We start from the raw sequence: 57671 nt of genomic DNA on the forward strand, positions 1-57671 counted from the left end.
GGTGCGGGTCTGGTGCAGGAAGCGGGGTTCGGCGAAGGCGGCGAGTGCGGTGCGTACCTCGGGGAGGTGGGGGTGTTCGGCGTGCAGTGCGGCGGAGAGCTGCGATTTGACGATCGGGATGTCCGCGGCGCGCAGGGCGTCCAGGGCGGTGTGGGGGTCCTCGAAGGAGGTGGCGAGGTGGCAGGTGTCGACGCAGATGCCGATGCGTGGGTGTGCGACGGAGGTGAGTGGGGCGATCGCGTCGGCGGTGGTCTCGACGGTGCAGCCCGGCTCGGGTTCGAGGCCGACGCGGATGGATCTGCCGGTGAGTTCGGCGAGGGCGTCGAGGCGTTCGCCGAGGGTGGTGAGCGCGGTGTGTGCGGTGCGGGCCGCTTCGGGGTCCGAGTCGAAGGGGGTGCGCCAGGCGATCGGGAGGGTGGAGATGGTTCCTTCGGGCGCGTCGTCGGGGAGCAGTCCGGCCAGGAGCCGGGCGAGGTCGGTGGTGTGGGCGAGCCGTTCGGGGTCCGTCCAGTCCGGCTTGTACACCCGGTACTTGACCTCGTCGGCGCCGAATCCCTCGTACGGGAAGCCGTTGAGGGTGACGACCTCCAGGCCGCGGCGGTCCAGTTCGGCGTGCAGGGACCTCAGTTCGGCCGGGTCGTTGACCAGGGTACGGGCCGCGTCCCTGGCGAGCCAGAGGCCGATGCCGAGCCGGTCGCGGCCCAGGCGCTTGCGGACGGGTTCGCAGTGGTCGCGCAGTTGGGCGCGGACGCCGTCGAGTGTCTCGGCGGGGTGGACATTGGTGCAGTACGAGAGGTGGACGGTGGAGCCGTCGGGGTGGCGGAATCGCATCGCCTCACTCCCCGCCGCGCAGGACGGAGTTGCCCTCGTGAAGTGGTTCGGGGGTGGCGAGGCCGAGCTGGAGTCGGCCGCTCTGCCCGTAGAACTCGACGGGGTTGCGCCAGAGCACCTTGTCGACGTCGTCGTCGCTGAACCCGGCGGCGAGCATCGCGTCGCCCACCTTGCGGGTCTTGAGGGGATCGCTTTGGCCCCAGTCGGCCGCCGAGTTGACCAGGATCTTCTCGGTGCCGTGGATCCTGAGGATCGCGATCATGCGGTCCTCGTCCATCTTGGTGTCGGGGTAGATGGAGAAGCCGGCCCAGCAGCCGCTGTCCCTGGCGTCCTTCACGGTCGTCTCGTTGAGGTGGTCGAGCAGCACCCGCTCCGGGGGGAGGCGGGATTCGCGGACGACGTCGATGGTGCGGTGCAGCCCGGCGAGCTTGTCCCGGTGGGGGGTGTGCACGAGGGCGGGCAGGCCGTGGTCGGCGGCGAGCTGGAGCTGGGTGGCCAGTGCGGTGTCCTCGGCCGGGGTCATGGAGTCGTAGCCGATCTCGCCGACGGCCACGACGGAGTCCTTGACCAGATAGCGGGGCAGGGCGTCCAGGACGGGGACGCAGCGCGGGTCGTTCGCCTCCTTGGGGTTGAGGGCGAGCGTGCAGTGGTGGGCGATGCCGTACTGGGCGGCGCGGAAGGGTTCCCAGCCGAGCAGGGCGTCGAAGTAGTCGAAGAAGCTGGCGGGCGAGGTTCGGGGCTGGCCGAGCCAGAAGGAGGGTTCCACGAGTGCGCGGACTCCCGCGTCGTACATCGCCCGGTAGTCGTCCGTGGTACGGGAGGTCATGTGGATGTGCGGGTCGAAGATGCGCATCAGGACTCCTCCGTGGGGGCGGTGGCACCGGGGGTGGTGAGTTCGAGGACGTGTGTGAGGTCGGCCGGGACACTGCGGCCGGCCGCGATGCGTTCGGCGGCGAAGTCGCCCAGCATCCGGGCGAGTTCGGCGTCGCCGCGGGCGCGGCGGGCCAGCCCGTCGACGGCTTCGACTCCGACCCCGGTGAAGAGGCACTTGAGAACGGCGTGGCGCCAGTTGTGCGCATCGAGATGGGTGGCGGCGTACGGTCCGACGGCTGCGGCGACGAGCCGGGTGTCATTGGTGCGCAGGGCGTCCTCGACGAGCGGGAGGGCGGTGGGGCTGGGGTCCAGCCGGTGCAGGGTGAGCAGGACAGCGCGTCGTTCGGCGGCGGTGCCTTGTTCGTAGAGCCTGGTCAGGGCGGGCAGCGCGGCTCTGGCTTCGATGAGCAGGAGGGCGCGTACGGAGTCGGCGTGTTCGAGTCCGCAGTGCCGGCCGGCCGCGGCGTAGCGCAGTTCCCACGGTGGGACGGCGTAGGAGCCGCCGGGTTGTCCGGTGTCCGGGTGGGAGGCGGCGTGTTCCGCCTCGGCGAGCGCCTCGTCCAGCCAGGCGCGCGCGGCTCCGCCGAGCTGTGCGTCGAGCTCCTTGCGGGTCAGCAGCGGGGGGTTCGTCGGGGACATCGGCATGGTGTCGCTCCCTTCGGCGGTTCAGCGGCTCGACGGACTGTGCTTGCGGAGGAACTCGATGGAAGTGCGGGCGAGTTCGGGTCCGGCATGGGAGTGGCGGGGCAGTTCGACGACGGTGAGGCCCCGGTAGCCGGTGTCCGAGAGGGTGTCGAGTGCTTCGAGCACGGGCGGGAAGTCGATCTCGCCCTCGCCGAAGGGGAGGTGTTCATGGACGCCGCGGCGCATGTCCTCGATCTGGACGTGGCGGATCCAGGGGGCGGCCTCGTGGACGCAGTCGACCGGCATGGCGGGTTCCAGGCACTGGCAGTGGCCGATGTCGAGGGTGAGTCCGAGCGGTGCGGGATCTGCGCAGAGGACACGCAGGTGGTGGAAGCCGGCGAGTGTGGCGAGGAGGTGTCCGGGCTCGGGCTCGATCGCGAGCGGAATGCCGGATCGGTCGGCGGCCTCCAGCACCGGGGCGAGGGAGCCGGTGAGCCGTTGCCAGGCGGTGTCGGGGGTGGTGTCGGGCGGGATGGTGCCGCTGAAGCAGTGCACGGCGTGGGCACCGAGGTCGGCGGCGATGTCGACGGCCCGGACGAGCAGCCGGGTGCGGGCGGCGCGGGCCTCCGGGTCCGGGTCCAGGAGGGAGGGGCCGTGCTTGCGGCGCGGGTCGAGGACGTAGCGGGCACCGGTCTCCACGGTGACGCCGAGCCCCAGCTCGTGGAGCCGGGCCGCCACGTGGGCGGTGCGGGCGGCGAGGTCCGGGGCGAGGGGGTCGAGGTGCATGTGGTCGAGGGTCAGGCCGACCCCGTCGTACCCGAGGTCGGCGAGGAGTCCGAGGGCGTCGTCCAGGCGGAGGTCGGTGAGCCCGTTGGTGCCGTAGCCGAGGCGGATCGTCATGTCGGGCTCACCTTCCGGGCGAGGTTGCGGGCGATCGGTACGAGTCCCATGACGGCGAGCGCCGTACCGACCGCTCCGGTGCGGGCGGCGAGGACGGCCTGGAGCGGGATCATCGCCCGGATGCCGCCGCCGACGGCGCGCTGGGTCAGCGGCGGGGAGGGGTTGAGCGCGGCGTGCAGCAGCGGGACGGCGGCGGTCCGGAGGTAGGAGCCGGTGAGCGCGGCGCGCACGAGGCCGGGGGCGGTGACGGCGAGGGGGCCGGGTGGGCGGGGCGCGGGACGGGGGCGGGTCCGGTCTCCGCCCCGTCCACTGCGCGCACGCGGGGGTGCGGCCGGATCCCCGCGCCGTCCACGACGCGGCTGCGCGGCCCTCCCCGAGGCCGTCTCCCGTTCGCGGCCCTGCCCGTCCCCCGCCCCCGCGGTCGCCCCCCGGACCATGCCCGGATCCCCACCCCGCCGAGGCTCCACGCGCACAGTCGCCCCCGAGGCCGCCTCCCGTTCACGGCCCCGCCCATCCCCCGCCCGCGCGGTCGCCCCCCGGACCATGCCCGGATCGCCACCCCGCCGAGGCTCCACGCGCACAGTCGCCCCCGAGGCCGCCTCCCCTTCGCCGCCCCGCCCGTCCCCCGCCCCCGCGGTCGCCCCTCGGGCCGAGCCCGGATCGCTGTCCCGCTCACGCCGCGTGTGCAGGGCTGCCGCGCCCAGTGCGGTGACGGCGGCGAGGGCTGCGAGGGGGGCGGTGGCCGATCCGCCGTGTGCCTCGTGGCGGGAGACCGCGGTGACGGCGTAGGTGTGCGCGCCGAGCAGGCCGGCGGCCGGGAGGGCGCCGAGAACGGAGCCGCGCGCGGCCGGATCCGGCCCCACCCCGGGCCTCGTGGTCCCACCCGCCATCCCGGTGGCGGTGGCTCCGAGCAGCAGGTCGAGCCCGCGGGCGGCGGCCATCGCGGCAGGTCCCGCCGGGGTGTGCTTCAGCCGCAGGTCGTACGCCCACACGGTGGCCGCAAGCCCGGTGGCCACCGCGAGGGCCGGGCGGCCGGCCCGGGCCGCGAGCCCGAGCCCGGCGGCGGTCAGCGCGCCCGCCGCCGCCAGGGCCGCTCCGGGTGCGATCCGCCCCGAGGGAATCGGCCGGTGCGGGCGGTCGACGGCGTCCTCCGCGCGGTCGGCCCAGTCGTTGAGTGCCATGCCCGCCTCGTACAGGCAGAGCGAGGCACCGACGGCGAGCGCGGTCGAGCCGTTGGGGCGCCGGCCGCTCGCCGCCGCGCCGGCCAGCGCGTCGCCGGGGACGGTGAACAGCGCCGACACCCGCAGCAGTTCCGCCCAGGCGCGTGCCGTCATCGTTCCCCCCGCAGCGTCCCGGCGAAGGCGAGCAGTTCCTGGTACTGCTCGAAGAGCGCGGCCGGGCCGCCGTCCGGATCCTTGAAGTAGAAGCCGAGCTGGGGCAGCGGGCCGCTCAGTCCCTGCTCGTGGGCGCGGGCCACCAGCCTCGCCAGATCCAGTACCAGGGGCGCGGCCAGTGCCGAATCGCAGCCCTGCCAAGTGGTCTGGAGCACCATCCGTGCGCCGAGGAACCCGTCGAACGCGATGTGGTCCCAGGCGGTCTTCCAGTCGCCGAGGGCCGGAACGTCGTCGATGTGGACCTCGCCCTCGGGTGCGGTGCCCAGGGTGTCGGCCAGTACCCGTTCCTTGCCCGCGTTCTTGGCGGCCGCCGCGCCCGGGTCGGCGAGCGCCGCTCCGTCGCCGCCGCCCAGCAGGTTGGTGCCGGACCAGGCCCGTACGGGCAGGGCGCGCTGCACGAACATCGGGGCGAGTACGGAGCGGAGCAGGGTCTGGCCGGTCTTGCCGTCGCGGCCCGCGTGAGGAAGTCCGCAGTCCGCGACGGTGTCCTGGAGGGCGGGGGTGCGCAGCCCGGTGGAGGGGGTGAAGTTGATGTAGGGGCAGCCGGCCCGCAGTGCGGCCGCCGCGTAGAGCGAGCTGGCGGGCAGCCGCTCCTCGCCGGGGTCCGGGAGGGGTTCGGTGGACGCCACGTTGACGACGACCGTTCTGGCCAGTTCGTTGCGGCGCGTGAAGTCGGTGAGGTCGGCGGCGAAGGCGGCGATGAGTTCCTCGTCGCTGCGGGTGTCGCCGGGCAGTGGCCCGCCGGGCCGGATCCCGGTGTCCGCGTCGGCGAGTTCGGCGTGCACCGCCGATGGCAGTCCGTGCGGCAGCACTCCCCCGGCGGCCAGTGCCTCGGCCCGTTTCGGCAGTGGGCAGCCGGTGGTGTCGTGTCCGCCGAAGACGAGTGAGGTGAGCGCGGGCAGCCCGCTGTCGGCGAAGGGTGGGGTCTCGGTGACCATGCCTGCCGCCGGGTGGAGCCCTGCCGCGACCGCCGCGCACCCCGCGGTGGCGGTGGTGGCGACGGAGCCGCGTGCTCCGATGAACCAGACTCCGGTACGAACGGCGGGTGCTGACACGGGCTGCCTCCCTGGCTGGGGGTGCTGGCTGGGCAGAGCGAGTGGCGCTGTGCGACGAGGGCGTGGGAACCGGTCCGGGACGGCGGGCGGGCAGGGGTGTGGTGATCCCTGCCGCCCGCCGTCGCCGGGGTGGGATCCCTACGCCGAGGGCAGTTCCTTCAGCTGGATGTTGCGGAAGGACACATGGTCGTCGGCACCGTGGTTCTGGATGCCGATGTAGCCGCTCTTCAGGCTCCGTACCGGATCGGTGTTGGTGAAGTCGTTGATCTTCACTCCGTTGAGGAAGACCTGGAGGCGTTCGCCCCTGACCTTTATCTCGTAGCTGTTCCACTGGCCGGGTGGCCGCAGGACCTGGTCACGGGCCTTGGCGTCGGCCGCCTTGAAGGTGTAGATCGAGCCCGTGGTGCGGTCGGCCGCGTCGGAGGCGTCGATCTGGACCTCGTAGCCGTTGTTCACCGCGGACCAGGGGTCGTCGGACTCCGGGAAGCCGACGAAGACACCGGAGTTGTCGTCGCCCTGCATCTTCCAGTCGAGCTTGAGCGAGTACGACCCCAGCTCCTTGGCCTGGTAGGTGAGCAGGCCCATGCCGCCCTCGGAGCGGAGTTCACCGTCGACGACGTCGAACTTCCCGGGGCCCGCCTGCTTCCAGCCTTCGAGGGTCTTGCCGTTGAAGATCGACCGGTAGCCGGTGTCCGGCTTGCAGTCGGCCTTCACCTGACCGGCCGCGTACCGCATGCCGCCGAGGAGCAGCTTGCGGAAGTCCGCTTCGGCGTAGGACTCCTTGGTGTGGCCGAGGCCGGTGTAGAAGGAGCGGCCGCCCTGGTAGGTCTGGCACCAGGTGATGGGGTGGTCGCCCTTCATGGTGCCGCCGGTGTAGGTGGTCTCGTCGAGGGTGGCGAGGACCTTGGCCTGACCTCGTGGATTCGTGCGGTAGTTGTACCACTCGTCGGTGCGGTTCCACTCGTCGCCGAGGTGTGCGGTGGCCGGGTGGTCGTGGTCCTCGACGCGTACGGTGGCGGGCTGGATGGCGGGGTGCGAGGAGAAGTACGCCCCGACGAGTCCGCCGTAGAACGCCCAGTCGTACTCGGTGTCCGCCGCCGCGTGGACGCCCATGTAGCCGCCGCCGGTGGCCACGTAGTTCTCGAACGCCTTCTGCTGGTCGGCGTTGAGCACGTCGCCGGTGGTGGAGAGGAAGACGACGGCGTCGTAGCGGGCCAGGTTGCTGGTGGTGAACTGACCGGCCGTCTCCGTGGCGTCGACGGTGATGTTGCTGTCCTTGCCGAGTTCCTTCAGCGCCGCGATGCCGTCCGCAATCGCGTCGTGCCGGAAGCCGGCCGTCTTCGAGAAGACCAGGATCCGCTTGGCGGTCCTGTCGGGGGCGCTGTTGGACAGCTCGAAGTCGTCGATGTCGTAGAGCGCTCCGGCGCCGCCCTTGAAGACCAGGAAGAGTTCGGTGGACTTCTTCGGGACGCCGCGCAGCGGTACGTCGATGTCCTGGAAGTTGTCCCAGGCACCGGTCACCGGGACGGGTGCGGAGCCGAGGATCTTGCCGGTCGGGGAGCCGGTCCGGACTTCGAGGAAGCCGCCGGCGCCGCCGGAGGAGATCCGTGCGGTCAGCTTGGTGGATCCGGTCAGGAGGTAGGGCTTGAAGGAGATCCAGTCGTCGTTGTGGATGTCGCCGACGGTCTTGCCGCCGTGCGCGGTGGCCTTGTTCTGCGGGGCGACGCCGTGCGAGTCGCCGTAGTGCTCGGCCTGCCGGTGGCGGGGCTGGAGCTCGGACTGGTCGTGGCCGGACAGGGGGGCCTGGCCGCCTCCGCCGCCGTCCGTGTACGAGGCGTCGATGACGCCGAAGATGTTGGCGTTGGGGTCGTGTCCGCCGTCCATCTCCGTCTTGATGGTGCCGGAGCAGCCGTGCGCCGAGGTGATGGGGTGGCCGTGGCTGTCGTGGCCGAGGATGAAGCGGACCTCGATCTCGGAGCAGTCGACGGTTCCGTCCTCGGGGTCGGTGACGGTCACCTTGAACGGGATCTCGTCGCCGAAGGTGAACAGCTGCCCGTCACCGGGGAGTTCCAGGTTCACCTTGGGAGCGGTGTTGCCGACCGTCACATGGACGTTGGCGGTGCCGGTGCGTCCGGTGGGGTCGGTCGCGGTGACGGTGGCGGTGTAGGTGCCGTTCTTCCTGTACGTGTACGTCGGGTCGGCGGCGGTCGATGTGCCGCCGTCACCGAAGTCCCAGCTGTAGCTGAGGGTGTCCCCGTCGGCGTCGGTGGTTCCGGCCGAGGAGAAGGCGACCTTGAGGGGTGCGGTCCCGGAGGTCTTGTTCGCGCTCGCCTCGGCGATCGGTGATCGTCCGCCGGTGGCGTTCTCGATGCGGTAGAGCGCCGAGTTCTGGTCGCCGCCGAAGTAGCCGGTGCCGTAGTCCAGGACGTACAGCGCGCCGTCGGGGCCGAACGTCATGTCCATCACCTGGGTTCCCGACCACGGGAAGGCGTTGATGGACTTGACCGTGCCCTCGGTGTCCTGGTCGATGCGCTTGATCCAGCGCCTGCCGAACTCACCGGCGAAGAAGTTGCCGTCGTAGGCCTCGGGGAACTTCACCGGCGAGTCGAGGGCCGCGTCGTAGTGGTAGACGGGTCCGCCCATCGGGGACTCGGAGCCGGTGCCGAACTCGGGCACGGACGCGCCGTCGTACGGGATCCAGGCGGGCTGGGCCGGCGGCAGATCGACCAGCCCGGTGTTGTACCGGGAGGTGTTCTTGGGCGCCGCGCAGTCGAAGGCCGCACCGGAGGTCTTGGTCGCGAAGTCGTAGTCGATGAACGGGTCGTTCTTCCCGGTGCAGAACGGCCAGCCGAAGTTGCCGGCCTTAATGACACGGGCGAACTCGACCTGTCCGGCCGGTCCCCGCTTCGGGTCGGCGGCGCCGGCGTCGGGCCCGTAGTCACCGACGTACACGATGCCGGTGGGCTTGTCGACGGTGAAGCGGAAGGGGTTGCGGAAGCCCATCGCGTAGATCTCGGGCCGGGTCCTGTCGGTGCCCGGGGCGAAGAGGTTGCCGTCGGGGACAGTGTAGGTGCCGTCGTCGGCGACCTTGATGCGGAGGATCTTGCCGCGCAGGTCGTTGGTGTTCCCGGCGCTGCGACGGGCGTCGAACACGGGGTTGCGGTCCGGCCGGTCGTCGATCGGGGTGTAGCCGTCGGAGGCGAACGGGTTGGAGTCGTCGCCGGTCGACAGGTACAGGTTGCCCTGCGCGTCGAAGTCGATGTCACCGCCAACGTGGCAGCAGATGCCGCGCGAGGCCGGGATGTCGAGGACCTTCTTCTCGCTGGCGGTGTCGAGCGTGCCGTCCTCCTTGAGGACGAAGCGCGAGAGCCGGTTCACACCGTCGAACTTGGCGAAGTCGGCGGCGGTGCCGTTCTCGGGGGCGTCTCCGGACGGGGTGTCCAGCGGGGGCGCGTAGTAGAGATAGATCGCCCGGTTGCTGCTGAAGTCCGGGTCGACGCCCACGCCCTGGAGGCCCTCCTCGTCGTGGGAGTAGACGGGCAGGACGCCGGCGAGGGTGGTGTCGCCGCCGCTGTCGGTGAGCCAGAGCTCGCCGCCGCGCGCGGTGTGCAGGACGCTGCGGTCGGGGAGCACCGCCAGCGTCATGGGCTCGCCGGTCTCGGCGACTCCCTTGGCGAGGGTGACCTGCTGGAACTCCTCGGCCGCCGCGTCGGTGGCGGCCGGCGAGGACGGTCCCGTCGCGGCTGCTCCGGGCGTGGCGCCCAGGGCCAGGGTGGCCGCGGCGAGCAGACCGCCGGTGAACAGCGCGAGGGATTTGCGGACGCGGAGCCGTGTTCTGCTCCTGTTTCGGGTGGTGGTTCGGTGCACGAGTGTCCTCCGGGGTGTGCCGGTTGTGCGGGCGAGGTGCTGCCGTGCCGTGCTGCGCGGGGACTGCCGCGCGGGTCGTCCGGGGTGCGTGGGGGACACCGGTGACCCGAGTCATGTCGTGTACACGTTGTGGACCGTAGACCTGTTCGTCCGGGACGGAAAGGCCTTGCGCAGCGGTCCGGTTGAACTTTTTCCTGCGCCAGGACAAAGCGCGACGAGGGCAGGGGTGGGCGCGGGACGGCCTCGGAGCTCTCTCCCGGCACGTCCCGGCCCCGGGAACCACCGCCCCGGCGGGAGTCGGTCAGTCGCCGCCCCCGAAGGCCGCGTCGAACGACGCCGCCGGCGGGTCGAAGTCGTACCGCTTCAGCGTGGCCAGCGCTTCCGGCGCACCGGCCAGCCGGTCCATCCCGGCGTCCTCCCACTCCACGGAGACCGGTCCGTCGTAGTCGATGGACCGGAGCATCCGGAAGACGTCCTCCCAGGGCACATCACCGTGCCCGGCCGAGACGAAGTCCCAGCCGCGCCGGGGATCGCCCCAGGGCAGATGCGAGCCGAGCCGGCCGTTGCGGCCGTCGAGGCGCTTACGTGCCTCCTTGCAGTCCACGTGGTAGATCCGGTCCCGGAAGTCGTACAGGAAGCCGACCGGGTCCAGGTCCTGCCAGACGAAGTGGCTGGGGTCGAAGTTCAGCCCGAACGCCGCCCGGTGGCCGACGGCCTCCAGGGCGCGGTGCGTGGTCCAGTAGTCGTACGCGATCTCGCTGGGGTGCACCTCGTGGGCGAACCGCACGCCCTCCGCGTCGAAGACGTCCAGGACCGGGTTCCAGCGCTCCGCGAAGTCCTCGTACCCCCGCTCGATCATGTGCGGCGGAACGGGCGGGAACATCGCGACCAGGTGCCAGATCGACGAGCCGGTGAAGCCCACGACGGTACGCACCCCGAAGGCGGCGGCCGCCCGCGCGGTGTCCTTGATCTCCTCGGCGGCCCGGCGGCGGACCCCTTCGGGCTCGCCGTCGCCCCAGACGCGTGCGGGCAGGATCCCCCGGTGGCGCTCGTCGATCGGGTCGTCGCAGACGGCCTGGCCGACCAGATGGTTGGAGATCGCCCAGCACTTCAGTCCGTACTTGTCGAGCAGTTGGCGCCGGCCTTCCAGATAGCCGGGGTCGGACAGCGCCTTGTCGACCTCGAAGTGATCGCCCCAGCAGGCGAGTTCGAGTCCGTCGTAGCCGAAGTCGCGGGCGTGCCGGCAGACCTCCTCCAGCGGCAGGTCGGCCCACTGGCCGGTGAAGAGCGTGAAGGGACGGGGCATGGGCAGGGCCTCCTAGAGAACCACGGGGGTGTGTACGGAGTTCTTCTCGGCGCTCTCCTCCACCGCTGCGAGCACCCGCTGCACCTGGAGCCCGTCGGCGAACGACGGTGCCGGGTCGGTCCCTTCGGCGATCGTCCGCACCAGGTCGCGGGCCTGGTGGACGAAGGTGTGCTCGTAGCCGAGGGCGTGGCCCGGCGGCCACCACGCCTCCAGGTAGGGATGCCGGGGTTCGGTGACCAGGACGCGCCGGAACCCCGCCGTGGCGGCGGGTTCGGTGTGGTCGTGGAAGGACAGTTCGTTGAGCCGTTCCAGATCGAAGGCGAGCGAGCCGCGTTCCCCGTTGATCTCCAGCCGCAGTGCGTTCTTCCGTCCGGCCGCCATCCGGGTCGCCTCGAACGAGGCCAGCGCCCCGGAGGCGAGCCGACCGGTGAACAGTGCCGCGTCGTCGACGGTCACCGCCCCTCGTACACCGGCGTCCGCCGCTCCGGACAGCCCGGCCGACGGGCCCGCGAGCCGCGGCCGTTCGCGCACGAAGGTCTCGCTGACCGCCGACACCCCGACCAGTGGCTCCCCCGCCAGATACTGGGCCAGGTCGACGAGGTGCGCGCCCAGGTCGCCGAGCGCACCCGAGCCGGCGCGTTCGCGCTCCAGCCGCCAGGTGAGCGGCGCCTCGGGGTCGACGAGCCAGTCCTGGAGGTAGGCGGCGCGCACGTGCCGCAGGGTGCCGAGCCGTCCCTCGGCGATCAGCTGCCGGGCGTAGGTGATCGCGGGCACCCGGCGGTAGTTGAAGCCCACCATGGCGACCTGGCCGCGGGCCGCCGCGCGCGCCGCAGCCTCGGTCATCGCCTCGGCCTCGGCGACCGTGTTGGCGAGCGGCTTCTCGCACAGCACGTGCTTGCCCGCCTCCAGGGCGGCGATGGCGATCTCGGCATGGCTGTCGCCGGGGGTGCAGATGTCGACGAGTTGCACATCGTCCCGGGCGATGAGCGCGCGCCAGTCGGTCTCGGCCGCCGCCCAGCCGAGGCGGGCGGCGGCCGCGTCGACCGCGGCCCGGTCGCGACCGCAGACCGCGGCAAGAGCCGGTTTCATCGGCAGGTCGAAGACGTGTCCCGCGGTGCGCCAGCCCTGTGAGTGGGCGGCGCCCATGAACGCGTATCCGACCATGCCGACTCCGAGCACCGGCACGCTCGCCGGCCGCTGCGTCGGCGGTGCTGCGGCCTCCTGATCCGTCTCTTCCCTACGGGCCATCGGGGCTTCCTCCTCGTCGGTCGTTCGATGAATGCGGCAGGAGGGTCGGTCAGCACCCCCCTGCGGGGCGGATCAGCTGAAGCCCGTCGGCAGGTACTGCTCGATGTTCTCCTTGGTGACCACCGCCGAGTAGAGGGTGAGGCTGGTCGGGATCTCCAGCTCCGCCAGGCCGCCGACGCCCTTGCCCTGGGCCAGCGCACGGGCCAGGTCGATGGCGGACGCGGCCATCGTCGGCGGGTAGAGAACGGTGGCCTTCAGGACGCTGTCGTCGGCCTTGATGGCGTCCATCGCGGACTTGGCCCCGGCGCCGCCGACCATCAGGAACTCGTCCCGGCCGGCCTGCTGGATGGCGCGCAGCGCGCCCACGCCCTGATCGTCGTCGTGGTTCCACAGCGCGTCGATCCTCTTCTGCGCCTGGAGGAGCTGGGCCATCTTCGCCTGGCCGGACTCGACGGTGAAGTCGGCGGCCTGACGGGCGACCAGTTTGATGTTGGGGTAGTTCTTCAGCGCGTCGGCGAAGCCCTGGCTGCGCTGCTTGGTGAGCTCCAGGTTGTCGATCCCCGCCAGCTCGACGACCTTGGCGTCCGCCTTGTCCTTGAGCTGTTCGCCGATGTACGTACCGGCGTTGAGACCCATGCCGTAGTTGTCGCCGCCGACCCAGCAGCGGTAGGCCTGCGGGGAGGCGAAGATCCGGTCCAGGTTGACGACGGGGATGCCCGCCCGCATGGCTTCCAGGCCGACCTGGGTGAGCGCCTTGCCGTCGGCCGGGAGGACGACCAGGACGTCGACCTTCTTGTTGATGAGGGTCTTGACCTGGCCGATCTGGGCGGCGGTGTCGTTGGAGCCCTCGGTGGACTCCAGTGTCACCTCGGAGTACTTGGCCGCCCGCGACTTGGCGTTCTCGTTGATCGCGTTGAGCCAGCCGTGGTCGGCCTGCGGACCCGCGAAGCCGATGGTGACGGGCTTGCCCGGCTTGTCGTCGGCGGCGGGGCCGGTGCTCCTGGCGGTGTCGGTGTCATCGGGCTTGGGGTCGTTGCTGGTGCAGGCGGTGAGCAGGGCGCCCGCGGAGACGGCTGCGGTGCCGAAGAGCAGTCGTCTGCGGCTGGTTTCTGGCATGGCTGTCAAACCCTTCATCCGTTGCGTGGCATGTCGCGTGGGGCGGGAGGCGCGGTGGGTGAGGAGGTGGGTCAGGTCTCGCCGTGCGCCGATGTGCGGCGCTGGACCAGGACGGCGGCGACGATGATCGCGCCCTTGGCGATCTGCTGGACGTCGCTCTGCAGATTGTTGAGTGCGAAGATGTTGGTGATGGTGGTGAAGACCAGCACACCGAGCACGGAGCCGACGATGGTGCCGCGCCCGCCGCTGAGCAGGGTGCCGCCGATGATCACGGCCGCGATGGCGTCCAGCTCGTACAGATTGCCGTTGGTGTTCTGCCCCGAGCCGGACAGGATGATCAGCATGAAGGCGGCGATGCCGCAGCACAGTCCGGAGAGCAGGTAGAGGTACAGCCGCTGGCGCCGTACGTCGATGCCGGCCAGCCGGGCGGCCTCCGCGTTGCCGCCGACGGCGACCGTGCGCCGTCCGAAGGTCGTACGGTTCAGCACCAGCCAGCCGACGACGGTCACCGCGGCGAACATCATCACCAGCGGCGGGATGCCGAGGAAGTAGGAACCGGGCAGGCCCAGGTCGAGGACCGATTTGACGGTGACGATCTGGGTCCTGCCGTCGGTGATCTGGAGCGCGAGCCCACGGGCCGAGGCGAGCATGGCCAGCGTCGCGATGAACGGCACCATCCGCCCGTACGCGATGAGCAGCCCGTTCACCAGCCCGGCACCGAGTCCGACGATCACCGCCGTGAACAGGATCCCCGCGAAGCCGTACTCCTGGGTGGCGACCGTGGTCGCCCATACCGAGGCGAGCGCGACCATCGCACCGACCGACAGATCGATGCCGCCGCTGGTGATGACGAAGGTCATCCCGACGGTGACGACCCCGATGACGGACGACTGGGTGAGGATCAGCTGAAGGTTCCCGGTGTCCAGGAAGGCGTCGGGCTCGGTGAATCCGCCGACGACGACCAGTGCGGCGAGGACACCGAGGAGCGACAGGTTGCGGACGTCCAGGCGCAGGCCGCCGCCGCGCGCGGGGCCGTCCTTCTTCCGGGGTCCGGAGACCGGGGCGGCGGCCCCCTTGTCCGGCCTGCTCTGCTGCGTCGGGGAAACGGGCTGCGTCATGACGTAGGGCTCCCTTCCATCACTAGGTCGAGTACGCGGTGCTCGTCGAGCTCCCGGGCGTCGGCCGTGTGCACGACGCGGCCCTCCCGGAGCACCAGCACCCGGTCGGCGAGGCCCAGCACTTCGGGCACCTCGCTGGAGACGAGCAGGACGGCGAGGCCTTCGTCGGCCAGCCGGCGGATCACGGCGTACAGCTCGGCGCGGGCGCCGACGTCGACACCGCGGGTCGGTTCGTCGAGCAGCAGGACCCGGCAGCCGCGCAGCAGCCAGCGGGCCAGGACCGCCTTCTGCTGGTTGCCGCCGGAGAGCGTACGGACGGGAGTGTCCGGGTTGTCGGGGCGCAGCGAGAGCTCACGGGTGGCCTCGCGGGCCGTCCGGCGTTCGGCCCCGCGGTCGATCCAGCCCGCTCTGGCGAAGCGGGACATCGAGGAGACGGAGACATTGCGGGTGACGGATTCGAGCATCAGCAGGGCCTGCGCCTTGCGTTCCTCGGGCGCGAGGCCGATTCCGGCGGCGACGGCGGCGCGGACGCTGCCGGGCCGCAGCGGCTTCCCGGCCACGGTCACCCGCCCGGCGCTCGGCCTGCGGGCGCCGTAGACGGTCTCCAGGATCTCGGAGCGCCCCGAGCCGACGAGTCCGGCCAGGCCCACGATCTCTCCGGGCCTCAACTCCAGGTCCATCGGGGCGAATTCGCCCTTCCTGGCCAGCCCTTCGACCTTCAGGACGGGCTCCGTCCCGGCCGTGCCCGCGCGGTCGGCGGTGCGCGGCGGGAAGACGTACTCGACGTTGCGGCCGGTCATCATGGCAACGATGTCGTGTGTCGGGGTGGACTCGGCGGGCAGCCCGACGGCCACGGCGCGGCCGTCCTTGAGCACGGTCACCCGGTCGCCGATCCGGCGGATCTCCTCCAGGCGGTGCGAGATGTAGACGACGGCGACGCCGTCGGCGGTGAGCGAGGCGACGGTACGGAAGAGGTTGTCGACCTCGTCCGGGTCGAGTGCGGCGGACGGCTCGTCCATGACGATGAGCCGTACGTCGTGCGAGAGCGCCCTCGCCATGGAGACGATCTGCTGCTGGGCGGCGGACAGTCCGCCGACCGGCCGGGCGGGATCGATCTCCGGGTGGCCGAGCCGTTTCAGCAGCGCGGCGGCGGCGGTGCGGCCCTCGCGGGTACGGACGACGAAGCGGGCGGTGGTGGGTTCATGGCCGAGAAAGACGTTCTCGGCGACGGACAGGCCCTCGACCAGGTCGAGTTCCTGGTAGATGGTGGCGATGCCCAGCCGCATGGCGGCGATGGGCGACTTCAGCGCGACCGGTTCGCCGCGCCAGCTGATCTCGCCGCCGTCGGGCTGGTGGGCCCCGGCGAGCACCTTGATGAGGGTGGATTTCCCGGCGCCGTTCTGCCCGAGGAGACAGTGGACTTCGCCGGCCTGGACCTCCAGGTCCACGCCGTCGAGGGCGCGCACTCCGGGGAACGACTTGGTGATGCCGGACATGGTGAGCAGGGGTGGTTCTGGTGCCATGACGAATCCCCTCGGCAAATGGGGTCTCCCCTGCTCGAACACAGCCGAGTGCTGGGGGAAGGCCGATGAGCGGGCAGGGCTGTACCAGGTGCGGTGGTGCGGGTGGTACCGGCGCCCCCGGTGCTGCGGGCGCGGTGGTGCGGGCGTTCCCGGCGCCCCCGGTGTGCGGGCGCGCCCCTGTGCTGCCGGCCCGGGGTCAGGCCGGTGAGAAGAGGTGGTCGCTGATGAGCCGGGCGGCGCCGATGACTCCGGCGGCGGGACCCAACTCGCCCAGCACGATGGGGAGGTTGCCGGTGGCCAGCGGCAGCGACTGCCGGTAGACCTGGGTCCGGACACTGGCGAGGAGGGTGTGGCCGAGGCCGGTCACACCGCCGCCGATCACCACCAGACCGGGGTTGAAGAAGCTGACGAGTCCCGCGATGACCTGGCCGACCCGGTTGCCGCCTTCGCGGATCAGGTCGAGCGAGGTGGCATCACCGGCGGCCGCGGCGGCCGCCACATCTGCGGCGGTGAGTCTCCCGGCCGCTTCGAGCCGGCCGGCCAGCTCCGCCGACCGCCCGGTGCGGGCCGCGTCCTCGGCGTCGCGGGCGAGCGCGGCACCACTGAAGTGGGCCTCCAGACAGCCCCGGTTGCCGCAGGCGCAGGCGCGCCCCTCGGGTTCCACCTGGATGTGGCCGATGTCCCCGGCGCTGCCCGTCGTACCGCGGTGGACGTCGCCGCCGACGACGATGCCACAGCCTATGCCGGTGCCTATCTTGACGCAGAGGAAGTCGCCCACGGAGCGGGCGACGCCCGCGTGCTGCTCCCCCATCGCCATCAGGTTCACATCGTTGTCGACCATGACGGGGCAGCCCAGTTCCTGGCTGAGCGCCTCGCGGACCGGGAAGCCGTCCCAGCCGGGCATGATCGGCGGTGCGACCGGCACGCCCTCGGGGAAGCGCACCGGGCCGGGTACGCCGATGCCCGCGCCGTCGAAACCCTCGGCGAGTCCCGAGGCCCGGAGCTTGGCCGCCATGGCCAGCACCTGTTCGAAGATGGCGACGGGGCCCTCGCGCACGTCCATCGGGTGGTTGAGGTGGCCAAGTACCTCCAACTCGGCGTTGGTGACGGCCACATCGATGGATGTGGCACCGATGTCGACGCCGAGGAAGCGCAGTTGCGGTGCGAGCCGGATGTTGTGCGAGCGGCGCCCGCCGCGGGATGCGGCGAGTCCGTCGGCGACGACGAGTCCGGTCTCCAGCAGCCTGTCGACCTCGACGGCGAGCTTTGAGCGGGAGAGATCCACCTGATCCCCCAGCTGTGCCCGGGAGTTGGGCCCGCCGTCGCGCAACAGCCGCAGCAGCCGCGCCTGATGCGCATTCGCGGGTCGTGCAGTCATACGTCTCACGCGCCCCTCCCCGCCACATCGGCCTGTACGTCGGGCTTTCGAGTGGAACGTAGCAGCGGTTGCCAGGAGTGGGAAGAAGTTGCGCAGGAATCCACCACAACTTTCTCCACACCGAGGACAAAGCCGGTCGGCGGGGGCGGGCCCGCCGACCGGCCGGCTCAGCGCAGGATGCCGGCCTGCCGGGCGGCCCGCACCCAGGACGGGAACTCCGACAGGACCCTGTCGTACAGCTCCTGGTCGGAGATCCTCTCGATGTCGTCGACCGCGAAGAAGCCGACGTTGTCGACCCGGCGGCCCGGCATGGTGTCGAACCGTTCCAGCACGCCGTACTGGGAGCTGCCGAGCCCCACGAACTGCCAGAACACCGGTTCGTCGGCGGCCGCCCGCAGCTCCTGCTCGATCTCCCGGTTGCGGTGCACACCGCCGTCCGAGAAGAACAGGACCAGGGTCGGATCGGCCGCCGGGTGGGCCCGCACGAAGGCCCGCACCTCGGCGATGACCTTCTGTTCCTCGTTCTGGATCCCGACCGTACGCATGTCGATCTGGCCGGGGACCAGCCCCCTGGGCGGCTTCCTGCGGCCGAAGCCGAAGATCTGGCCGACGCGTACGTGCAGGGCGAGCCACTGGGGCAGGTCGCCGACGGCGAGGTCGGGCAGCCGGGCGGGGTTGGTGGCGAACGTCCAGGCCTGCATCTCGCCGTCGTCGTCGAGCTGTGCCGCGACGGCGACCATCCGCTCGGCGACGCCCGCGACCGTGCCGCGCCGGTAGAGGCTGCTCATCGAACCCGAGGCGTCGAGTACGAGGATGACGCGGGCACGCAGCCCCGGTACGCCGTGCTTGCTCAGGCTGACCAGGACCTGTTGCTTGCGCAGCGACAGGCGCTCGCGCATGTCCACCGGCAGCTGCTCCTCGCCCTTGGTGAGCCGGGGGCCCGTACCGCCGCCCCCGGCGCGCTCCGGTGCGGGCCGCGCGGGCGGCGCAGGAGGCGCGGGCGGCGCAGGAGGGGGGAACGACGGCGCGGGGACGGGAGCGGGGGCCGGAGCCGTGACGGGCTGCGGGCCGGGCCCGGCCGCGGGCGGTTCCTCGTCGACGCTGATTCCGAAGTCGGTCGCCAGCCCGGCCAGTCCGCTCGCGTACCCCTGGCCGACCGCGCGGAACTTCCAGCCGCCGTCGCGGCGGTAGAGTTCGCCGCCGACCAGTGCCGTCTCCGTACCGGCGGCGATGTCGAAGCGCGCCAGTTCGGCACCGGAGGCCGCGTCGAGCAGCCTCAGACACAGCCCCGGCACCTGACCGAACGTGCCGCCGTCGGCAGAGGCGCAGAGCGCGACGCGTTCGACGTCCGGCCCCAGCGCGCCCAGCCGGACGTCCAGCGATTCGCTGCCGGGCTGTTTGCCGAGGTGACTCACGGTGCCCGAAGCGTGGAGCGGCTGGTTGTAGAAGACGAAGTCGTCGTCGGAGCGCACCCTCCCGCCGCGGGTCAGCAGCAGGGCCGAAGCATCCACGTCCGGGACTCCGGGCCCCGCCGACCAGTCGAGTACGGCCCGGACCGCGGAGGCCGGGACCGGCACGTTGGCGCCTTTGCTCAGTGTCGTCACACCGGCAAGTGTGCCTGCCGCCCGGCGCACACACCCCGGGGGGGACGGCCCTCGGACCTCGTCGCGCCGGTGGTACGTCCGGCGCGAGTGTTCCGTGTGGGAGCGCGTGATCTCCGCGGCCCGCCGTTCGTCGTGCGAGGAGACCGCCGCGACGAGCGAGCGGTGCTCGATCCAGGACCCGGTGCCGCGCTGCCGCGCCGCCGGGGTGCAGTACCAGCGGATCCGGCGGTCCACTCGGCCCGCGGGTTCGGCGAGGACGACGTTGCCCGCCAGTTCCGTGACCTCGGCGTGGAAGTCCGCGTCGGTGGCGACCGCGGGGCCGGCGACGGCGACGGCCTGCTCGCCCTTGGCGCAGGGCTCCTCCAGGGCCTCGATGCCGGCCGGGGAGGAGTTGACCGCGGCGAGGCGCGCGGCCTCGGCCTCGGCCTCCAGGAGGGTGCGGACCGGGAGCAGCCGGTCCGCCGCCTCCTCCGTGGGCTCGTGCACGAACGCGCCCCGGGCGGGCTGGAGATCGACCCGGTCCTCGGTGTTCAGCCGCTGCAGGGCCTCGCGCACCGGCCGGCGGGACACCCCGAGATGGCCCGCCGGCTCACTCTCGACCAGGTGCCGGCCCGGGCGTGGGACACCCGTCGTGATGAGTTCGAGCAGGGCCTCATACACGCGTTCGCGTTCGCGCAGCGGACCGGGCCGCTCCGGCTTCGGCACTGCCCCTGCGGCAGCCCTGTGGACAACATGGCGGTCCCCCTCCGGCCCGGCGAGCACCCGCTGCTCGTCGCCCACAGCCCACCGAGCAGTACGCCCCCTCAGGGGCAGCGGATCACCTGACCCGCGTACGACAGGTTCCCGCCGAAGCCGAAGAGCAGGACCGGGGCACCGCTGTGGACCTCGCCGCGCTCCACCAGCTTGGACAGGGCCATCGGGATCGACGCCGCGGACGTGTTGCCGGAGTCCACCACGTCCCTGGCGATGACCGCGTTGACCGCACCGATCTTCCTGGCGACCGGTTCGATGATCCTCAGGTTGGCCTGGTGCAGCACCACCGCGCCCAGGTCCTCCGGCGCCACGCCGGCCTTCTCGCACACCTTGCGGGCGATGGGCGGGAGCTGTGTGGTGGCCCAGCGGTAGACGGACTGCCCCTCCTGGGCGAACCTCGGCGGGGTCCCCTCGATCCGTACCGCATTCCCCATCTCCGGCACCGACCCCCACAGCACCGGACCGATCCCGGGCCGGCCGTCCCCGTCCGGCTCCGCGACGACGACCGCCGCACCCGCCCCGTCACCGAGCAGCACGCAGGTGCTCCGGTCGGTCCAGTCGGCGATGTCGGCCATCTTGTCGGCACCGATGACCAGGACGCGCTCGGCGGCCCCGGCCCGGATCGCGTGGTCGGCGGTGGCGAGGGCGTGGGTGAAGCCGGAGCAGACCACGTTGATGTCCATCACCGCGGGCGAGCCCATCCCGAGCCGTGCGGCGACGCGCGCCGACATGCTCGGCGAGCGGTCGATCGCGGTGGAGGTGGCGACCAGGACCAGATCGACCTCGGCCGGCTGGAGCCCCGCCGCGGCCAGCGCCTTGGCGCCCGCGTGCGCGGCCATCTCGTCCACCGGCTCGTCCGGGCCACCGACGTGACGGGTCTTGATGCCGACGCGACTGGTGATCCACTCGTCGCTGGTGTCGACCAGGGCCGCCAGATCGTCGTTGGTGAGCACCTTGGCGGGCTGATAGTGGCCGAGCGCCACGACACGTGAGCCGGTCATGTACGGGTTCCCCTCGCTACGAATGGCAGGAACCATCCAGTCTTGGTCGCTACCGCCCGGTACACGTGCACGTGTTCCCACAGGAATAGCGCCCGACCGTTGGAGGCTTGACAACAGCCCCGGCCCTCCGAAAGGCATATTGCAGACAATATGCTGTCCGGTGACGGTGCGGGCCTGCCGCGCTTCCCTCCGCACCTGCCGCGGCATCGGCCGCGATGTCACACTCCAGGTGCAGGACCAGGGCCGGTTCGGCTTCCCGCGCGTTCCGGCCTCCACCACGTACAGAATCGGGTTCAACCGCCATGGGACGGGTCACCGAGCGTCGCCGCACCATCCGCATCCGGGACGGGGCCGTCTCCACCCGCCCCGACACCCTCGTCGCCGAGGAGCCCCTGGAGATCCGGCTGAACGGCAGACCGCTCGCCATCACGATGCGCACCCCGGGAGACGACTTCGCGCTGGCGGCGGGCTTCCTGGTGAGCGAGGGCGTCATCGGTGACGGCTCCGAGGTGCAGTCGATCGTCTACTGCGCCGGCGCGACGGCGGACGGCGTGAACACGTACAACGTGGTGGACGTGAAGCTCGCCCCCGGAGTCGCGATCCCCGACATCACACTCGAACGCAATGTGTACACCACCTCGTCCTGCGGGCTGTGCGGCAAGGCGAGCCTGGACGCGGTGCGCACCACCACCCGGCACCCGGTCGCCGACACTCCCCCGCTGCGGGTCGGGCCCGCCCTCCTCTCCGCCCTTCCCGACCGGCTGCGCGCCGCGCAGCGGGTCTTCGACCGGACCGGCGGGCTGCACGCGGCGGCGCTGTTCTCCGAGGCGGGCGAACTGCTCGACGTCCGGGAGGACGTCGGCCGGCACAACGCGGTCGACAAACTGGTCGGCCGGGCCCTGACCGACCACCGGCTGCCGCTGTCCCGGGCCATTCTGCTGGTGTCGGGGCGGGCCTCGTTCGAGCTGGCCCAGAAGGCGGTGATGGCAGGCATCCCCGTGCTCGCGGCGGTCTCGGCGCCGTCGTCGCTCGCCGTCGACCTGGCGGCCGAGACCGGGCTGACCCTGGTCGGCTTCCTGCGGGGCCCGTCGATGAACGTGTACGCGGGCGAGCACCGCATCGCCCTGGAAGCGGCGGCCGCCCGGGAGTGAGGCGGCCGGACCCGCCCCGCCCTCAGCTCGCGACGACGGGCCGGGGCGACACCTGCCCGTTCACCGGCTGCTCCTCCTGAGCGTCGCGCGAGCGGCGCTTCGCGATCACCGCGCACACCATCAGCTGCATCTGGTGGAAGAGCATCAGCGGCAGCACGGCCAGGGACGCCTGCGCCCCGAACAGCACGCTCGCCATCGGCAGCCCCGAGGCCAGGCTCTTCTTCGAACCGGCGAACTGGATCGCGATCCGGTCCTCCCGGTCGAAACCGAGCCGCTTCGCTCCGTACCAGGTGAGCGCGAGCATCAGTGCGAGCAGCAGCACCTCGGCGCCGAGCAGCGCCCCGAGCCGGGCCGGGGTGACCTGGTGCCAGATGCCCGCGACCATGCCCTCGCTGAAGGCCGTGTAGACGACGAGCAGGATCGAGCCGCGGTCGACGTAGCCGAGGACCTTCTTGTGGCGGGTGATGAAGCCCCCGATCCAGCGGCGCAGCAGCTGCCCGGCGACGAACGGCAGCAGCAGCTGGACCCCGATCTTCAGCAGCGCGTCCGCCGAGAACCCGCCGCCGTCGTTGCCGAGCAGGGCGGCCGCGAGCAGCGGGGTGAGGAAGATCCCGGCGATCGAGGAGAAGGAGCCCGCGCAGATCGCCGCGGGCACGTTGCCGCGGGCGATGGAGGTGAAGGCGATCGACGACTGGATGGTCGACGGGACGAGACAGAGGAAGAGGAAGCCGCTGTACAGCTGCGGCGTCAGGACGTACGGCACCAGTCCCCGGCCGGCCAGCCCGAGCAGCGGGAAGGCCACGAAGGTACAGATCAGCACGGTGAGATGGAGCCGCCAGTGCCTGAGTCCGTCCAGTGCCTCGGCGGTGGAGAGCCGGGCTCCGTAGAGGAAGAAGAGGAAGGCGACGGCCCCGGTCGAGGCGCCGCCCGCCACCTGCGCGGCGCTCCCCGACGCCGGCAGTATCGCCGCGAGCACCACGGTGCCGATCAGCGCCAGGATGTACGGGTCGAGCGGCAGCCAGGACGGCGGCTTCAGGGTGCGGCGGCTCATGTGCTCCACAGGTTCTCTTGGTTCTGGTCGTGCCCTCCCCATGCTGCTCCTCATCGGGGCGATCGGGAATCCCGCACACCGCTCTCACTGTCATCACGTTGCGCGATAGCCTGGGGTTCATGTACGAACCCGCACAGCTCCGTACCTTTCTCGCCGTCGCCCAGACCCTGAGCTTCACCCGGGCCGCCCGTCGGCTGGGGGTACGGCAGTCCACGGTGAGCCAGCACGTGCGGCGCCTGGAGGACGCGGCGGGGCGGCAGTTGTTCACCCGGGACACCCACCGGGTCGATCTCACCGTGGACGGCGAGGCGATGCTCGGCTTCGCCCGGACGATACTCGCGGCCCATGAGCGGGCCGCGGCCTTCTTCACCGGCACCCGGCTGCGCGGGCGGCTGCGGTTCGGGGCCTCCGAGGACTTCGTGCAGACCCGGCTGCCGGAGATCCTGGAGTCGTTCCGCCACGACCACCCGGAGGTCGAGCTGGAGCTGACGGTGGAGCTCTCCGGGACACTCCATCAGCGGCTCGCGGCCGGGCGGCTCGATCTGGTGCTCGCCAAGCGGCGCGCCGGTGACACGCACGGCGAGCTGGTCTGGCAGGACGCGCTGGCCTGGATCGGCGCCCCGCAGCTGCGGATCGACCCGGACGGCCCGGTTCCGCTGGTCCTCTTCCCGCCGCCGGGCATCACCCGGGCCCGCGCGCTGGAGGTCCTGGAGGAGCACGGCCGGTCCTGGCGGATCGCCTGTACGAGCACCAGCCTGAGCGGGCTGGTCGCGGCCGCCCGCGCGGGGCTGGGCGTGATGGCCCACAGCAGGGGGCTGATCCCCCCGGGTCTGGCGCCGGTGCCGTCCAGGGCGGGGCTGCCGGAGCTGGGCGGGGTGGACTTCGTACTGTCGCACGGCCGCCGCGGCAACGGTGCGCACGAGGCGGCGGACGCTCTGGCGGCGGCGATCCTGGCGGGCGGCGACCGGCTGATCCGGGGCGTCGGCCCGATGGGGCCGGTCGACGGCCGGGACGGCGCATGACCGCCCGCGCGCACGGGAAGGATCGAACGGCGGAGGCCGGGGAACCGACCCACCCGATCCAGGACGGACGGGGGCAGAACACCGCGTATGCGTCCGGAACGGGAGTGGCAGCGGCGTACAGATTCGGTGGAGATTCCGGCGCCGGCCGCTCACTCTACGGTCCAGGCCACGCCCGAGCCTTGCCCATCTGGCCGGATTTCGGTGACTGACCTGTGCATATGCCCGGTTGCCCACCGGCCCGGGGCCCTCCCGCCGCGCCGCCCGGTGGGGTAGCGTCACGGCGCTGTGCGGAGCGCCTCAAGGAGCAGGTCATTGCGCGAGTTCACTGTCCCCCCCATGGCGGCCGCGCCCCTCGTGGGCGGCCTGGCCGATGTGGTGTTCGACCATGCCGAGGAGGACCCGGACCGGGTCGCGCTCGGTCGGAAAGACGCGAGCGGACAATGGCGGGATGTCACTGCTGCGGAGTTCCGCGACGAGGTGCTGGCGCTGGCCAAGGGGCTGATCGCGCACGGCGTCAGATTCGGCGACCGGGTGGCCCTGATGTCGCGCACACGCTACGAGTGGACGCTCTTCGACCTCGCGCTGTGGGCCGTGGGCGCCCAGTCCGTCCCGGTCTATCCGACGTCCTCGGCCGAGCAGGTGCTGTGGATGCTGCACGACGCCGAGGTGTCGGCGGTGATGGTCGAGCACGAGGACCACGCCATGACGATCGCCTCGGTGATCGACCGGCTGCCCGGTCTCAAGCGGCTCTGGCAGCTGGACGCCGGCGCGGTGTCCGAGCTGGTCGGCGCGGGTGCCGACGTCGAGGACGAGGTGGTGCACCGCCACCGCCGCGCGGTGACGCCCGAGTCGGTGGCGACGGTCATCTACACCTCGGGGACCACGGGCCGGCCCAAGGGCTGTGTGCTCACGCACGCCAATTTCATGTTCGAGACGGACACCATGGTCGCCCGCTGGCGGTCGGTCTTCCGCTCCAAGCCGGGTGACGAGGCGGCGACCCTGCTCTTCCTTCCGCTGGCCCATGTCTTCGGCCGGATGGTCGAGATCGCGGCGATCCGGGGCCGGGTGAAGCTGGGCCACCAGCCGGAGCTGTCGGCCAGGGCGCTGATGCCTGACCTGGTGTCGTTCCGGCCGACGTTCATCCTGGCGGTTCCGTACATCTTCGAGAAGGTCTTCGACGCCGCCCGCCGCAAGGCCGAGGCGGAGGGCCGGATCGGGCCGTTCGACAAGGCCGTGGACATCGCGGTGAAGTACGCGGAGGCGCTGGAGGCGCGGGCGTTCGGGACCGGTCCGGGGCCGTCCGCCGGGCTGCGGATGCAGCACCAGTTCTTCGACAAGGTCGTGTACAAGAGGGTGCGCGACGCGATGGGCGGCCGGATCCGGCACGCCATGTCCGGCGGTTCGGGGATGGAGCGGCAGCTCGGACTGTTCTTCGGGGGCGCCGGCGTCACGGTGTACGAGGGCTACGGGCTGACCGAGTCGACCGCGGCGGCCACGGCCAACCCGCCGGAGCGCACCAGGTACGGCACGGTCGGGCTGCCGATCCCGGGGACGACCGTGCACATCGCCGAGGACGGCGAGGTGTGGGTGCACGGCGGCAATGTGTTCGGGGGCTATCTCGGCGATCCGAAGGCCACCGACGCGGTGCTGCGCGAGGGCTGGCTGGCCACCGGGGATCTCGGTGCGCTCGACGAGGACGGCTATCTGACGATCACCGGGCGGAAGAAGGAGATCCTGGTGACGTCGGGCGGCAAGAGCGTGTCGCCGACCGGTCTGGAGGAGCGGGTGCGGGCGCATCCGCTGGTCGCGCAGTGCCTCGTGGTCGGCAACGACCGGCCGTACATCGCGGCTCTGGTCACGGTCGACCAGGAGTCGGTGGACCACTGGCTCGCGATGCAGGGGCGGGCGCCGCTGAAGCCGGAGGAGCTGGTGCGCGATCCGGACCTGGAGATGGAGGTCCGGCGGGCGGTGGTGGCCGCCAACACGGCGGTCTCGCAGGCCGAGTCGATCCGTACGTTCCGGATCCTGGCGCATCCCTTCAGCGAGGAGCACGGTCTACTCACCCCGTCGCTGAAGCTGAAGCGCAGGGCGATCGAGACGGCGTACGCGGCGGAGGTCGACGCGCTGTACCGCTGAGCCCCGACAGGGCCCGGCGGTACAGCGCGTACGACGCCGGCCGCTAGTTGACCGAGACCCGGAACAGCTTGTCCGAGCCGTCGGGTTCGTTGCCCTTGTTGTCGCAGTTGGTGGTGGAGAGCCAGAGCTGGTCCTGGCCGGGCACCTTGGTGACGGTGCGCAGCCTGCCGTACGTACCGACGTAGTACGCGCTCGGTGTGCCCAGGTTCTCGGTGTCACCGGTGATCGGCACCCGCCACAGCCGTTCGCCCTTCAGGGCGGCCATGTAGATGACGTTGCGGACGATGGCGATCCCACTGGGCGAGGCCTCGGAGATGTTCCAGGTCTTCTTCGGGTTGGTCATGCCGGTCGTGGTGCAGGTGCCCTCGCAGACGGGCCAGCCGTAGTTCTTGCCCGGCTTGATGAGGTTGAGCTCGTCCTTCTTGCTGTCGCCGAACTCCGCCTCCCACAGGCGGCCGTTGCGGTCGAAGGCGAGGCCCTGCGGGTTGCGGTGTCCGTAGCTGTAGACGTAGTTGCCGAACGGGTTGCCGGGGGCGGCCTTGCCGTCCGTCGTCATCCGCAGGATCTTGCCGTTCAGCGAGTTCTTGTCCTGGGCCAGGTCGGGGGTCTGCGCCTCGCCGGTCGACGCGTACAGATAGCCGTCGGGGCCGAAGGCGAGCCGTCCGCCGTTGTGGTACCGGCTCTTCTTGATTCCCTGGAGCAGGACCTTGTACCCGCTGAGCGTGCTGCCGTCGTAGGTCATCCGGACGACCCGGTTGCCCTCGGACGCGGTGTGCATGAAGTACACGTAGTGGTTGCTGGACCACTTCGGGTCGACGGCGACGCCGAGCAGGCCGCCCTCGCCGTCGGTCGTGACGGCGTCGGGTACCGTGCCGACCTGGGTGCGGGTGCCTTCGGGGGTGGCCCTGAGGACCTTGAAGCTGTCCCGTTCGGTCACCAGCGCGGTCTTCCCGTCGGGCATCCAGTAGGTGCCCCAGGGGATGGACCAGCCGCTGGAGACGGTGGCGATGCCGGAGGGCACTCCGCCGTCGGTGGCGCAGTCCGGGGTGGTGAAGCTGACCGCGTTGCTGGGCGGTGAGGCGTTGCCCGCCGCGTCCTTGGCGACGACGTCCAGGGTGTACGGGCTGGCGCAGGCGAGCCCGGTGAGTGTGGTCGTGGTGGCGGGCGGGGTGCCGGTCACGGTCTTGTAGACGGTGCTGCCGCTGCGCACCTCGTAGGTGGTCACGGCCTTGTCGTCCGTCGACGCCCCCCAGCTCAGGGCGACGCTGTTCGCGGTGAGGCCCGAGGTGGACAGGGTGCCGGGTGCCGTGGGAGCGGTGGTGTCGGAGCTGCGCAGGGTGGTGCAGTCCACGATGGGGCTGACCGATGACACGTTGCCGGCCGCGTCACGCGCGAACAGTGTGAGGTTGTACGTGGTACCGGGAGTGAGCCCGGTCAGGTTCTTCGTGGTGGTGGTGCCCGGTGCCTCGCCGAACTTGTTGCCGTGTTCGTAGATGTCGTACGCGACGACACCCACGTCGTCGGTGGCGGCGCCCCAGCTGAGTGTGAGGCTGTTCTCGGTGATGTCCGCGCAGCCGGGCGCCGTGGGTGCGGTGGGTGCCTGGGTGTCCGACGGGGCGCTGACGGTGACGTCGAGGTAGTCGAGGTTGGGCAGCCCGTTGGCCGTCGTGGACGTGAGCCGGATCTTGTTGCTGCCCGCCTTGACCGGGGTGGTCAGGGTGGAGGTGGCCCAGGTGTTCCAGTCGGTGGTGGCGTTGAAGGCGCGGGCGGCCGAGACGACCGTGCCGCCCACGGCGACGTCGGCGGGCCGGGCGTCGGCCGTGCCGTTGGAGTACCGGATGGCGATCTTCCCGGTGCCGGCTGCGGCCGCGTCGACGGTGAACTCCACATAGCTGCCGACGACGTTGTCACCGTTGACGAATCCGGTGCCCGAGTAGCCGGAGTGGTTGGACTCGGCGGCGCCCTCGGCTATCGTCGCGGACTCCGCCTCGTACCGGGTGGCGGCTGCGGAGGCCGGCTGCGGGACCGCCTGCACCAGTGCGGTACAGAGCAGCACGGCCGTGAGGGCCGCCACCCTTCCTCGTACCGTGGTGAGTGTTCTGGCCTGCATCTGAACCTCCGTCAGGGAACCCAGTAGTTGCCGGATGCGACGATCATCGACTGGAGCTGGACGCTCCCGCCGTAGTAGAGATCCGGGTCGATCGAGGTGGTGGCGAGCTTGTTCCAGAGCGCGTCGAGCCACGCCTGGGAACCCGGGTCGGTCAGTGCGGTCACGACGAACGGGGCGGTGAACGCCATGTCGTTGCCGCTGTCGAACACCGAGCCGTTCAGGTGGTAGCCGCTGGCGATCTTGTCCGGGTTCCCGCCGGTCTTGCTCTTGATCCAGGAGTTGAGCTTGCGGGCCGCGGCGAGCGAGGCGCTGTCCCCGCTGGTGACGGCGTCGGCGCCGATGCGCCACGGGTCGCGGCAGGCGTTCCAGGAGTAGTCGCCGTCGTTGGGGCTCTCCAGCACCTCGCCCGGGGCGGGCTTGGCGGTGCCGTTGGTGTTGACGACGAAGTCCGCCAGCAGACCTGTCGCGGAGGCGTACTTGGACTGCTGGGAGGTGATCAGGTTCTGGTGTGCGGTGCGCACGGTGTCCCAGGCGCTGTCACCGGTGGCGGCCCTGAAGGCGCGGAAGTGGTCGATCATCCAGTCCGAGGAGCGGGTCATCCAGTAGTGGGATTCGCCGGAGTCCGACCAGTCGCCGAACAGCATCAGGTGCGTGGTCGGGTTGACCTCGCTCTTCTTGATGGCGTTGATGTGTTTGACCGCGAGGTTCTTGTAGTCGTACGTGCCGGTGGAGCCCCACTGCTTGTCGGCGAGGAGCAGCCCGTAGGCGACGTCGAGGTCCCCGTCGGTAGCCGAGTCGGAGCCGTCGACGCTCTTGCAGGAGGCGTCCTGCTCGGCGGCGAGCAGGTTGGCGTTGTTCACCGAGGGGTGCGCGAGCATGTACTTGACCATGCCGTCGAAGACGGTCTTCGCGTCGGGGTCGGCCCCCGCCATGGTCGCGGTGACGACCATCCCGTAGCCCTGGGCCTCGGCGACGTAGGGATGGTCGGCGTCCGGCGAGATGACCTCGTACCAGCCATTGCCGCAGTTCTTCCTGACGAACGCGGACTTCCAGGCGTTGTACGTCTTGATCACGGCCTGGTCGACTGCCGACTGGGTGCCCGAGGGCTTCAGAGTCCCGGCGGCGTACGGGAGTTGATGGCTGCCGAAGGGCACCGCGGGGCCACCGGCCGCCGGGGCCGCGGTGTCGAGGTGGTCGAGGTTGGGGCCGCCGTTCGCCGTGGTGGCGGTGGCCCGGACGGTGTTGGTCCCGGCGGGGAGCTTCGCGCCGATGGTCTTCGTCTTCCAGGTGTCCCAGGATCCGGTCCCGGGGAAGGAGACGCCGGAGGCGACGACCGTTCCGTTCACACTGATGTCCAGCGGCCGGTCGGTGGTGGTGCCGTTGGCGTAGCGGACGGCCAGCGAGTCACTGCCGGCCGCGGTGTTCACCGTGAACTCCACGGAGGAACCGGCCACGTTGGTGTAGTCGACGAAGCCGGTGCCCGAGTAGCCGGTGTGGTTCACCGCCACGGCCGCCTGGGCGAGTACGGCGTTCTCCGCCTCGTAGCGGGTGTCCGCCGCCGCGGCGGCGGACGGCGCGCCGAGCAGGGGCAGCAGCAGTGCGGTGGCGGCGAGTGCCGCTCCGCCGAGGGGCAGTCTGCTCCGGGTGGTAAGCATGGGATCTCCTCAGCCCTTGTACTGGACGACGATCTTGGTGAAGTCGTACGGGGACTGGGACACCCCGCTGCAGGCGTCCCCGTCGCTGCCGGAGCCGCAGGCGCGGTCCCGGTTGACGGACCAGAAGGCGAAGCGCGCGATGTGGTGCTGCTGCGCGTAGCCGAGGATCGTCCGGAAGTCGGTGGTGGTGACGGTCTCGCCCGGCTCGTCCGTCTTCCCGTTCATCGAGGAGACCCCGATGTGCCGGTGGGCGGCGGCGTCGTCGTAGCCGTAGGCGCTCTTCACGGCGGCCTTCAGTCCGTCGAGGGCGCTGACCGTGGCGGCGCCCATCGTGCCGCTGTGCCCGCCGAAGTCGAAGGGCATGACGACCCAGCCGTCGTTGTCGAGACCCGCGGCGGCTCCCCGCTCGATGAGGTCCTTGCCGGTGGCGTCGGGGCCGGTCGGGGTGGTCCCCATGGTCACGTACGTCACGATGCCCGGATTGGCGTTCTTGACGATCTTCAGGGCGTCGACCACCCGTTGCCGCACGGTGGCCTTGGAGAACTCGGTGTCCTCGATGTCGATGTCCAGCGCCTTGAGGTGGTAGGCGTTGATCACCTTCTGGTACGCCCCGGCCAGCGCGGTGGCGCTGGTGCACTTCTCGCCGAGCTTGTCGCCGCTCCAGCCGCCCACCGAGACGACGATGTCGCCACCGGCCGCCCGGATGGAGTCGATGGCCTTCTGGTCCGATCCGCCGGTCAGCGGCCGGTCCCCGTCCCACTTCGGGTTGCAGGTGCCGTCCGAGAGGACGAACGCGAGCGTGAACCACTTCACGCCGGTCGCCGCCATCACGTCGGTCGGCTTCTGCGGGTTTCCCCAGCCGAGGTATTCGTACGGTGCCGCGGCCATGGCGCCGGGGCCCGCGGCCCTGATGCCGGATGCCGGGGAGCCGGGGCGACCGTCCGCCGTGGTGGTGGAGTCGGTCCGGGCCTCGTACGCGTTCTCGGCGGCGGAGGCCTTCGGGAGGTGGCCCAGCAGGGGCAGGAACAGACAGCTGAGGCCCGCGACGACGGCCACCAAGCGGCGTGGGGGTGCGGCAGGGTGCACGGATGATCCCTTCCGGTTGCGGTGTTAGGAAAGGTTCCTAACCGACACTGCATAGGATTCCCTGCGGAGCCTTCTGTCAATGCCCCGCGTGGGCCCAAATCTCGGACGGGGCACTCGGGTTGGCCGGTGCGCGGGCAGCCCTGCGGGGCGGCGGGGCTGCACCCCGCCGCCCCGGGCGCACCGGTTCGCGCCGCCTTCTGCCGAACGGTTCTGGCCGGTCAGACCAGTTGGTGGCCACGCATGCCGGCGAGCAGGAGATGGGTGTCCCGCAACGATCCCGAAGTGTCGCCGAGCGACCGGTAGATGCCCCACTTGGGCCGGACCCGGTCGGCGAGGAGCGTGTCGACACCGGACTTCGACCTGTCGATGACGGTGCTCGCCCCGTCCTTCAGGATCCAGCGGACCGAGCCGGACGTCCCGTCACCGATCGTGATCCGGAAGTCGACGTCGATCCACTTGTTCTGCAGCGGTTCGAGGTCGGTGCGGCCGACGAGGATGTCGGCTACGGGCAGCTTGAGTTCGATGGTCTGTACGCCGCTCACCCGGCGCAGGGACTGGACGACGATCGGCGAGGTGCCGTTGCCCGGCTGCTTCATCTGCATGATGTGGGTGAAGCTGGTGGTCGCCTTCAGCGAGTCGGGAATGTACATGCGGTACGTGACCCGCCAGGTCTCCCCGGGCAGCCACTTGAGGTACGAGCCGCTGCCGGTGCGCAGCCCGGTCACCTCCTGGCGCTGACGGTCCGTCGAGGTGTCCCGGTCGACGGTGTGCATGTTGAACCGGAAGTTGTCGCCCTCCACGAAGATGTGCGGCTGCCCCGCCGGATGGGAGTCGGCCCGGTCGTCCTCGACGGTCTCGAAGGCGCCGAGTCCGTCGCCGCTCGCCGAGGGCGACCAGCGCAGTTTCCAGCTCGCCGCGTGGGCGGTGGCGGGGAGCCCGGCGGTTGCGGCGAGGGCGCCGCCGACGGCCGCACCGAGCAGTGCCCGCCTGGAAGGGTTCGTCACTTCGACCTCGCTCGGAGTCGTTCGTTCGGGAACTCGGGAGTCGTCGCGCCGCGTCACGGGAGTCCTCGCACCGTTCTCGCGCCGTCGCCGTGCCGCCGCCGTGCCGTTGCTGCGCAGTTCCTGCGCCCTTGCGCGTTCACAGGAGTGTCCGTTGTTCAGTGACGTGCTCAAGCGTTGCGTGCTGACGGGTCTCGGTCAATGGCCCGGACGGAAGAGGCCGCAGCAATGACGGCGCGCCCGGGGGGCGACGGCGAGAGCCCCCGGAACATCGCACGGCAGGGGAATGTCTGGCGGCCGGTGATCGTTCACCATGGGAGTACCAACCGACGACGTAAGGATCGACCGCTCGTGAGCCAGGTCCCCTCCATCACTCTCAACAATGGCGTCGAGATGCCGCAGCTCGGTTTCGGCGTCTGGCAGGTGCCGGACGACGAGGCCGCGAAGGCGGTCGCCACGGCCGTCGAGTCCGGGTACCGGAGCATCGACACCGCCGCGATATACGAGAACGAGCAGGGCACCGGCCGGGCGATCGCGGCCTCCGGCGTCCCACGCGAAGAACTGTTCGTCACCACGAAGCTGTGGAACAGCGAGCAGGGCTACGACTCGACGCTGCGCGCCTTCGACGCCTCGCTCGACAAGCTGGGCCTGGACTACGTGGACCTGTACCTGATCCACTGGCCGGTGCCGGCCAAGGGCGCGTACGTCGACACGTACAAGGCGTTCGAGAAGATCCACGCCGACGGCCGCGCGAAGGCAATCGGTGTGTCGAATTTCCTCCCCGAACACCTGGAGCGGCTGCTCGGGGAGACCTCCGTGGTCCCGGCGGTCAACCAGATCGAGCTCCACCCGCAGCTCCAGCAGGCCGAGTCGCGCGCCTTCCACGCCAAGCACGCCATCGCGACCGAGGCGTGGTCGCCGCTGGGCCAGGGCAAGGGCCTCCTGGAGGTCCCGACGGTCGTCGCGATCGCCCGCAAGCACGACCGCACGGCCGCCCAGGTGGTGCTCCGCTGGCACCTCCAGCTCGGCAATGTGGTGATCCCGAAGTCCGTGACGCCGTCCCGGATCGCGGAGAACCTCGATGTGTTCGGCTTCGAGCTGGACGCCGACGACCTGGCCGCGCTCGCCGCGCTGGACGAGGGCAAGCGCCTCGGCCCGGACCCGGCCGAGTTCAACGTCGGCGCCTGAGTCACGACGAGACGGTCCGCCGCCCGGCTGTTCGAGCCGGGCGGCGGACCGCCGCTGGACAGCCCTGGGGCTGAAGGGACCGGAAGTATGAGCGCGGACACCGCACCCGTCGTCGCCGCGGGCTGCTATCAGCTGCGCAATGTGGCCAGCGGACTGCTGCTGGAGGTGTACGGCTCCGCCAAGGGCGGCGGTGCCCCGGTGCAGCAGGGCCCGGAGACCGGATCGGCCGCCCAGCACTGGCAGCTCTCGCCCGTGCACGAGGGTGCGGCGCTCCACTACCTCGTCAATGTCCACAGCGGGAAGCGCCTGGACGTCGCCAACGCCTCGACCGAGAACGGCGCCGTGATCCAGCAGTGGCGGGCCAACAACTTCGGCGCCCAGGAGTGGCTGATCGAGCGGCACCTGGAGACGCCGGGAGTGGTGACCCTGGTCAGCTTCATCAGCGGACTCGTCCTTGAGGTCGCCGACGGCAGCACGACGGACGGCGCCCGCGTCCAGCAGTGGGAGGACACCGACTCCCCCGGCCAGTGGTGGCGGCTGGAACCGGTGCCGGACACCACCCGGGCATAGGCCGGGCACAGACCCGCACGGCGATGCGTGCGGTTGTGCGGATGCTGCGGACCGGCATTCGGGGTGCCCCCTTCGGGGCCGTCCCGCCCGGGCCGTCACCCGCCTGGGCCAAGACGGCCCGCCGGCCCCCTGGCAGCCGGGACATGGTCGGCGTCTGCCGCGCCGACGCCACGTTCCGCCGCCCGGTCGCCGGGCCCCGCCAAGAACCGCGGACCGAGAACGAATCCGGAAGCCGAATCCCCGAGCCGGAATGGAGCCGGAGCCGAAACTCGGTAGCCGCGTGCGGCACAGCCGTTCCGGTCGGCTGGCAGTAGCTCACCACCCGGCCTTAACATGGCCTGGCAGGTGTTGAACCTGTGATTCGTCATTCAGGTGCGGCTGTCCGACCGGGTTTTGCCCCCGGTCGGATAGCCTCAGTGGAGCCCCGGCCCGATTACGGCGGGCCGGGGTTCTATGTCACCCGAGTGACTGGTCACCAGTTCCGGCCACCCTCGTCGTCGAAGTGGCGCTCGATGACACGGAAGCTGCCCACCACGCCGTTCTCGACGTGCACACCACCACGGACGTGGCCCGGACGCACCCCGTTGCTGGTGCTGTGCGGCCCGACGGTCGCGATGGGGGCGCCGTTGTCACAGGTGACCCCGCGGAAGACCTCGATGGTCCGGCGGCTGTCGTTACGGATGTTGAGGGTCCTGGAGCCGAGGCCGCTGACCACGGTCACACAGCCGCCCGCGTCATCCGTGTACGTCCGCTCGTTGATGTGGACGCGACCCTCGTAGTGGCCACGGCCGCCCTCGTCGTGGCCACCTCGCTCATTGCCGCCACCCTTGCCCTCATTGCCCTTGCCGACGTCGCCGCCACCGAGAGCCGAAACAGGAGCGGCCTGCTGGATGGCCGGGGCCGCCGCGCCAGCCGGCTCGGAGGTGGCAGCCGAGGCGTAGGTGATGCCGGTGGCGGCCAGGGCCGCGGCAGCCGCGACGGCAGCCGTAACGATGGTGGAACGCGTAATCATTTCGCTTCTCCTGTCTGAGAGAGACCGACCGTGCGGTCGACCTGTGGATGAAATTACAGACAATCCGAATATGTGTCATATCAGACACATAAAAGTCCGACACGAGGGCTCCGATCGAGCTAATCGAAATACACTAAATGCTATTTACACACCATCACATGGGGTGCCAATTGCCTCTGTTCATAGGCGAATTGACTCGGCATTAGGCCGCACAGGGGGCTTCTGACGCCCACTCACTCCTCTGGCAGCATGTCCGCCTTCGACACGGTCCCGGATCGGGCGGCGAACGGTGCCATGACTACCGGTCAGCCGTTCAGCCAGCGCCTGAGGTCCTCGGTGTGCTCACCGAGGCGCGGCGGCCGCCGCTCGTACCGCGGCGGGGTACGGGACAGCCCGATGGGGTTGGCCACCAGGCGCATGGGGTCGCCGGGGTCCGCATCGGCCGGTGTGACCCGCGGGGACAGGCCCAGGCGCTCGGCGAGATCGAAGGCGCCCGCGAGGTCGTTGACCGGGCCGCAGGGCACCCCGAGCGGGGTGAGCAGGCCGAACCACTCGGCCGCGGTGCGCGGGGCGAGCCGCGTGGAGATCTCCTCGGCCAGCGCGTCGACGTGCGCGACCCGGTCCGCGTTCGAAACGAACCGGGGGTCGGTGGCCAGTTCCTCGGCGCCCAGGCCCCGGCACAGGGCGCGGAACTGCCGGTCGTTGCCGACGGCGACGACCAGCGGCCGGTCCGCCGCCCGGTAGACCTCGTACGGGGCGATGGAGGGGTGACGGTTGCCGAGGATGCCCGGCACCTGACCGGCCAGGGTGTAGCCACCCGCCTGGTTCACCATGCTCGACAGCAGCGAGGACAGCAGATCGACCTCGACGTGCTGGCCCTCACCGGTCGCGTCGCGGTGGCGCAGCGCCGCCATGACGCCCACGGCCGCGTGCAGTCCGGTGAGCACGTCGACGAGCGCCACACCCGTCTTGACGGGCTGCCCCGGTGCGGGCCCGGTGACACTCATCAGCCCGCCGACCGCTTGCAGCAGCAAGTCGTAGCCGGGCAGCGCGGCGCCCTCGCCGGATCCGAATCCGGTCACCGAGCAGTAGACGATGCCGGGGTTGAGCGCCTCGGCCTGCGCGTAGGAGAGTCCGTGCCGGTCCATCGTGCCGGGGCGGAAGTTCTCGAAGAGCACATCGGCCCGGCGCACCAGTTCATGGGCGTCGCGACGCCCTTCCGGTGTGCCGAGATCCACGGCGAAGGACCGCTTGTTGCGGTTCACGGACAGGAAGTACGTCGACTCCCCGTGGGCGTGCGGCGGCCCCCAGGCCCGGGTGTCGTCACCCGCGCCGGGCCGCTCCACCTTGATGACATCGGCGCCCAGGTCCGCCAGGAGCATCGTGGCGTACGGGGCGGCCAGCACCCGTCCGAAGTCGGCGACCACGACACCCGACAGGGGGCCGGGAGCGGGGCTCTCCCCCGGGTGTCCATCGGCAATTCCCCGTCGCGGCGGGGAAGTCGACGCGGTCCGTCGAGCGGACGGGGTGGCTGGGGTGTGCTGCATTCGGCTCCCTCTCGGTGCGGCTTCTCGTGCGCCGGGCCACTGATGGCCACGCTCGCGAAGCCTCATCCTGGGCATGCCGCACACCCCGTGCCAGTGGACGGGATGTCCTGTTCGGACACCCGGTACCACTCCGATCCGTCGATGGGCCGCCGGGGCGGGCGTCAGCCCCGTCGGCCCAGGTGCACGGTACGCACCGACAGCAGGAAGAGATCCGGACGCCGGCGCAGTCCGGCCGGGTCCTCGGGGTCGAGCAGCCGGTCGAGCACGGCGACGTCCTCGGCCGAGAGGTCGTCGGTGAACATCTCGCGGCGGCGGCTGAGCTCGGCGACGACATGGTCACGGGCCTGGTCGGGGAGCGGTGCCGGAAGGTCGAGCAGGAAGCTGCGGGTGCCCTGCGGCTCCAGCCCCACCGCGGTGAACAGCGCGCTCCAGTCCTCCGTCTCCCGCTTGGCGCCGGGCAGCGCGGCCCGCATGTTCTCGAACCGTTCCGCGTTGATCGCTTCGAGCCTGGCCTCCAGACCGGGCCGCCCCATGCCGATGTCGCGCGGGAGACGGCGCGGCTGGAGACCGCCCTCGGCCAGGGCCACCGTTCCGCCGGGGCGCAGCAGTGCGGCGAACCCGGCGAGGACGGCGCGCTGGTCGCCCATGTGATGCAGGGCGTTGCCCACCCAGATGAGGTCCGCCTCCCCCAGCCCTTCGAGGTCGTCGGGGATGTCGGCGTGCCGGGTGCGGACCCGGTCGCCGAGGCCGAGCTTCTCGGCGCGGGCGCGGGTGCGCTCCAGAAGGGCCGGGGTGCCGTCGACGGCGACGACCTCCGCCTCGGGGAACACCTCGGCGAGCAGGCAGGAGATCACCCCCGGTCCGCTGCCGATGTCGAGGACCCTGCGCACCTTCGGTGCCGTGGGGAGCCCGGCGATCCAGCGGGCGGCTTCCTCGTACTGCGGCCGGCTGACTTCGGCCTCCTGCTCCAGCATCGGCCCCATGACGTCCCAGTCGAGGTCGCCGTCGTCGTGGTGATGCCCCTGGGGAGCGCCGTGGTGGTGGCCGTGGGAGGTGTGCCGGTGATGACCGTGGTCGGTTCGCTGACTCATGGAGCCAGCCTCACCGCGCACCGACCCTATGGCAAGTTTTGTTGCCGGTTCGGCAACCCGCACACATGATGCACCTTGCCTCCTCATCCGGCGAGCAATTCACGCATCAAGCACTGCCACATCGAGAACACCTCCGGAGCAGGGCGGCACACCACCCCCGAGGCGTTTCCCCAGGTGAGCGAGGCAGGCAGGCGACCGGCGCCGGACGCCCCACCCCCACACCACCCTTAACGCATCAACTCAGCGCCCAACAAGCTTGTGCGGCAACACCGTTGACGCGTTATGGCCAAGGTCGTACGGTGCACTCGCCCGCCCCCATCGAGCCGACGCCGGAGCGTACTCATGAAGCGCCGCACCTTCCTTGCCGGAACCGCCGCCGTGTCCGCACCGGCCGTCGCCCTGTCCGCGGCGGCACCCGCCGTCGCCGCGCCCACTCCCGGCGAGGACGCCACCGCCGCCGATACCGTGCGCCTCGTCATCGACGGCACACCGCACGATCTGCCGCCGACCACACTGCACAACACCACCCTCGCGGCCACCGGCACCGCCGGACAGGCGCGGGTCACCATGACCGGGACGTACAGCGAGTTCTCGGTGGCCTTCCCGAGCCCGTACGTGCCCGGCCTCGCCCGGGTGTCGGTGTGGCTCACCGGCGTCACGCCGAAGAAGGGCAACCTCTGGCTGAAGCTCTTCGACGGGGACAGCGAGGAGTGGGGGACGCTGGCCGGCAGGGTCGACCCGGCCGGATTCGACGGCCGGACCCGGGTCACGTTCGAGCCGCAGCGGCTGGCCCGGATGACATGGAGCGGAAAGGGCGACGGCCGGCTCACCCACCCGCTGCGCCGGCTGGTGCTGGTGTTCTTCCCCGACGACAAGCAGTCGGCCGATCCGCTCGTGCTGGACGTGGACTCCGTGGAGGTGGTCGGAGACGGCGGGCCGGTGGCCGGCTGGAGCCGGGCCGGCGCGCTGGAGCTGACCAGCGGCGCGGACCGGGTCCTCATCGACGACCGCGGCCGGCTGCTCGACTGGAGGTCCGGCGGCCGGGTCCAGTCCCCCGGCGTGCTGCCACTCTCCGTGTACTACGACAACGGCACCGGCGTCTTCTCCGACGAGGCCGCGGTCGACGTCACCCGGGTCGCCGCCGACGAGGCCAGGATCGGCCTCACCGTGCCCGGGTTCTTCGCCGCCGAGCTGACGGTACGGCTCCGTGCGGGCCGTCTCGAACTGCGCCCCACCGCCGTCCGGAACCTCTGGTCCCGGCCCATCCTCCGGATCACCTGCCCCGAGGTGGCGTACCGGGTGATCCCCGCCGACGGCACCATGCTCGGCATCGCGCCGAAGTGGGGCGGGATCGCGCACACCCGGTCGGTGCTCGCCGGTGGCTTCTACGCGAATTACGGCATGCCCACCGCCACCCACGACCTGATCCTGTTCGAGGAGGACGACTCCGCGCTCGGCGTGTACTCCGTACAGCCCGCGAGCGCGAAGCCCTACCGCCCGACGCAGTTCGGCTTCGTGGGCGCCCGGGCCCGCGAGGAGTCCCTGACCGGGCTGATGCACCGGCTGGACGCCTGGATCGCACCCGGCGGGTCCGGGGGGCTGCCCGCGACCCGGCTGGTGGCCGGGGGCACCGCGTTCGACCTGTTCGCGGCCTACCGGGCGGACAACGGGATGGACTCCTGGCGCGGGCTGCCGGACAAGCTCGGCCCTCGACTGCGCGCGGGGCTGCCCGACGCGGTGCACCTCAAGGTCGACCTGTGGCAGCCGACCGGCGGCACCTGGGCGACGGGGCGGCCCGAGGCGGCCCTCGAATATCTGCGTGCCGTGCCCGGCGGGCCGTACAGCGTCGAGCTGGCCAGCTACTACTCCGACGGGCAGCACGACCACCACTACCCGGACTTCCTCACCTTCGACTACCTCGGCGGGCCCGCGGAGTTCCAGCGGCTCATCGACACCATCCACGACGGCGGGCACTACGCCAGCGCGTACACGAACCCGACGTGGTGGCACCCCGACAGCCGGGCAGTGGCGGAGCTCGGCGGCGTCGAGCGGATCGGGATACGCGACGGGCACGGCAAGCTGGTCACCAAGACCCACACCGACAACCTCGGCTATCTCATCGGCGGCTGGCGCAAGGCGCCCCGCGCGCTGATCCTCGACCAGCTCCGCACGTTCCGCGACACCTACGGGCTGGACATGATGTTCCAGGACGAGATCGCGCGCCGGGAGTACGACTACTCGGCCGACTTCTGCGCACCGCCGTACGCGTACGGCGAGGAGCTGGTGGAGCAGACCGCGCAGTCGGCCGCGATCCTGCCGATCGGCACCGAGGGCGTCGGCGGGGACCGGATCTTCCAGACCCTGGCTTCGAGCCTCGGCTTCTACCTCAACACCATGCAGGGCGACCGGGCCAACACGTACGACGGCCCCAACCGCAACGGCACCGTGGTGCAGCAGTGGCCGCTGGGTACCGGCGTCATGCACGACAAGGTCGCGTTCTATCCGCACAACCTCGACCGGGGCGTCGACACCACCGAGAACCTGAGCTGGGCGCTGGCCTTCGGCCTCAATCTGCACTACCAGGCGCAGCACATGGAGAGGGACTTCAGGGCGGGCCGCGGATTCGAGATGCTCAAGGGCCTCTCGCTGGTCCAGCGGCGGGTCGCCGGCCGGTACTTCGGGCGGCGGATGACCGGGTTCCGGTACCTCACCGAGGACCTGAAGGTGTCACGGACGGTGTTCGACGGGGGCGTGGAGATCGTCGCCAGTCACGACATCCGGCCCCGGGCGCTGCCGCTGCCCGGCACCCTGGGCACGGTGACCGTCGCGCCGCACGGCTTCGTCGCCTCCGAGCACGGAGCCCCCACGTACGCGCTGATCGACGACGCGCACCACCGGCCCGGCCACCTCGCCCGCTGGGCGGGCGGCCGGTTCGTTCCCGAGCTCGCGTGGTACCCGGCGGATCTGGCGGGCTACCGGACCGACACGATCACCGCCGACCTGCGGCTCACCGCCACGCCCGCCGAGCTCCCCGCCGCCGGCACCACCCGGGCGGCGCTGACCCTCGCCGCCTGGGACGGAGCGCCGGTCGATCTGAGCGGCGCGGACATCGAGTGGGAGGTCGAGGGCCGGCCGATCGCACACCTGGTCACCGACGCCGACGGCAGTGTGTGGCTCGCCCCGGACCCGGGCGGCGCCACGGGCTGGGTCACGGTTCGCGCCGTCGTCACCCGGGACGGGGTACCGGCGTACAGCGGCGTCGAGTTGGTCAAGCTCACCGACGGGTGAGCGGACGCGGACGGGGTCCGGGCGTTCAGAGGTACGCCGTCGTTCCGGACACACCGCCACCGATTGGACACCGGCATATTGCCGGTAGGCCTCCGGGCCCATAACTTGCGTTTATGGAGCTGGAGTTGCGCCATCTGCGAACCGTACGTGCCATCGCCGACACCGGGAGCCTGACCAAGGCGGCCGCGGCCCTCGGGCTCGCCCAGCCCGCCCTGAGCGCACAGTTGCGGAGGATCGAGAAGGCGCTCGGCGGCCCGCTGTTCGACCGGGACCACACCGGAGCCCGGCCCACGCTCCTCGGCGAGCTGGTGCTGGAACGGGCCCGGGTGGTGCTGCCCGCCGTGAGCGAACTCCAGGAGGAGGCGGTGCGGTTCGCCAATGCCTGGGGGACCATGGAGCGCTTCCGGCTCGGCGGCACGCACGGGCCGCTGCTGGGCGGTCTGGTGGACCGGCTGGTCACCGCGCATCCGGCCGCTCCCGTGACCACGTACACCTCCTGGTCGGTCGGTGAGATCGCCGCCCAACTGGTCGACGGCAGACTCGACTTCGCGCTCATCGGCGCGTGCGGTCAGAGCCCGCCGCCCGCGAGCGACCGGTTGAACTGGCAGGTGATCGGCATCGACCCGGTCTTCGTGATGCTGCCGGATTCTCATCCGCTGGCCGGTGCGCAGGAGCTCAGTCTCTCCGCCCTGGCCGACGAGTGCTGGGCGGACGTGCCGGGCGAGGGCTGCTTCGCCGACTGTTTCGTCGGCGCCTGCGCACGGGCCGGGTTCAGCCCGGTCTCGGTGTACGAGACGGACACTGCGTCGGTCGTCCATCTCGTCCAGGTGGGCCGGGCGGTCGGGCTGTGCCGGGCCACGTTCCCGCCGACACCCGGGGTGGTGACCCGGCCGATCACCGGTTCGCCGCTCAGCTGGCGCCATCTGCTGGGCTGGCATCCGCGGTCGGCGGCGGCCGGTGCGGCGGCGGGCGCGGTGAGCGGGCACGCCAGGGCCGCGTACGCGGGGGCGGCGGAGCGCAGCGAGACCTACACGCGCTGGCTCGCCGCGCATCCGCGGTTCGGGGCGGCCATGTGACAGGTGACGGGCAGGGCGTCACCGGCCGCGTACCGGGGGCGGCCCCGGCTACCGCACCCCGTGTCCGTCGGCGATCGCCGCCACCCGCGCGGCCAGCCCCAGGTCGTTCTCGGTGACCACGTTGCCCGCGTCGTGCGTGTTCACGGAGAGGGAGACGGTGTTGTAGCCGAGGGTGAGGTCGGAGTGGTGGTTCAGCTCGTCCTGGATCGCGGCGACGTGCGCGGTCAGCCCCAGGGCGGCGAAGTGGCTGTGCAGCCGGTAGGTGCAGGTGATCCGGTCCCCCTCCAGCGTCCAGCCGGGCAGATCGCCCAGCCGGTCCTCGATCTCCTGCTGCGACAGCGGTGCGGCGGGCATGCGGTGACTCCCTCATCGGCGAACGGTGCCGGTCGGCGGTGCCGGTGACGTTACGGTCTGGGTATGACGACTGCCGCGATTGACACGAGGGTAGGGCCGCTGCTGCGCAGCTGGCGGGAGCAGCGCCGGATCAGCCAGCTGGAACTGGCGCTCCGTGCCGATTCCTCGGCCCGGCACATCTCCTTCATCGAGACGGGCCGCTCGCGGCCCAGCGAGGAGATGATCCTGCGGCTGGCCGAGCACCTGGAGGTCCCGGTCAGGGAGCGCAACGCCCTTCTGGTGGTGGCGGGTTACGCGCCGCACTTCGCGCAGACGTCGCTCGACGACCCCGCGCTGGACGCACTGCGCGAGGGGGTGGAACGGCTGCTCCAGGCGTACGACCCGTATCCGGCGATCGTCGTCGACGGTACGTACAACGTGGTGGCGGCCAATCGGGGCATGGCGCTGCTGACGGACCAGGTGGCCGAGCACCTGCTGACCCCGCCGCTGAACGCCATGCGGCTCACTCTGCACCCGGACGGTCTCGCCCCGCGCATCCGCAATCTGCGGGAGTGGCGGGCCGACCTGCTGGCCCAGATGGAGCGTCAGATCGCCCTGGCCCGTTCGGCGGAGCTGCGTGAGGTGTACGAGGAGGTCGCGGCCTATCCCGTACCGGAGAGCAGCGGATCCTGCGGCGCCGGGCCCGCTCCGTCGCTGCCTTTCGCGCTGCCGCTGCTGATCGAGCACGACGGAACGGTGCTCTCCTTCGTCTGCTCCATCGCCACGTTCAACACACCGATGGATGTGACGGTGGCCGAGCTGGCGATCGAGACGTTCCTGCCCGCCGACCGGGCCACCGCCGACCATCTGCGTTCGCTCACTTCCTGACGACCGGAGCGGCCCACGGTGCCCGGGAACGCGCCAGGACCGCCGCCGCGACGGTCACACCGGCCAGCACGGCCACGGCGATCAGCAGCGGAAGCCTCGGATGCCCGTGCAGTACGGCCATGGCGCCGGCGATCGCGCCCAGCATCATCGCGGCGGCCGAGAGCACCCGTCGTCCGGCCCGGCTGCCGCCTCCGCCGGCGAACCGGCTGTCGGAGAGGATGCCGGTGATGGTCAGGGTCAGCACGGTGGTGGTGAGGTCGGGAACCGCCAGCGCCCGGGACACGGCGTTCTGCACACCGAGCCCCAGGCCGAGGAGCACGATGAGGGCGAAGCGGACCCCGCCGGTGAACGGGTGGCCGGAGGCGGCGGTGACGATCAGCGCGGCCAGGACGCAGGCGGTCTCCACGAGGAGCGCGTACAGCAGCATCCGGCCGCGGTGGGCCGGGGTGCGGTGCGCGATCAGGCCGCCGAGCAGCGCCCCGACCGCGAACGCGGCGAGCGCGACGAGTGACGCGGCGAGCGAGAACCCCGGGGCTCCGGCGACGGCGAAGCCGGAGAAGACCACGTTGCCGGTCATGTTCGCCACGAACACCCGGCCCAGCTCCAGATAGCTGACGGCGTCGACCAGCCCGGTGACGACGGTCAGGGCGAGCATCAGGGGCGGCAGCGGCCCATGACGGTCCGCCGGGTCCGGAACGACGGTGGACCAGGCCTCACGCAGCAGGACGGGCATGGGCACGGGCACACTCCGATCACGGGGGCGACTGCTCGGAATTGTGCGCCCCGGACCCGCTGATCACCACGACCGACCCACGGCGCTCCTCCCGTCCCGCCGAACCGGGAGGAGCACCGGCCGCCGGCGCCTGTCCGGCGGATCAGGGCCGGACCCGGTCCTGGGGCCTCTCGCCCGGATCACGCCGGACTCGCGTGCCCCCGTACCTGATCCGGCCTCATCCGCCCCGACCCGGCCCCTGTCGGCCCTGACCCGTACCGACCCGTCCTGATCCGGATGAAAGACCCTAGACGCGTGCCCCGTTGTCGAGCGGGTCGCGGCGCGCCGTTCTCGTACCGGAGCGGCGGCCGGGCGCCCGCTTGCGGGCAGGTGGCGGGGCCTTGCTGCTCCGTTCCAGGACGAGGGCGGCCGGGACCGCGGTCATCACCGAGGAGTACGTGCCGACGCAGATGCCGATCAGCAGGGCCAGCGCGAAGTCCGCGAGCGAGTCACCACCCAGCACGGCGAGGGCGGTGAGGATGAAGAGGGCTCCCATTCCGGTGTTGAGCGTTCTCGGGACGGTCTGCAGGACGGCCCGGTTGGCGACTTCGGCGACGGGCTGACGGCGGGCCTTCGCCCACAGTTCCCGCACCCGGTCGAAGACCACCACCGAGTCGTTGACCGAGTATCCGATGACGGTGAGGAGCGCGGCCAGGAAGATGCCGTCGATGGTTCGTCCCAGCCAGGCGAAGGCGCCGACCAGGACGATGACGTCGTGGACGAGCGCCCCGACCGAGGCCACCGCGAACGTCCAGCGGAACCTGACGGCCAGATAGGCCAGCTGGACGAGGACGGCGATGCCGAGCGCGATCAGGGCGTTGCGCCGGAGTTCGTCGCCGAGGCTGGGGCCGATGAGTTCGTCGCGGACCTTGGTGGTCTTGCCGCCCTCCGCCGCGAGGGCGGCGCGCAGGGCGTGTTCGCCGTCGTTGTCGAGCTTCCCGGTCCGTACGGAGAGGTCGCCCGCGCCCGCCGTGGTGACCTCGGCGTCGCCGAAGCCCGCGCCGGCCAGGGCGGTCCGGGCCCGTTCCACGTCGACGGGGCGGCTGGTCGAGTACTCGACGAGCCGGCCGCCGGTGAATTCGACTCCCAGGTTGACGCCGCGTACGAGGATGCCGAGGACGGCGACGGCGACCAGTGCCGAGGAGATCAGCAGCCAGCGGCGCGGGGACCGCATCAGCTGGGGGTTACGGCGGGTCAGCCAGGTGCGCACCCGGCCCGGGCCGGAGATGCCGTTGACGCCCCGGTAGTCGCTGACGAACCGGGAGCCCGCGGCGGTCTCGGTGAGTGCGCGGGCGATGACGAGCGCGGAGAACATGGAGGCCAGCACGCCGATGGCGAGGGTGACCCCGAAGCCCTTCACCGGCCCCGAACCGAGGAAGAAGAGCAGTCCGGCCGCGATCAGCGTCGTCACGTTGGAGTCGGCGACCGCGCTCCAGGCGCCGCGGAACCCGGCGGTCAGCGAGGAGCGCAGCGACCTGCCCGGATGCTGGGTGTGCTCCTCCCTGGCCCGTTCGAAGACCAGCACGTTGGCGTCTACCGCCATCCCGATGGCCAGGACGAATCCGGCGAGGCCCGGAAGGGTGAGGGTGACACCGAGGGCGACCAGGGCCGCATAGGAGATCAGTCCGTAGGCGGCGAGCGCGACGGCGGCCAGTGCGCCGAAGAGCCGGTACACGACGGTGATGAAGAGCGCGGTGGCGGCGGCGCCGATGAGGGCGGCCCGGGCGCTGGCGTCGATGGCGGCGGCGCCGAGCGTCGGGCCGACGGTCCGCTGCTCGACGATCTCGACGGGGAGCGGCAGGGCGCCGCCCTTGATCAGCAGGGCCAGCTCGCGGGCCTCGTCCGCGCTGAAGGATCCGGTGATCTGGGTGGAGCCGGAGGGCAGGCCGGCGTTGCAGCCGACGGAGGGCGAGACCTGCGGCGAGGAGATGATCTGCTGGTCGAGGACGATGGCGACGCGGCGCCGGTCGTCCTGGACCGGGTGGCAGGCGGCTTCCCCGGTCAGCCGGGTCCAGTCCCGGCCCGCCGCCTTGTGGAAGTCGAGGGAGACGGTCCAGCCGGCACCCTGCTGGGTGTCGAACGCGGCGGTGGCGTCCTTGACGCCGGCGCCGGAGAGCCTGACCGGGCCGAGGTCGAGTGCGCGGCCCTGTTCATCGGGGAGCGTCGGCCCGGCGCCGGGGCTTCGGCCGGGATCGGGTTCGGTGCCGGGCCGGGATCCGGGTTCGGTGCCGGGCCGGGGTCCGGACTCGCTGTCCGCTCCGTCGCTGTTCTGGGTGGCGGCGGGGCCCTGGACGGCGTGGAAGCTGAGCTGGGCGGTTCTGCCGATGACCTCGGCGGCCTTGCGCGGGTCCTGGACGTCCGGGAGTTCGACGATGATCCGGTCCTCGCCGGAGCGGGTCAGCGTGGGTTCGGCGACGCCGAGGGAGTCGATGCGCTGGCGGAGCACCTCCAGGGTGCGGTCGGTGCTGTCCCGGTCCGCCTTCGCGGTGTCCGAGTCCTTGGCCTGGAGCACCATTCTGGTGCCGCCCTGAAGATCGAGGCCGAGTCTGGGTGACATGGTCAGCGTGATGAGCACGGAGACGAGCAGCACGGCCGCAGCCAGAACCGCTCGCACCGTGGTGGCGCGAGTCATGGGTTTCCTCCGAGGGGGCGCCGGGCGCCCTCACCTCGGCGAGGACGGGACGGCGGTTCAGCGGGACGGGACCGGTGACAGGACCGGTGGCCGGTGAACGGCCGTCCACGGAGGCCCGCGTACGCCGGGGAGCATGACGCGGGAGCGGTCGGTGGCACGAGGGGGTGCGGCGGGGACTCGGGGGTGCGGGCGGCGGGGCGCCCGGCTGCCGGGCGCGCCCGGCAGCAGGAGCAGGTCGGGGGCGGGCGGCGGCAGGTGGTGCGCGGTGCGGGCCTGGTCGCTGCCGGCCCTGGGCTGGGGACGGGGCGTGGGCGGCGGCTGGGAGCGGTGGTGATCGGTGGCCGTGGCGGTGCGGCTGCGCCGGGTGTCGTGGAAGGTGCCGGTGCGGGCGGTCCGGTCGGTGTGCTGGGTGGGCTGATGCGCGCCGGGTGTGTACGCGGCGGAGGGGGGCACCCCGGCGGACGGCCGGGCTGTGAGCACGGATCCGGCGGCTGCGGGGGTGGAGCCGGTGACGGTGAGAACGGCGAGGAGGAGCGCGGCGAGGAGCAGCCTGGCCGCACGCGCGGTGCCGGAGTATGCCGGGGCGCCCGGCCGTGCCCTCGGGGGCACCTTCCCCGGGGGCGGCCCCGGGAGGGGGGTCACCCGGTCTCGCCGGTCGGGGCCGGGGCCGTGCCGGCCCGGCGGAGTACGGAGCTGAGGAGCAGACCGGCGCCGCGTACGACCGCGGTCGCGGGGTCGTCGGCGGGACGGACCGGGACGCCGAGGCGGACCGCGATCCCACCGGTGATGTCGGGGCGGGCGGCGCCGCCCCCGGTCAGCAACGGGCCCTTGCGCAGGGCCCCGAGAACGGCACCGTGCCGGTCCTGCTTCCACATCTCCGTGATCATGTCCAGCACGGTGCGGACGACGGCGGTGGGCGGCCGGGCCGGGTCGAGGTCGTCGAGCCCGGTCTCGGCCTGGCGGGCGTCGCGGACCTGCCCGTCGACGAGCACGGTCGCCTCGGTCAGCCCGGCACCGATGTCGACGACGAGCAGCGGCCCGCCGGTCCGCGGCCCGGCGCATGCGGCGGCGGCCCTCGCACTGTCGACGGCGATGACGGTCGTCGGCCCCAGACCCGCGATCAGTTCCGCCGCCTCGGCGCGGTGCCGGGCCCCGGCGAGAACGGGGTGGCTGACCACGATCACGGTGCCGGTGCGGTCCGTACCCAGTGCCGTGTCGGCGATGCGGCCGAGCAGCCGGCCGCAGGACTCGGGGTCGACGATGCGCCCCCGCCGGACCGGGCGGCCGGGCCCGGACTCCGTACCGGAGTCGTCGCGGACGTCGGTGTCGGCCAGGACGCCGTGTCCGGGCACCCAGACACGGGTACGGGAGCTGCCGAGATCGAGGGCCAGGCCACGGGTGACACCCCGGTGGCCCCGGCGGACGGACGGGCCGAGGCGTCGTTCCTCGTGCAGAGAACGCATCGTCCCTCCTCCGCCCAGCTGCCGCAGCCACGCATGCCACCCATGGACCCGCTGATAGCGAGGCATGGCCGAGCCCTCACTATGCAATAGGGAGGCAAAGAAAGCCACTCCCGGGCAAAATCCAAGGGCCGGGCCTGTCGTGCGTCACACCTGCGACGGCAGGAAGACGGCGACCAGCTCGGCGAACTCGTCCGGTGCGGCGATCCGGACACCGAGGTCCTCGGCCTTGGTGCGCTTGGATCCGGCCTTCTCCCCGGCGACCAGGAGCGAGGTGCGCTTGGAGACGCTGGACGAGGACTTCCCGCCGGCCCGCTCGACCAGCTCGTTCATCTCGTTCCGGGAGAGCTTCTCCAGTGCGCCGGTCATGGCTCCCGTGACCACCACGGTCATCCCCTCCAGCGGCAGGCCGTTGCCCGCTCCGTCCTCGTCCCCGTCGGTGGCAGCTGCTTCCGTGCTCTCCTCCCCCGGCTCGGGCGGCGGCGTCGCGCCGGGCTCCGTCATGTTCACCCCGGCGGCCACCAGCTTCTCGATCAGCGGGGCCAGCTCCACCAGCTCCGCGACGACGCCCGCCGCCTTCTCCTTGCCGATGCCGTCGACCCGCTGGAGCTCCTCGGCGTCGGCCGCCCTGATCCGGTCCATGTCCGCGAAGTACCGGGCGATGCGCCGTGACATGGAGCGCCCGGTGCCGCGTACGCCGAGCGCGCAGAAGACCCGGGACAGCGGCTGGGTCCGGGCCGTCGCGATGGCGGCCAGGAGGTTGTCGGTGCTGGTCTCGCCCATCCGTTCCAGGCCCAGCAGCTGATCCCGGTCGAGGGTGAACAGGTCGGCGAAGTCGGCCACCAGACCCGCGTCGACGAGCTGGACGACACGGGTCGTGCCGAGGCCCTCGATGTCGAGCTGGTCACGGCCGGCCGCGTACGAGACGGAGGCGACGAGCCGGCAGTCCCGGCCGCGGACGCAGCGCCAGCGCTGCTCGCTGGTGTCTATCCCGGAGCCGCACTGCGGGCAGGTTTCGGGGAAGTCGATGGGCTTCTCGTCGCCGGTGCGCAGATGGGCGACGGGGGCCTCGATCCGGGGGATGATGTCGCCCGCCTTGTAGACCATCACCCGGTCGCCCAGGCGCAGATCGCGGCGGGTGATGTCGGCGGGGTTGTGCAGCGTGGCGTAGCCGACGGTCGAGCCGTCGATCTCGACCGGCTCCAGCACGGCGCGCGGCGCGATGATCCCGGTCCGGCCCACGTTCCATTCGACGGCCAGGAGCCGGGTGACCTTCTCGACGGCCGGGAGCTTGTACGCGATGGCCCAGCGCGGCGCCCTGGTGCCGGAGCCGGCCTCGCGCCGGTCGGCGGCGAGGTCGGCCTTGATCACGATGCCGTCGATGCCGAACGGCAACGTGGCGCGCAGGGCAGCGACTTCCTCGACCCGGCTCTGCACCTCCTCGACGGTGGCGACGGTGCGGGGCGCGACGTCCGTGTCGGCCGCGGTGTGCACGCCGAGCCCGGCGACGTAGGAGAGGACCTCGCTGTGCGGGAGTCCGGCGAGCCGGTCGGTCAGCTCGCCGGAGTCGGGCAGCGGCAGGGCGCCGTAGGCGAAGAACGTCATCTCCACCGTGTAGGCGCGGTCCTTGGCGCGGAGGGTGCCCGCCGCGCCGTTCCTCGGGTTGGCGAAGGGGGCGCCGCCGTGTTCGGTCCGTACGGCGTTGGCCTGCTCGAACTGCTCGGTGGTCATGAGGATCTCGCCGCGCATCTCGATCGTCACCGGCTCGGCGAGCTGCTCGGGCAGGCCCACCACGGTGCCGATCGCATGCGAGACGTCCTCGCCCGCGGTGCCGTCGCCCCGGGTGATCAGCTGTTCCAGGCGGCCCGCCCGGTAGCGCGCCGCGACGGCGAGACCGTCGAGCTTCGGCTCCACGCTCCAGGCGGCGACGGGGCGGCCTATCCGGCGCTCCAGCGACGCCGTCCAGGTGACGAACTGTTCGGCCGAGAAGACGTTGTCCAGGGACAGCATCGGAACGGTGTGCGGCACGTCCCCGGTCGCGGCGCCGCCCGCCACCTTGCCGGTCGGGGAGGCGTCCAGCATCTCGTCCGGGTGTTCCTGTTCGTATGCGGCGATCCCCCGCACCAGCCGGTCGTAGGCGTCGTCGTCGAGCGTGCTCTCGCCCGTGGCGTAGTACGCGGCGGCGGCCCGCGACGCCTCATCGACGGCGGCGGCGTAGGCGGCGGTGTCGGCGAGCACAACAGCTGAGTTCGTCATGGCCCCCATCCTGCCGCCCACCACTGACAACGGCCCTCAGTCGGCTGCCCGGACCGTTCCTTCCGGCTCGTCGGTTCCTTCCGGCTCGTCGGTGCCGTGCGCCGCGCCCGGCGGCGGCAGCGGAATCTGCGGGCCCGAGCACTCCCGCAGCCAGCGCCGCAGCACGTCGTGCACCTGTTCGGCACCGACCAGTTCCGTGCCCGGGGCCACCGGCGCGGACAGCTCGGACGGCCACAGCAGGAACGGTCTGGACTGCTCGCCGCCCAGGCCGCCGTGCGAGCCGATCTGTTCCTCGAAGGCGTGCACACAGCCCGTGGCGCCGTCGTACATCGAGTTGACCATGATGTCGGCGACGTGGGGGAAGGTGTCGGTACGGCGCACCGCCGCGGCGGCCCCGGGGCCGAACGGGGCCAGCGGCCCCTCCCCGTCCACCAGCTCCGACACCGGGATCTGCGCGCCGCCGCGGCCCAGCACCACTGATCCGTGCCGCTCGCTGCGGACCAGCAGGAAGCCGATGCCGGGGTGGTTGGCGAGGGTGCCGAGCAGGGCGGGGTGACTGACGTCGAGCTGTTCGCGGGAGGCGCGCCCCGCGATGTCGGGGAAGGAGATCAGGCCGAGGTTCCCGGAGGCGAGGACCACCGGGTCGGACGGTTTCGCGAGGAGCTCCGCAGCGACCTCGCCGACCGGCCGGTGCAGGGCGGTGCGTACCGCGTCACGCGCCTCCGAGCCGCTGCGGGTGCGCTGTGCCCGGCGGGACACCGGCAGCCCGCAGCCGGCCCGGACCAGGTCCTTGAGGGTCAGCCCGTACGTCCCGGCGAAGGTCTCCCCGGGGCTCTGCCCGTGGTCGGAGAGCAGCACGATCCGGTAGGTACGCGGGGTGTGTTCGGCGACCTTGGCGATCAGGGCGAGCGAGCGGTCCAGGCGGGCGAGCACCTTCTCCGCGTCGTGGCTGTCGGGTCCGGAGTGGTGCGCCACCTCGTCGTAGGCGACCAGGTCTGCGTAGACGGCGGTCCGGCCGGCGAACATGTCCCCGATGACGGCGGAGACCACCACATCGCGTTCGACGACGGTCGCGAAGGCCCTGATGAAGGGGTACAGACCGCCGCGCTTGATCCGGGGCGTGACCTTCCGCATCCGCGCCCGGGTCGACTGACCGATCTCCCGGCAGACCTCGGCGACGAACGAGAGCGCGGTGCGCACGGCGTTGGCCGGGTCGGAGAAGTACGCGAAGTATCCGGCCCGGGAGCGGCGGCCCTTGCCGAACCGGGCCGCCATGGACAGGACGAGCGCCAGCTGGTCGGCGCCGCCGCTGAAGAGGTTGCCCCGGCTGGCGCCGTCCAGGGTGAGCAGTCCGCCGTCGTGGGTGCGCGCGATGGCCCTGCGCTGGAGTTCGAGGGCGCTGGCGGGTCTGCTGGAGACCATGACGTCGCCGGTCTCCTTCTCGTACCAGCGGAAGGCGGGGACGTCGTGGTTGCTGCCGTGCAGGATGCCGAGCTGGCTGGCCCCGGTCTGGCTGGACCAGTCGGTGCGCCACGGGGTGAGCCGGTGCCCCTCCTTGTCGGCCAGCCACTGCGCGACGGTCGGCATCAGCCCTTCGCCGGCGGCGCGGGCGAGCACGTCGTGCCCGACGCCGTCGAGCTGGATGAAGACGGTGCCCGGCGGTCCGCTGCGGCCGCTGTCCGTGCCGGTGCGGCGCCGGCGGCGGACGGCCAGCCGGGAGAGCCTGCGCCGGTAGGCGTTGTCGTCGCGGACGGCGAGCGCGGTGGAGGTGGCCGAGGCGACGGCGGACATCGCGGCCGCGACGACGACGGCCGTCTCCGGGTTGGCGGCGCCGCGCCCGTCCGGGATGAGCCGCAGGGCGAGCAGCAGCAGCGAGCCGTTCAGGAAGAAGACGAGCAGCCCGAGGACCAGTGCGGGCACGATGAGCAGCGCCCGCACCACGACGGGCCAGACCAGTGCGGAGAGCAGACCGAACGCGCCGGCGCCCCAGGCCGCGGTGAAAGCGATCTTGGTTATGCTGTCGCCGTCGTCCGACTGGAGCTGGAAGTCCGGCAGAATCCCGGCGAGCACCAGCATCGTGAGCGTCGAGACCGCCCAGACCACGACCACTCGCATCAGGGCGCTGCCGGCTGCTCGCCATCGCCCGTCTCTCACGCCTTGTCCACCTCACGTCCGGCCCCACCGTTCCGGGCCTCGGCCCCCAGCCTTTCACAGCGGGGCCGAGAACCTCCGGGACCGGACGGTCAGCAGCCGTCGTAGCCGGCGGTCGGCATGGAGAGTCTGCGGTGCACACTCGCCTTGGTACGGGCGGTGTACGGCGGCTCGTCCAGCCCGGCGAGCTCCAGGCGCACGCCGCGCCGCTCGCACTCCGCGGCGAACTCCGGCACCGAGGTGAGGGCCCGTGCCAGCACGCGGTCGTTGGCGGCGACGAAGAGTTCGACGTCGCCGCTCTCGACGTCGGTCCACAGGGCGTGGTGGTCGGGGCGCAGTCCGTAGAGCCGCAGCTGCCGGGTGACGACGTAGCCCTTGTCCGCGGCCCAGCGGGCGCACATGTCCTGCTGGCTGCGGGTGTCCACGAGGAACGGGTCGCTGTCGAGCTCTTCCAGCGGTGTGAGACTGGCGATGGCCGCCACCCTCACGTCCGTCACGTCCCCCATGGCCGTTCCCCCCGTGCTAGGCGTATCGGCGACCCTACCCTCCGCTCCGCCGCGCAAAAAGGCGCGTGCCGGGACCGGAAGGGGTCGGAAGGAGTGCGGGGCGCGGGCCCCGGACACCTGTGCGCCCCCAGCCCTTAGGCTCGATGCCGGGGACAGGGTTCGAGGAGCCCGGGAACGAGGAGGGATCGCGTGCCGGTGGAAGTCACCTGGTGGGGTCATGCCACCTGCACGATCGAGGACTCCGGGGTCCGGGTGCTGACCGATCCGCTCTTCGTGCGGCGGATGGCACATCTGCGGCGCCGCCGCGGTGAGCTGCCCGGTCCCGAGGCGACGGTCGCGGACGTCGTGCTCGTCTCGCACCTGCACTCCGACCATCTGCATCTGCCGTCCCTGGCCAGGCTCGCCCCCGGCAGCAGGCTGATCGTGCCGGCAGGCGCGGTGCGCGCGGTGCCGGGGCTGCGGGTGCTGCGTTCGATGCGCGGGCTGCGGATCACCGAGGTCGGCGCGGGCGACGAGGTCCGGGTCGGCGAGGTGCGGGTGCGGGCGGTTCCCGCGCTGCACGACGGCAGGCGGCTGCCGATGGGCCCGCATCGCTCCCCCGCGCTGGGCTTCGTGGTCGAGGGCGAGGCACGGACGTACTTCGCCGGGGACACCGGGCTCTTCGACGACATGGCCGGGGCCGTCGGCCCGGTGGACGTGGCGCTGCTGCCGGTCGGCGGCTGGGGCCCGTATCTGGGCCACGGTCATCTGGACGCGGGCCGGGCGGCGCAGGCGCTGACCCGGCTGGCACCGAGGTCGGCCGTGCCGGTGCACTACGGCACGTACTGGCCGATCGGCATGGACGGGGTCAGGCCGCACGAGTTCCACGCGCCGGGTGACGAGTTCGTCCGCAAGGCGGCGCTGCTGGCGCCGGAGGTGTCGGTGCACCGGCTTTCCCACGGCGAGCACGTGCGGCCGGAGGCCGCCAGGTGATCCATCAGGTCGTGGGGCAGTTGCCCCCGGAGTCGACGCAGCAGGCGGTCGGCTATCCGTCGCTGTTCCTGCTGGTGGCACTGGGGGCACTGGTGCCCGTGGTGCCCACGGGCGCGCTGGTGAGTTCGGCCGCGGTGGTGGCGCTGCATCAGTCGTCGCCGTTCTCGCTGCTGATCGTCTTCGCGGTGGCCTCGGCCGCGGCGTTCCTCGGTGACGTCTGTCTGTACTGGCTCGGCCGGCGCGGGGTGCGGTCGAAGAACGGCTCGAAGTGGCTGCGGACGATACGGGACCGGGCGGCTCCGGAGCGGCTGGCGCAGGCGCAGCGGAAGCTGGACGAGCACGGTGCGATGGTGCTGGTGCTGTCCAGGCTGGTGCCCGCCGGGCGGATTCCGGTGATGCTGGCGTGCCTGCTGGGCCGGATGCCGCTGCGGCGGTTCGCCCGTGGCGATGTGCCGGCGTGTCTGGCGTGGGCGGCGACGTACCAGCTGATCGGGATCCTGGGCGGTTCGCTCTTTCCCGAGCCGTGGCAGGGGGTGGTCGCGGCGGTGGGTCTGACGCTGCTGGTCAGCGGGGGGCCCGCGGTGTGGCGCAGGGCCCGGGCAAGGTTCAGCCACTGATCGTGCGGGGTGCCGGTTCCAGTACCCGCGAGCCGCCGATCGGCAGGTCCCAGAGCCGGTCGCGTGGGTGTCCGGCCCGTTGCCAGGCGGTACGCAGCCGGGTCAGCGGTTCGAGCACCGGTTCCGCGGAGAGCAGGAAGGTGGCCCAGTGCATCGGCGCCATCGCCCGGGCGCCGAGGTCCTCGTACGCCTGCACGGCCTCCTCGGGATCGGTGTGCACGTCGCCGAGCCACCAGCGCGGTTCGTACGCGCCGATCGGCAGGAGGGTCAGGTCGATCCCGGGGTACCGGCTGCCGATCTCGCCGAACCAGTGCCCGTAGCCGGTGTCCCCGGCGAAGTGGATCCGCTGTGCGTCGGGGCCGGGGGCGGTGATGATCCAGCCGCCCCAGAGGGAGTGGCAGGTGTCGGTGAGGGTCCGCTTGGACCAGTGATGGGCCGGTACGAAGTCGAAGCGGACCCCGTCGAGCTCGGCCGATTCCCACCAGTCGAGTTCGGTGACACAGGTGAAGCGGCGCCGGCGGCACCAGCGGCCGAGTCCGGCCGGGACCAGGAGCGGGGTGTCCCTGGGCAGTCTGCGCAGGGTGGGGGCGTCGAGGTGGTCGTAGTGGTTGTGGCTGATCACGACGGCGTCCACGGGCGGCAGGTCTTCCCAGCGGACGCCGACCGGGGTGATCCTGGCCGGGGTCCCGAGGATGCGGCGGGACCAGACGGGGTCGGCGAGGACGGTCAGTCCGCCGGTGCGGATGATCCAGCTGGCGTGCCCGGCCCAGGTGACGGACGCGGTGCCGTCGGAGGTGGCCGGCAGGGGTCCGGGGGCGTACGGGAGGCGGTCGATGCCCCGCAGGCCCTCCGCGCTGGGCCGCAGGGCGCGCTCACGGGCCAGCCGGGACATGCCCATGACACCCGGGAGGGGGGCGGTGAGCCGGTCCGCGAAGCTCCTGGGCCAGGTCCGGACCTCGCCGAGCGGACGCGGTGCGACGATCCGGCCGTGAGGGGCGTGGCGCGGCTGCGGCTGTGCGGTCCCGGCGCGGGAGCGCTCGGTCTGTTCCGTCATCGGGAGACTCCCGTCTGGCAGTTCCTCAGCGGAGTTCGTCGAGGGCCGTTGCGAAAATGCTCAGGGCCTCGGCCACATGCGGCAATTCCAGGGGCGCCACAGCGGTGAGGGACTCCAGTTGCTGCTGCGGGGTCGACCCCAGCAGCGTCCCGGTGCCCAGCCGTACCCGCAGCGCCCCCAGTTCGTCGCCGAACCGGTGCCCGCCCGGCGTCGGCGCGCCGAGACGCTCCGTCAGGTACTCCTCCAGTTCCAGCGAGTCCGTGACGCCGCGGCCCGCCAGCCGGGATCTGAGCGGGCCGAGATCGGCGTAGAGATGGCGTCCGGCCTGCGGGGGCCTGGCCAGCGCGCCTGCCGCCAGGACCGCGCGGTGGGCCGCGGCGGCGATCCTCGCCTGGAACGCGGCGGCCCGGCGGGCCCGGTCCGTCACGGCCTCCGGTTCGCGCAGCGCGTGGGCGGCGGCCATGGCGACCGGCCCCGCGACGAGCGCGCCGAGCGCGGTGAGGATGTCGAGCGTACGGGCGTGGCGCACCGCCGCCCGTTCGGTGTCCGGGAACCGGGCGACCGCGACCGGCCAGGCGGACGGGGTCAGCGCGCCGGCGAGATCGCAGACGACCGTGACGTCGTCGGGGCACATCTCGGCCGGGCTGAGCAGGACCGTGTCGTGCGGCCGGTGCAGGGTGTCGCGCCAGGTCTCGTCGCTGACGACGTGCAGTCCCTCGGCGACCGCCGCCTCGCAGGCCTCGCGGACCAGCTCCGGCGGGGCGACGGTGGCGGTCGGGTCGTCGACGACGGAGATCAGCAGCAGCCGGGGCCTGCCGCCCTCGGCACGGACCCTGCGCACGGTCTCCAGCAGCGCGTACGGGTCGGGCACGCCACCGCACTCGGCGGGGGTCGGCACGTGGTAGGCGGGCCTGCCGAGCAGCCGGGCCTGCGGGATCCAGGTGGCGGGGCAGGGGCGCGGCATGAGTACGTCGCCGCCGTGCGCGGCGATCAGCGCGAGCAGCAGCGGCGAGGCGCCCGGGGCCGCGGCGATGCGCTCCGGGCCGCCGGGCAGCCCGCGCCGCTCCCAGTAGGCGGCCGCGGCGGTGCGCAGGGCGGCTCCGCCACCGGTCGGTTCGGGTTCGCCGCGGCCCGCCGCCGCGGCGAGCACCTCGGCCAGCTCGGGCAGCACCGGCAGCCCCGGATCGGGGGCGGGCGGCCCGTACCGAACGGGGCCGCGGTCCTCACGTACGGAACGCACGCCGCCCCGGGACCGTCCGGGCCGCTCGGTCCGCTGCCGCGCCATCCGGGCCTCCTTCGCCGCCGCCCCGTCACCCTGTCGCGCCGTCTCGCACTCAGGGCCCTTTATACGAGGGTTCGGCCGACCGCGCTTGCCGGCGGAGCGGCGGGGCTCCGATGACGCGGGATCAGCCGGCGAAGGGCGTACCGGGCAGTCCGCGCCCCGCGCCGGGCAGCACCAGCAGTGAACCGGACAGCGGGTGCGGGGCGGTGAGCCCGGTGCGGGCGGTGGAGATGTACAGATCGTCGAGGTCCCGGCCGCCGAAGGCGCAGGCGGTCGGGCGCCGGACCGGCACCGGGACGATCCGGTCCAGGGCGCCGTCGGGCGTGTACCGGCGCACCGCGGCGCCGTCCCACAGGGCGGCCCAGACGGCCCCTTCGGCGTCGACCGTCAGCCCGTCGGGGAAGCCGGCGCCCTCCTCGACGGTGGCGAACGGGCGCCGGTTCACGGCGTGTTCCCCGTCGAAGTCGAAGACGTCGATCCGGCGCGTCGGTGTGTCGATGAAGTACATCAGCGACCCGTCGGGGCTCCAGCCGATGCCGTTGCCGCACGCCACGACGGGCAGCACCGCGCTCACCGCGCCGTCGGCCGCGACACGGACGAGGCTGCCGCCGTCCGGGGCACCGTCGTAGCGCATGCTGCCCGCCCACAGGGATCCGTCCGGCGCGACCGCCGCGTCGTTGCCGCGCCGGCCCGGCACCGGGTCACGGACCAGCCAGCGGAAGGCGCCGTCGGCGTCGTACAGGCCGATGCCGTCGCGGAGATTGACCACGAGTCCGCCGCCGGTGCGCGGTTTGGCGGCCCCGACGTGCTGTTCGGTCGCCATCACCGTACGGCGGCCGCTCACCGGCTCGTAGGTGTGCACGCGCGCGGAGTCGATGTCGACCCAGATCAGCCGGCCGGTGGCCGCGTCCCACGTCGGTCCCTCGCCGAGTTCGGCCTGCTCATGCACGGCCACGTCCAGGTGCGGTGCTCTCACTTCTGCCTCTCACGCCGGAATGTCGCACACACACTAGAACACCCGCTGCCGCGTGGCATTCGGCGTCCGCCCCGTCCTGGCACCGGCAGAGTCCGGGGCGGTGTGAGCGGACGGTCAGCTCGGCGGGGGCGCCGTGTTCCGCTCCGTGGCGACCGGTGCGGTCATGTCGAGCAGGAGCAGGGCGTCGTGGTCGGGGC

The 57671-nt window shown here is 71.9% G+C and carries 45 protein-coding genes and 1 pseudogene (2 of these 46 cut by a window edge); 10 read left to right on the forward strand and 36 right to left on the reverse strand.

Annotation, left to right across the window (positions count from 1 at the left end):
* From eboE to ACGF8B_RS27080, 16 genes and pseudogenes are all read right to left on the reverse strand, one after another.
* Positions 1-831: the 5' portion of a metabolite traffic protein EboE gene (gene eboE / locus ACGF8B_RS27005; RefSeq protein ID WP_392743443.1), read on the reverse strand. It extends 345 nt beyond the left edge of the window; 831 of the gene's 1176 nt are visible here — the first part of the coding sequence; it begins with the start codon at positions 829-831; its stop codon lies beyond the left edge, outside the window.
* Between the two features lie 4 nt (positions 832-835).
* Positions 836-1684, reverse strand: coding sequence for a TatD family hydrolase (locus tag ACGF8B_RS27010; RefSeq protein ID WP_392743446.1), 849 nt, complete (start codon positions 1682-1684; stop codon positions 836-838).
* On the reverse strand, positions 1684-2349 hold the full coding sequence (locus ACGF8B_RS27015) for an EboA domain-containing protein (RefSeq protein WP_392743449.1): 666 nt from the start codon (positions 2347-2349) through the stop codon (positions 1684-1686). Before ACGF8B_RS27015 ends, ACGF8B_RS27010 begins: the two co-directional genes overlap by 1 nt.
* A 21-nt stretch (positions 2350-2370) precedes the next feature.
* Entirely contained in the window at positions 2371-3228 is an 858-nt protein-coding gene (locus ACGF8B_RS27020; protein ID WP_392743451.1) for a sugar phosphate isomerase/epimerase family protein, read from the reverse strand.
* Entirely contained in the window at positions 3225-4562 is a 1338-nt protein-coding gene (locus tag ACGF8B_RS27025) for an SCO3242 family prenyltransferase (RefSeq protein WP_392743454.1), read from the reverse strand. The genes ACGF8B_RS27020 and ACGF8B_RS27025 overlap by 4 nt, the downstream gene beginning before the upstream one ends.
* Positions 4559-5677 (reverse strand): inositol-3-phosphate synthase, encoded by a 1119-nt coding sequence (locus tag ACGF8B_RS27030; protein WP_392743457.1) that lies wholly within the window; start codon positions 5675-5677, stop codon positions 4559-4561. Before ACGF8B_RS27030 ends, ACGF8B_RS27025 begins: the two co-directional genes overlap by 4 nt.
* Positions 5678-5815: 138 nt before the next feature.
* On the reverse strand, positions 5816-9544 hold the full coding sequence (locus tag ACGF8B_RS27035; RefSeq protein ID WP_392743460.1) for a ThuA domain-containing protein: 3729 nt from the start codon (positions 9542-9544) through the stop codon (positions 5816-5818).
* Positions 9545-9845: 301 nt separating this feature from the next.
* Positions 9846-10850, reverse strand: coding sequence for a sugar phosphate isomerase/epimerase family protein (locus tag ACGF8B_RS27040; protein WP_392743462.1), 1005 nt, complete (start codon positions 10848-10850; stop codon positions 9846-9848).
* Positions 10851-10862: 12 nt separating this feature from the next.
* Positions 10863-12098, reverse strand: a complete 1236-nt coding sequence (locus ACGF8B_RS27045; protein WP_392743464.1) for a Gfo/Idh/MocA family protein — start codon at positions 12096-12098, stop codon at positions 10863-10865.
* 72 nt (positions 12099-12170) lie between these two features.
* Positions 12171-13214: a substrate-binding domain-containing protein gene (locus ACGF8B_RS27050; protein ID WP_392743466.1), complete on the reverse strand. Its 1044-nt coding sequence runs from the start codon at positions 13212-13214 to the stop codon at positions 12171-12173.
* Between the two features lie 71 nt (positions 13215-13285).
* Positions 13286-14332 carry an ABC transporter permease gene (locus ACGF8B_RS27055; RefSeq protein WP_392743469.1) on the reverse strand — a complete coding sequence of 349 codons (1047 nt, stop codon included), beginning with the start codon at positions 14330-14332 and terminating at the stop codon, positions 13286-13288.
* Positions 14329-15855, reverse strand: a complete 1527-nt coding sequence (locus ACGF8B_RS27060; RefSeq protein ID WP_392743472.1) for a sugar ABC transporter ATP-binding protein — start codon at positions 15853-15855, stop codon at positions 14329-14331. Before ACGF8B_RS27060 ends, ACGF8B_RS27055 begins: the two co-directional genes overlap by 4 nt.
* Positions 15856-16051: 196 nt before the next feature.
* Positions 16052-17233: an ROK family protein gene (locus ACGF8B_RS27065; RefSeq protein WP_392743475.1), complete on the reverse strand. Its 1182-nt coding sequence runs from the start codon at positions 17231-17233 to the stop codon at positions 16052-16054.
* A 167-nt stretch (positions 17234-17400) separates the two neighbouring features.
* Complete coding sequence (locus ACGF8B_RS27070; protein WP_392743841.1) at positions 17401-18837, reverse strand: VWA domain-containing protein; 1437 nt, start codon at positions 18835-18837, stop codon at positions 17401-17403.
* A 54-nt stretch (positions 18838-18891) separates the two neighbouring features.
* Positions 18892-19571 (reverse strand): annotated as a pseudogene (locus ACGF8B_RS27075) (GntR family transcriptional regulator); the annotation flags it as partial.
* 69 nt (positions 19572-19640) lie between these two features.
* On the reverse strand, positions 19641-20591 hold the full coding sequence (locus ACGF8B_RS27080; RefSeq protein WP_392743478.1) for a beta-ketoacyl-ACP synthase III: 951 nt from the start codon (positions 20589-20591) through the stop codon (positions 19641-19643).
* Between the two features lie 302 nt (positions 20592-20893).
* Between ACGF8B_RS27080 and fdhD the strand changes: the two genes are divergently transcribed.
* The gene (gene fdhD, locus ACGF8B_RS27085) at positions 20894-21742 is read left to right on the forward strand and encodes a formate dehydrogenase accessory sulfurtransferase FdhD (protein WP_392743481.1); all 849 of its coding nucleotides are present in this window, start codon (positions 20894-20896) and stop codon (positions 21740-21742) included.
* A gap of 22 nt (positions 21743-21764) precedes the next feature.
* Here fdhD and ACGF8B_RS27090 read toward each other — a convergent pair whose 3' ends face one another.
* Positions 21765-22793, reverse strand: coding sequence for a bile acid:sodium symporter family protein (locus ACGF8B_RS27090; RefSeq protein ID WP_392743483.1), 1029 nt, complete (start codon positions 22791-22793; stop codon positions 21765-21767).
* A 119-nt stretch (positions 22794-22912) separates the two neighbouring features.
* Between ACGF8B_RS27090 and ACGF8B_RS27095 the strand changes: the two genes are divergently transcribed.
* Both ACGF8B_RS27095 and ACGF8B_RS27100 read left to right on the forward strand, forming a co-directional pair.
* A complete protein-coding gene (locus ACGF8B_RS27095) occupies positions 22913-23815 on the forward strand; it encodes a LysR family transcriptional regulator (RefSeq protein WP_392743486.1) in 903 nt (300 codons plus the stop codon).
* Positions 23816-24151: 336 nt separating this feature from the next.
* Complete coding sequence (locus ACGF8B_RS27100; protein ID WP_392743489.1) at positions 24152-25951, forward strand: AMP-dependent synthetase/ligase; 1800 nt, start codon at positions 24152-24154, stop codon at positions 25949-25951.
* 43 nt (positions 25952-25994) lie between these two features.
* Here the strand turns inward: ACGF8B_RS27100 and ACGF8B_RS27105 are convergent, their stop codons facing one another.
* The 4 genes from ACGF8B_RS27105 to ACGF8B_RS27120 all read right to left on the reverse strand — a co-directional run bounded on the left by ACGF8B_RS27105 (position 25995) and on the right by ACGF8B_RS27120 (position 31806).
* Positions 25995-28061, reverse strand: a complete 2067-nt coding sequence (locus tag ACGF8B_RS27105; protein ID WP_392743491.1) for a PQQ-dependent sugar dehydrogenase — start codon at positions 28059-28061, stop codon at positions 25995-25997.
* 11 nt (positions 28062-28072) lie between these two features.
* Positions 28073-29716, reverse strand: coding sequence for a glycosyl hydrolase family 8 (locus ACGF8B_RS27110; RefSeq protein ID WP_392743493.1), 1644 nt, complete (start codon positions 29714-29716; stop codon positions 28073-28075).
* A 9-nt stretch (positions 29717-29725) separates the two neighbouring features.
* Positions 29726-30802 (reverse strand): chitinase, encoded by a 1077-nt coding sequence (locus tag ACGF8B_RS27115; protein WP_392743495.1) that lies wholly within the window; start codon positions 30800-30802, stop codon positions 29726-29728.
* 218 nt (positions 30803-31020) lie between these two features.
* On the reverse strand, positions 31021-31806 hold the full coding sequence (locus ACGF8B_RS27120; RefSeq protein ID WP_392743498.1) for a Tat pathway signal sequence domain protein: 786 nt from the start codon (positions 31804-31806) through the stop codon (positions 31021-31023).
* 348 nt (positions 31807-32154) lie between these two features.
* Between ACGF8B_RS27120 and ACGF8B_RS27125 the strand changes: the two genes are divergently transcribed.
* On the forward strand, positions 32155-32991 hold the full coding sequence (locus ACGF8B_RS27125) for an aldo/keto reductase (RefSeq protein WP_392743501.1): 837 nt from the start codon (positions 32155-32157) through the stop codon (positions 32989-32991).
* Positions 32992-33078: 87 nt separating this feature from the next.
* The gene (locus ACGF8B_RS27130) at positions 33079-33561 is read left to right on the forward strand and encodes an RICIN domain-containing protein (RefSeq protein ID WP_392743504.1); all 483 of its coding nucleotides are present in this window, start codon (positions 33079-33081) and stop codon (positions 33559-33561) included.
* A 472-nt stretch (positions 33562-34033) separates the two neighbouring features.
* On the opposite strand, the gene ACGF8B_RS27135 is transcribed toward ACGF8B_RS27130, so the two are convergent.
* The 3 genes from ACGF8B_RS27135 to ACGF8B_RS27145 form a co-directional block, all read right to left on the reverse strand.
* Complete coding sequence (locus ACGF8B_RS27135) at positions 34034-34573, reverse strand: hypothetical protein (RefSeq protein WP_392743507.1); 540 nt, start codon at positions 34571-34573, stop codon at positions 34034-34036.
* Positions 34574-34878: 305 nt separating this feature from the next.
* Positions 34879-36000 (reverse strand): CaiB/BaiF CoA transferase family protein, encoded by a 1122-nt coding sequence (locus ACGF8B_RS27140; protein WP_392743510.1) that lies wholly within the window; start codon positions 35998-36000, stop codon positions 34879-34881.
* Positions 36001-36281: 281 nt separating this feature from the next.
* The gene (locus tag ACGF8B_RS27145) at positions 36282-37211 is read right to left on the reverse strand and encodes a class I SAM-dependent methyltransferase (RefSeq protein ID WP_392743513.1); all 930 of its coding nucleotides are present in this window, start codon (positions 37209-37211) and stop codon (positions 36282-36284) included.
* A gap of 342 nt (positions 37212-37553) precedes the next feature.
* Between ACGF8B_RS27145 and ACGF8B_RS27150 the strand changes: the two genes are divergently transcribed.
* Together ACGF8B_RS27150 and ACGF8B_RS27155 are read left to right on the forward strand one after the other, a co-directional pair.
* Positions 37554-40499, forward strand: a complete 2946-nt coding sequence (locus ACGF8B_RS27150) for a hypothetical protein (protein ID WP_392743516.1) — start codon at positions 37554-37556, stop codon at positions 40497-40499.
* 113 nt (positions 40500-40612) lie between these two features.
* Positions 40613-41575, forward strand: a complete 963-nt coding sequence (locus tag ACGF8B_RS27155) for a LysR family transcriptional regulator (RefSeq protein WP_392743519.1) — start codon at positions 40613-40615, stop codon at positions 41573-41575.
* Positions 41576-41623: 48 nt separating this feature from the next.
* Here ACGF8B_RS27155 and ACGF8B_RS27160 read toward each other — a convergent pair whose 3' ends face one another.
* Positions 41624-41929 (reverse strand): 4a-hydroxytetrahydrobiopterin dehydratase, encoded by a 306-nt coding sequence (locus ACGF8B_RS27160; protein ID WP_392743521.1) that lies wholly within the window; start codon positions 41927-41929, stop codon positions 41624-41626.
* 63 nt (positions 41930-41992) lie between these two features.
* On the opposite strand from ACGF8B_RS27160, the gene ACGF8B_RS27165 reads away from it, so the two are divergent.
* Complete coding sequence (locus ACGF8B_RS27165) at positions 41993-42796, forward strand: helix-turn-helix domain-containing protein (protein ID WP_392743524.1); 804 nt, start codon at positions 41993-41995, stop codon at positions 42794-42796.
* Here the strand turns inward: ACGF8B_RS27165 and ACGF8B_RS27170 are convergent.
* The 7 genes from ACGF8B_RS27170 to ACGF8B_RS27200 form a co-directional block, all read right to left on the reverse strand.
* Entirely contained in the window at positions 42786-43529 is a 744-nt protein-coding gene (locus ACGF8B_RS27170; RefSeq protein WP_392743844.1) for a YoaK family protein, read from the reverse strand. The genes ACGF8B_RS27165 and ACGF8B_RS27170 overlap by 11 nt on opposite strands.
* Positions 43530-43815: 286 nt before the next feature.
* Positions 43816-46200, reverse strand: a complete 2385-nt coding sequence (gene secD / locus ACGF8B_RS27175; RefSeq protein ID WP_392743527.1) for a protein translocase subunit SecD — start codon at positions 46198-46200, stop codon at positions 43816-43818.
* A 57-nt stretch (positions 46201-46257) separates the two neighbouring features.
* Positions 46258-46809 (reverse strand): hypothetical protein, encoded by a 552-nt coding sequence (locus tag ACGF8B_RS27180; RefSeq protein WP_392743530.1) that lies wholly within the window; start codon positions 46807-46809, stop codon positions 46258-46260.
* Positions 46810-46838: 29 nt separating this feature from the next.
* Positions 46839-47663, reverse strand: coding sequence for a rod shape-determining protein MreC (locus ACGF8B_RS27185; protein WP_392743532.1), 825 nt, complete (start codon positions 47661-47663; stop codon positions 46839-46841).
* A 144-nt stretch (positions 47664-47807) separates the two neighbouring features.
* Complete coding sequence (gene ligA, locus ACGF8B_RS27190; RefSeq protein WP_392743535.1) at positions 47808-49925, reverse strand: NAD-dependent DNA ligase LigA; 2118 nt, start codon at positions 49923-49925, stop codon at positions 47808-47810.
* Between the two features lie 27 nt (positions 49926-49952).
* On the reverse strand, positions 49953-52031 hold the full coding sequence (locus tag ACGF8B_RS27195) for an alkaline phosphatase family protein (protein ID WP_392743846.1): 2079 nt from the start codon (positions 52029-52031) through the stop codon (positions 49953-49955).
* Between the two features lie 128 nt (positions 52032-52159).
* Positions 52160-52573, reverse strand: coding sequence for a hypothetical protein (locus tag ACGF8B_RS27200; RefSeq protein WP_392743537.1), 414 nt, complete (start codon positions 52571-52573; stop codon positions 52160-52162).
* Between the two features lie 189 nt (positions 52574-52762).
* On the opposite strand from ACGF8B_RS27200, the gene ACGF8B_RS27205 reads away from it, so the two are divergent.
* Both ACGF8B_RS27205 and ACGF8B_RS27210 read left to right on the forward strand, forming a co-directional pair.
* Complete coding sequence (locus tag ACGF8B_RS27205) at positions 52763-53545, forward strand: MBL fold metallo-hydrolase (protein ID WP_392743540.1); 783 nt, start codon at positions 52763-52765, stop codon at positions 53543-53545.
* Positions 53542-54162, forward strand: coding sequence for a DedA family protein (locus tag ACGF8B_RS27210; RefSeq protein WP_392743543.1), 621 nt, complete (start codon positions 53542-53544; stop codon positions 54160-54162). The genes ACGF8B_RS27205 and ACGF8B_RS27210 overlap by 4 nt, the downstream gene beginning before the upstream one ends.
* Here ACGF8B_RS27210 and ACGF8B_RS27215 read toward each other — a convergent pair.
* The 4 genes from ACGF8B_RS27215 to ACGF8B_RS27230 all read right to left on the reverse strand — a co-directional run.
* Positions 54152-55216, reverse strand: a complete 1065-nt coding sequence (locus ACGF8B_RS27215; protein WP_392743546.1) for an MBL fold metallo-hydrolase — start codon at positions 55214-55216, stop codon at positions 54152-54154. The two genes, ACGF8B_RS27210 and ACGF8B_RS27215, sit on opposite strands and share 11 nt — an antisense overlap.
* A 25-nt stretch (positions 55217-55241) precedes the next feature.
* Positions 55242-56501, reverse strand: coding sequence for an aminotransferase class I/II-fold pyridoxal phosphate-dependent enzyme (locus tag ACGF8B_RS27220; protein ID WP_392743549.1), 1260 nt, complete (start codon positions 56499-56501; stop codon positions 55242-55244).
* Positions 56502-56622: 121 nt separating this feature from the next.
* The gene (locus ACGF8B_RS27225) at positions 56623-57474 is read right to left on the reverse strand and encodes an SMP-30/gluconolactonase/LRE family protein (RefSeq protein WP_392743552.1); all 852 of its coding nucleotides are present in this window, start codon (positions 57472-57474) and stop codon (positions 56623-56625) included.
* A gap of 114 nt (positions 57475-57588) precedes the next feature.
* Positions 57589-57671: the final stretch of a helix-turn-helix transcriptional regulator gene (locus ACGF8B_RS27230; RefSeq protein WP_392743555.1), read on the reverse strand. The gene runs 811 nt beyond the window's last position; the window shows 83 of its 894 coding nt (coding positions 812-894); its start codon lies off the right edge, out of view; its stop codon occupies positions 57589-57591.

Origin of the sequence: Streptomyces sp. NPDC047917 (assembly GCF_043204345.1) — a bacterium.
Taxonomy (GTDB): domain Bacteria; phylum Actinomycetota; class Actinomycetes; order Streptomycetales; family Streptomycetaceae; genus Streptomyces; species Streptomyces sanglieri.

What these genes read in the sequence shown, in the direction of transcription:
- ACGF8B_RS27025 (WP_392743454.1), bottom strand. Translation starts at nt 4,562, where the DNA reads ATGACGGCACGCGCCTGGGCGGAACTGCTGCGGGTGTCGGCGCTGTTC.
- ACGF8B_RS27135 (WP_392743507.1), bottom strand. Translation starts at nt 34,573, where the DNA reads ATGATTACGCGTTCCACCATCGTTACGGCTGCCGTCGCGGCTGCCGCG.
- ACGF8B_RS27220 (WP_392743549.1), bottom strand. Translation starts at nt 56,501, where the DNA reads ATGGCGCGGCAGCGGACCGAGCGGCCCGGACGGTCCCGGGGCGGCGTG.
- ACGF8B_RS27145 (WP_392743513.1), bottom strand. Translation starts at nt 37,211, where the DNA reads ATGAGTCAGCGAACCGACCACGGTCATCACCGGCACACCTCCCACGGC.
- ACGF8B_RS27015 (WP_392743449.1), bottom strand. Translation starts at nt 2,349, where the DNA reads ATGCCGATGTCCCCGACGAACCCCCCGCTGCTGACCCGCAAGGAGCTC.
- ACGF8B_RS27090 (WP_392743483.1), bottom strand. Translation starts at nt 22,793, where the DNA reads ATGAGCCGCCGCACCCTGAAGCCGCCGTCCTGGCTGCCGCTCGACCCG.
- ACGF8B_RS27010 (WP_392743446.1), bottom strand. Translation starts at nt 1,684, where the DNA reads ATGCGCATCTTCGACCCGCACATCCACATGACCTCCCGTACCACGGAC.
- ACGF8B_RS27020 (WP_392743451.1), bottom strand. Translation starts at nt 3,228, where the DNA reads ATGACGATCCGCCTCGGCTACGGCACCAACGGGCTCACCGACCTCCGC.
- ACGF8B_RS27080 (WP_392743478.1), bottom strand. Translation starts at nt 20,591, where the DNA reads ATGACCGGCTCACGTGTCGTGGCGCTCGGCCACTATCAGCCCGCCAAG.
- ACGF8B_RS27155 (WP_392743519.1), top strand. Translation starts at nt 40,613, where the DNA reads ATGGAGCTGGAGTTGCGCCATCTGCGAACCGTACGTGCCATCGCCGAC.
- ACGF8B_RS27040 (WP_392743462.1), bottom strand. Translation starts at nt 10,850, where the DNA reads ATGCCCCGTCCCTTCACGCTCTTCACCGGCCAGTGGGCCGACCTGCCG.
- ACGF8B_RS27105 (WP_392743491.1), bottom strand. Translation starts at nt 28,061, where the DNA reads ATGCAGGCCAGAACACTCACCACGGTACGAGGAAGGGTGGCGGCCCTC.
- ACGF8B_RS27130 (WP_392743504.1), top strand. Translation starts at nt 33,079, where the DNA reads ATGAGCGCGGACACCGCACCCGTCGTCGCCGCGGGCTGCTATCAGCTG.
- secD (WP_392743527.1), bottom strand. Translation starts at nt 46,200, where the DNA reads ATGACTCGCGCCACCACGGTGCGAGCGGTTCTGGCTGCGGCCGTGCTG.
- ACGF8B_RS27195 (WP_392743846.1), bottom strand. Translation starts at nt 52,031, where the DNA reads ATGCGAGTGGTCGTGGTCTGGGCGGTCTCGACGCTCACGATGCTGGTG.
- ACGF8B_RS27200 (WP_392743537.1), bottom strand. Translation starts at nt 52,573, where the DNA reads ATGGGGGACGTGACGGACGTGAGGGTGGCGGCCATCGCCAGTCTCACA.
- ACGF8B_RS27150 (WP_392743516.1), top strand. Translation starts at nt 37,554, where the DNA reads ATGAAGCGCCGCACCTTCCTTGCCGGAACCGCCGCCGTGTCCGCACCG.
- ACGF8B_RS27100 (WP_392743489.1), top strand. Translation starts at nt 24,152, where the DNA reads ATGGCGGCCGCGCCCCTCGTGGGCGGCCTGGCCGATGTGGTGTTCGAC.
- fdhD (WP_392743481.1), top strand. Translation starts at nt 20,894, where the DNA reads ATGGGACGGGTCACCGAGCGTCGCCGCACCATCCGCATCCGGGACGGG.
- ACGF8B_RS27045 (WP_392743464.1), bottom strand. Translation starts at nt 12,098, where the DNA reads ATGGCCCGTAGGGAAGAGACGGATCAGGAGGCCGCAGCACCGCCGACG.
- ACGF8B_RS27165 (WP_392743524.1), top strand. Translation starts at nt 41,993, where the DNA reads ATGACGACTGCCGCGATTGACACGAGGGTAGGGCCGCTGCTGCGCAGC.
- ACGF8B_RS27060 (WP_392743472.1), bottom strand. Translation starts at nt 15,855, where the DNA reads ATGGCACCAGAACCACCCCTGCTCACCATGTCCGGCATCACCAAGTCG.
- ligA (WP_392743535.1), bottom strand. Translation starts at nt 49,925, where the DNA reads ATGGGGGCCATGACGAACTCAGCTGTTGTGCTCGCCGACACCGCCGCC.
- ACGF8B_RS27160 (WP_392743521.1), bottom strand. Translation starts at nt 41,929, where the DNA reads ATGCCCGCCGCACCGCTGTCGCAGCAGGAGATCGAGGACCGGCTGGGC.
- ACGF8B_RS27050 (WP_392743466.1), bottom strand. Translation starts at nt 13,214, where the DNA reads ATGCCAGAAACCAGCCGCAGACGACTGCTCTTCGGCACCGCAGCCGTC.
- ACGF8B_RS27065 (WP_392743475.1), bottom strand. Translation starts at nt 17,233, where the DNA reads ATGACTGCACGACCCGCGAATGCGCATCAGGCGCGGCTGCTGCGGCTG.
- ACGF8B_RS27170 (WP_392743844.1), bottom strand. Translation starts at nt 43,529, where the DNA reads ATGCCCGTCCTGCTGCGTGAGGCCTGGTCCACCGTCGTTCCGGACCCG.
- ACGF8B_RS27215 (WP_392743546.1), bottom strand. Translation starts at nt 55,216, where the DNA reads ATGACGGAACAGACCGAGCGCTCCCGCGCCGGGACCGCACAGCCGCAG.
- ACGF8B_RS27095 (WP_392743486.1), top strand. Translation starts at nt 22,913, where the DNA reads ATGTACGAACCCGCACAGCTCCGTACCTTTCTCGCCGTCGCCCAGACC.
- ACGF8B_RS27185 (WP_392743532.1), bottom strand. Translation starts at nt 47,663, where the DNA reads ATGCGTTCTCTGCACGAGGAACGACGCCTCGGCCCGTCCGTCCGCCGG.
- ACGF8B_RS27055 (WP_392743469.1), bottom strand. Translation starts at nt 14,332, where the DNA reads ATGACGCAGCCCGTTTCCCCGACGCAGCAGAGCAGGCCGGACAAGGGG.
- ACGF8B_RS27110 (WP_392743493.1), bottom strand. Translation starts at nt 29,716, where the DNA reads ATGCTTACCACCCGGAGCAGACTGCCCCTCGGCGGAGCGGCACTCGCC.